The following is a 57,671-nucleotide window of genomic DNA, read 5'->3' on the forward strand; positions in this document are numbered from 1 at the left end:
CGGTTTTTTTTTATATTTTTATAAATCGGCTTCATTTCGCGTGGTTTTACGTTAATTGAGCAATGTTTATTTCGCGATCGATCCAAGTATCATCATAAAAATTGGTTTCGTGAGTCACTAAAATTACTGTGCCGGTATAAGCTGCTAAAGCAGACCTTAAAGCAGATTTAGATAATTCATCTAAATGATTGGTAGGTTCGTCCAACACTAACAAGTTAGCTGGTTGTAACAGTAGTTCGGCTAATTTTATTTTCGATTGTTCACCACCAGATAAAAGTTGGATAGGTTCTTGAACCTGTTTCGAGGTTAAAGCCACCTGTGCTAAATTTTGCCGAAGTATTTTCGTAGTTTGCTCGGGAAATTGTTCGTGTAGATAAGTCAATGGCGACATGGTGGGTTGTGGCCATGATAAAATTTGGCGGTAGTAAGCAATTGTCAACAAAGGGGCCAATTTAACCGTCCCAGCCACTGGTGGCAACTGCTGCATTAGCGTTTTAATTAAGGTGGTTTTGCCCACACCATTAAATCCACTAATCACTACTTTTTCATGATTGCGGATAGAAAAATTTAGTTCTTGCTTCAATAATGACTGCTGGTAACCAATTTTCAGCTTCGTGACTTGAATGGCTATCTGGCTGGTTAAAGGTACTTCCTTAAAATAAAATTGTGGTATTTTGCGGTTGGCCGGCGGCGATAAGACTTGCATTTTAGCCAATTGTCGTTGGCGGCTTTTGGCGCTTTTAGCGCGACTGCCGGCATGATTTTTTTGAATATAAGCCTGTGCCTGCATAATTTTTTGCTGTTGGCTGGCATAGGTCTTCAAATAGGTTCGTTGATTAGCGGCCTTTTGTTGCAAAGCTTGCCGTAAAGTCCCTTTGTATCGTGTTAAGTGTCCTTGTTCCAGATCATAAACAGTGTCAACAACTTGTTGCAAAAAGTGATAATCATGGGAAATCACAATAAATGCATTAGCAAATGATTGCAAGTAAGTCACTAACCATGCAATATGTTGCTTATCTAAATAATTGGTGGGCTCATCTAAAAGTAAAATGTCGGGTTTTTCTAAAAGTAACTTAGTTAAAATCAATTTCGAACGTTGGCCGCCACTTAACTGCCCTACAGGGCGCTCATAGCCAAGGAGATCAATCCCTAACCCCGTGGCTACTTGGCTAATTTTAGTATCAATGTCATAGTAACCCTGTTGTTCTAATTGATTTTGTATTTGTCCCGCTTGTTCCCACAACACAGGAGTTTCTTGGAGTGCTAATTGCTGATATGTCTGCTCTAATTGCTGAGCAGCATCAATCAGTTCTTGAAAGGCACTACGCAAAAACTCCCATACAGTTTGTTCCAATGGGAGTTGAGCATATTGATCTAAATAACCACGTTTAATTCTTTTTTGCCAGGTAATCTGACCGCTGTCTGGTACCACTTGATCTGTTAATACTTTAATAAGCGTGCTTTTCCCCGCGCCATTGGAACCAATCAGACCAATATGTTCATGTGCATTAACTTGAAAAGTTTCATCCTGATATAGCGTTTTTTCAAAATACGTTAAACTTAAGTGCTCAATCTTTACGATACTCATTTATTACTCCAATAGTCTGTGATTCGAGACCTAATATCGTATTTTATTTTAGTAACCATTGTTTACATTGGCGTCTGTTGAACTATCAGTATTCCCGTAAGTATCAGCACTATAATCATTAGCATAATTTTGAGAATATGTGTTGGCATCTTCGGCATCAAAATCATTCGTAGTAGTTGCATCACTTTGCTGACCTACCTCCAGATCGTTTGTAGCAGAATAAATAATATACTGTTGTTGATTATCCGAACTATCAAAGTCAAAATTATTTTTTTCTACATTCATACGATTGAGCCGTGTCTCTGTATTATTCAATTTAGTCTTCTTTTTGCCAACACTGGTGCGCAATCGATCGCTTACTCGTTGTAATTCATCAGTCGGTGCTACCTCAAACGCCTGACCATCAATGGTTACACTATGCCCGTGCAGGTAATCAGATCCCATATCTTTAGCGGCTCCCCGATAATATTGAATTAACGCGGTAATATCTCCCATCGCCAAGTCTGTACTCATGGAGCCGGAAATGCTATTCATTAATTTTTGGGCATTGGGCAAATTATTTAAGGACAGCGCCTTTTTCACGATAGCAATAATAACCTGGCGTTGCCGCTTTTGTCGACCATAATCACCTTCAGGATCATCATATCGCATCCGTGAATAAGAAAGACATTGGCGGCCATTTACTTTCTGTTTACCTTTTTTGAAATGATCACCTTCACAAGAGAAAGCAAAAGGCGAATCCACTTCAATACCTCCAATGGCATCTACGATTTTAGGCAAAGAATGAAAATCCAAGGTTAAATAATGGTCAATATTAATATTGAGTAATTTTTCCACAGTTAAAATGGAACCTTCTGATTTATTCAAATTATAGGCAGCATTTAACTTGGCAATTGAATGATATGGAACATTTTTACCATACATTTTAGCTAACGTATCTCGTGGTAAACTCATCAATAAAACTTTTTTTGTTTGTGGGTTAATAGTAGCCACAATCATAGTATCAGAGTTGCCACGATCATGCCGACCTTCACCGCCAGTATCGACCCCTAAGAGTAAAAGTGTGACCGGCTTTCGTTGAGCAATAGCTTTGGAAGGCTTAGCATCTTTATTGACTTGATATGCGTTATTAAAAGCATTATTGGCTTGTGAATACAAACGAAATCCATAAGCTCCCAACACAAAAAAAGCCATCAATAATAAGACGCTAACAACTTTTAACGTAGTATGTTTTTTTACTTGCTGCCCAGCACCTAAATATATGCGTTGATTACGTTTTAAAAAAGGGCGCAAATTCCGCTTATCCATTAACTAACCTCGATTGTTCTGATAGTTTTAATGTTTAACTAAACTATCCCATTTTTAATATTTAGTGGCTGCCCAGCTCGTACGCGTTGCGCTAACATAATACTTTTATCCACAATAATATCTTGCGCATCAATAATCGGAAAGTGATGGTCCGCTGCCTGCTCTTGAGCTAGCGACAATTCGGTACAACCTAAAATAATAACCTCGGCTCCAAAATCATGTTGCATCCGCTGTAAAATATCATAGTATAACGCGGCATTTACTTGATTACGTTTTTTTATATAATCATAAATGAGTTTCATCACATCGGCTTGCAGCTGCTGATCTCCTACAGTATAATCTAAACCCTGATGTGTCAATTCGGTTTGATAAATCTGATCTGCTAGGGTACCTTGAGTCGCAATTAAGCCTACCCGATGGACTTGCGGATAGCGTTGTTTTAAGGTAGCCACCGCGATTCGTGGCATATGCAATAAAGGAACTGCAGTAGCTTGCTGTAATTGTGTATAAAAAAAATGCGCCGTGTTACAAATAATTACCATAAAAGCTGGTTGCAGTAAACTTTGCTGTTGAATATCTTCCAGTAAATCCGGATAAAAGTTAGGGGCATTACGATCTAAGATATACGTCGTGCGATCCGGAATTGTAGCGTGATTCACTAAAATATAATTCAAATAATCTTGATCTTTTGTGGCGGGCGTGCGTTGATTCAATAAACGCAAATAACTTTGCGTCGCCGCAGTTCCCATGCCTCCAATAACCGTAAAAAATTTTTTCATAATTCTAACCTACTCTAATTCTTGAATTACTTGTTGAGCCACATGCAAATCATTGGGATAAGGCGTATCAATCCCTTGAACTTTTTGATAAGCATCCTCGCCCTTACCGGCAAGCACCACTAAGTCTCCCGGACGACTAACAGTGATGGCCTGTTGAATTGCTTGTTGTCGATCCAAAACAATTTGAACTGCTACACGCTGATGATCAATTTTTTGATCAATCTCTTGACAAATCTCCTGAGGATCTTCAAATCCAGGATCATCAGTAGTGAGATAAGCTTGATCTGCAAATTGGGTCAAAGCCTTAGCAAAACCAGCTCGGCGAGAAACGCCTTTATTACCAGGACTACCTACCACCACGATAATTTTCGACTGGGGATTTTGACGTTTTAAAAAACTCAATAACGCCCGCATACTGGCATAATTATGGGCATAATCAATGTACACTGTTCCGTGTGTTTGCGTTTTTAAAGACTCCATGCGCCCTGGAATATGCACATTAGCGATCGCATTTTTCGCTAATTGATAAGGAGCTCCGGCTAGCCCTGCTCCGATAATAGCCGCTGTGGCATTACATTCATTGAAATCACCAGTCAGACTGAGCTGATAGCAGCCATCGATATTAAGAAGGCGCGCTTTAGGAGTTTGACTCAAAATGGTAAACTGACTATCCGTTAAAGTTGCTTCTTCATTATAGTAAATAAAGTCGATGTTAGCATTCTTGTGTTTGGTTTGACGTGCGAATAGATAAATATTTTCTGGGGCCGTGGTTGCCGTAGCAGCTTGATAAATTTCGGTAAAATGATCCGAATCTGCATTGAGAACACAGCACCGGGAATTTACCAGAAGTTGTAATTTACAATGTAAATAATCTGCAAAATCCGGATGCTCATTAGGACCAATGTGATCTGGAGTAATATTTAAAAAGAAGCCTACATCATACTTGAGCCCATATACTCGATTCCGCTTATACGCCTGTGAAGAAACTTCCATTACTAAATGTGTCATGCCATTATCCACTGCTTGACGCATATCGTGAAATAAATCTAACGATTCCGGTGTTGTCAAATCGGATTTGAACCGTTGTTGTGACTGTGGACCAACAATTCGATCAATTGTAGAAAATAAGGCGGTTTTCTTATTGGTATAGTCTTGTAAAATACCACGTGTAAAATAAGCCGAAGTAGTTTTACCTTTAGTCCCTGTAAAGGCAATAATCATTAATTGATTTTGCGGATAGTCATAAAAAGCTGCTCCTAAAAGGGCCATCGCTTTTTGCACATCCCGGACAATGAGCGCATTCATCCCTTTAATTTGTGGATACTCAACTTCAGAAACGTAAGTTGAAGCTCCCCTTTGTTGGGCATCGCGTAAGTAATCTTCTTTAAAGTGCGTGCCCTTACAAAAGAACATCCCGTCTTTTTGGGCTTGTAGTGAATCATAAGTAACTGCCGTAATTTCATTGTCAAAAACAATTTCGGCTTTTTTTAAGAGCTGATGTTCTTGAAGTAATAAAATACAACCGTTTAGAACTAACGTCATAACTAATCTCCTTCATGGGCGCGTTTGTTTTTGGGTAGAACTACTTTAAACTGGGTCAACCGTTGGTTAGACTGAACACTAATTTGGCCATGATGCAACATGATTAAATTCTTGGCAATAGCCAAGCCTAATCCCGATCCGGAATCATTGGGTGAGCTTTGATAAAATCGTTCAAACAGATGTTGTTGATTTTGCGGATCGATACTCACTCCATCATTAGCCACAGTCACTTGTACAACCTGTGCAGCATCTTGAACCTGCAGCCATAAATGACGTGCTCCCCGACCATATTTTAAAGCATTCATAATTAAATTATTAAAGACTCGGCCTAATTTTTCCGTATCTGCTTGAATAATAATCGGGTGCGCCGGCGTCTGGGTCACAATTTGTACCTGTTGTTTTTGCGCCTGTAATTCAAATTCGGCAGCTAATTGCTCAACCATTTGAACCATATCTAAGTTTTGCCAATGTAAATGAATACTGGCTGTCGTAGTCGTGGTATATTCAAATAAATCATTAATTAAACTTTGCAATTGTTGGGCTTTTTGATAAGCAATATGAATATATTTTTGCATTTGCTGCTGGGGTAACTGTGGTTGTTGTTCCATCAAGCCTAGAAATCCTACAATGGAAGTTAAAGGGGTGCGTAAATCATGACTAATATTGGCAATAAACTCTCGTTGCGTTTGGTTAGCTTGCTGTTGATGTTTAGCCTGTTGCATCATCGAAATTAAAACTTGATTGATATGGCGTGCGATAATCGAGAGGTCCTTATTTTGAGGCAATGACACCAAACGTTGCGGTATGTCTGTTAACTTTATTTGCTTTAATTCCGCCAACAGCTGACTAGTTTGTAAATGTTGCCAATGAACGCTTAAAATTAACACTAACAAGGTACCATCCCACACAATTAAAAGCAGCAGCGCTAACACACGCACATCAAAAAGTTGGCACCACCACTTAAAAACTATAAATTCCGGTACAACTAATAATAACAGGGTTAATGCCCCCCACATAACCAACTCTTTTTGTTGTCGGGGGGTTAATCTGGCAGTTGATTGCATCCTTAAGCCTCCACTTTATAACCGACACCCCACACAGTTTCAATCACTTTTTCCCCATCCGTAGCTGCTTCTAATTTGTCACGTAAATGACTGACATGAACCATGACTGTTTTCGTCGAAATTGCACTATCTTGCTTCCACACTCGTTGAAAAATTTCATCCGCTGAAAAAACTTGATTAGGGTGACTTGCTAGTAAATATAAAATATTAAACTCCAACGCGGTCAATTGTACTCGTTGTTGCTGTGTGGTAAGCACTTCATGAGAACGCTTGTCAATTAATAAAGGCCCTACCGCCAATTTGTCGGGGGCCGCCGTTAACATTTGTGGATTGGCGCGTCGTAACAAAGATTTGACCCGAACTACGACCTCCAAAGGATTAAAGGGTTTGACAACATAATCATCAGCTCCCGTTACCAATCCTTGGATTTTATCCAAATCATCGGTTTTAGCAGAGACAATTAAAATAGGAATTCGTGAGCGCTGACGTACTCTTTTCAAAACTTCATTACCGGACATCCCTGGCAACATTAAATCTAAAATCATTAAGGCAATCTGGTGATCGCTGGCCAAACATTTTAGTGCTTGAGGGCCCGTAGCCGCAGTTAGTGGTTCAAAGTCTTCATTTTTTAAATAAATACTTAATAACTCGGTAATATCTGGGTCATCATCCACTACTAAAATCTTGATCATTATCGTTACCTCTTAAATTCTTTCTCGATTATACTAAGAAACAATTCGATTGCCAAACTGAACTAATGCACCCGGTGGTGGCGTTGCCATTCAGCCCAAATAAACATTATGATGATACAAATAAAGGTTACATAACCTGTCATGCCTAATTGAGTATTAATGACCCAACCAAAATTAACCCCCCACATTGCGCCTAATTTTAAGGCTATCCAAGCCCCGACATATAAAATTACAGTAAAACCTGCTCCTTTAGTAGCTAAACTACGACCAAAATGATTAGGCATTAAGGAACCTAAAATAACTACGACAGGTCCGGCGGCTAATAACCACAACCCTAAATCCGGATTAATTTGTAAATGAAAATTGTAATTCAACATTAATAAACCTTGTTTGATAGTCTCCGCCAAGGAAGGAGCGGTCGCATTGGCCAGATTATTACCTCCTAATAAATTGTTCAAAAAGAAGGCCGGCCAGTAACTGGTACTTGCCGTGATCAAAGCCAAAAGCAATAAGCCCCATGAACGCTTGGTCTGCACTTGAATCGGCTGATTGGCAACCACCGTATTTTGTGGGGATGCTGTTTGATTCAAAGGAGCGGTTTTTTTAATCCGCTTGGTTTGCATCCGTTGCACTTGTGCTGTGGTCTGAGTCTCGGCATGAGCAAATACCCGCTTAATTTTGTGATCCAAAGGTGTCCGTTGGTTGGTAGCAATTTTAAAGCCCCAAATAACTAACCCAATAGCTACAATCAAGCTAATGATCTTCCCGACATAGATATAGGTTAAAAAAACTAGTAAAAGCGCTAGCAGCATCGTAATCCAATTATTTTTCAGCCAAATAAGATAATCGATCGCAGGTCCATGTACTATTGCGGTATGCTCGCGTGATGAGCGCTGCCGTGAACGTCTTAATGGCGTTGAGGTAGTTTTTTGGGCCTCAGTCGAGGTAGTTGTTTGGGAGTCAGTCGTGGAACGTAGTCGGAAACCACAATTAGGACAAACTTTATAGTTTGCCTCTAATTTATGACCACAGTTTGGACAATATTTCATAATAGCTTTGCCTCCGTCTACACTTTTAATTTCAGTTTAGCACATGGTAATTTGAAAATTATATGCCCTGAGACCGATTCATACATTGTTATCCTATCTTAAAACCTTGAAATTTCTGTGATTTTATCATTAATATAAGAAAAAAATCCTTCAGATAAATCTGAAAAACCCCAAATATGACCAAAATGGCTACAACAATAAAATTATCATAGAATATCTTTGGAATATTCACTAACTTTCTACCGGAATAAATTGTTATTCTACTATCTATGCTTCTATTAAATCATAACCACTAAAAAAGTCGCGAGGATGATTTTTCCAAGCGACTTGTTAAAATTTTCGAAAACGTTGCTGCCTTTGCTGTAGTAAGTTGGATAACGACAATTGGTCAAACTCTTGTAATTGCTGTAAAATTTTTGATTTGAAAAATTGCAAATCGTCCTTTAACCAACTTTCAGGTAAAACGGCTTCCACCACTTGATGTTCTAATAACCAATGAGGTTCAATATGCATTAACTGCGCTGCCTTTTCCGCTTGGTGCGCATCTTTATACATAATGGATGCAAAACCTTCTGGAGACAAAACGGTATACATACTTTGAGCAAACATCCACACCCGGTCCGCACAAGCTAACGCTAACGCGCCTCCGGATCCTGCTTCACCAATAATGATAGCCAAAATGGGTACTGGCAGCTGCAACATTGTACTGAGGTTTTGCGCAATTGTTTGTCCCTGACCTGCTTTTTCGGCATCCGCTCCCGGGTAAGCTCCCGGTGTGTTGATCAAAGTCAGAATCGGAATTTTTAAGTTAGCGGCCGTTTGCATCATGTGCAAAGCCTTACGATAACCGGTAGGTGTCGGGCTCCCAAAATGGGTTTGTAAACGTTCTTGTAACTCTTGCCCTTTATTAGTCGCAATGACAGCGACTGCGCGGTTTGATAAACGAGCCCAACCAGTAATAATAGCTGCATCATCACCACTGACGCGATCTCCATGACATTCTACCCAGTCATCAAATAAATGGGCGATTAACAAGCGCAGATCTGCCTTAGTTTCACTTCGCGCCCCTGCCATAATTTGTTTTACTTGCTCCTCACTCATGGCAATCACCTGTCCATCTAGTAGCCGCCATAATACTTAACATTTGTTCCAGCGCCACAGATTGTTGTGGTCGCGGGACAATGGCATCTATAAAACCCCGTTCATAAGCTTTTTCAGCACTTTGAAAATCGGGCGGTAAAGCTTTATTCATCGTCTGCTCAATAACCCGTTGCCCGGCGAAACCAATAAGGGCGTGCGGCTCTGCCCAGATCACATCCGCTTGCGTGGCAAAACTAGCTGTTACTCCGCCAGTCGTTGGATCCATTAAAATACTCAAGTAAAACAATCCGGCTTGTCGATGCTGAGTCACGGCTTGCGAAATTTTAGCCATCTGCATTAACGACAAAATTCCTTCTTGCATCCGCGCACCCCCCGACGCACACAATAAAATCACTGGTAATTCTTGAATTGTTGCTTTCTCAAATAGACGTGTCAAGCGTTCACCATTAGCAGTCCCTAGACTGCCCATAATAAAAGTGGGATCCATAATCCCTAAAGCCACTTCATGATGAGCTATTCGGGCTTGCCCTGTCCACACTGCATCTTTTAATTTGGTTTTAGCTTGCGCTTGTTGCACTTTTTGCAAATAATTGGGAAATGCTAGTGGATCAGTAGTTGTTAAATCCGTGTCCCATTCTACAGTTTTTTTCGTCAACATCTTTAAACGTTGATGCGCGCTCACTCGCAAGCCATAGCCACAATCGGGACAAACTTGATATTTACCAAAACTGCGAAAATAATACTTTTGCTGACAGTAAGGACAAATGCGAAAAATCCCTTGCGGCACGCTTAAATGATATTTTTGTAAAGCGGCTTGCGGGTGTTGGGCAAAATGTCGTACCTGTTCGTTAACACTCATTGATTGCTTCCTTTAGTATTTTGGATTGTGCCTGAAACTCCGGGCCAAATTTTTGATCAATATCTGTTGTTAAATAAGTTCCTTGACGCACCCGCGGTTGTTTTAACAAGGCTTCTAAAAAATCATGATTAGTTTTTAATCCTTGTAAATGAAATTCGCTTAAGGCTTCTGTTAACCGACGTAAGGCCACAGTTCTTTGTGGAGCATGGGCGATGATTTTAATAATCATTGAATCATAAAAAGGTGAAATCCGATCACCGGCTAACACCCCACTGTCCAGGCGAATCCCTAAGCCACCCGGTAAATCCAATTGCTGAATTGTTCCCGCCTGAGGTTGAAAATTATGCTGCGGATCTTCAGCATTGATGCGCGCTTCAAGCGCCACCCCGTCTGCTACCACATCTTGTTGGGTTAGGGTTAAATTTTGCCCTGCCGCAATTTGAATTTGTTCGCGAATCAAATCCAAACCCGTAACGGCTTCAGTAATCGGATGCTCCACTTGGATACGCGTATTCATTTCCATAAAATAAAAATGATGTTTTTGATCCATTAAAAACTCCAAAGTACCGGCGTTTTCATAACCAATAGCTTGTAAAGCAGTAATAACTGCTTTTTGCAAAGCCGTCCGCTCAGCAGCGGTCATTAAGGTACAGGGGGTTTCTTCCAGAACTTTTTGTTGCTGACGCTGAAGCGAACAGTCCCGTTCCGGCAAAGCTATGACATGATGGGCTTGATCTGCTAAAATTTGGATTTCAATATGTTTGGCGGGACGGATGACTTTCTCCAAATACATTTGTTGATTACCGAAAGACAATTGGGCTTCTTTTTGCGCAGCTATAAAGACAGCAGGTAAATCTTCTGGACAGTTTACCTGTCGAATCCCTTTGCCTCCGCCCCCGGCCGCCGCTTTGAGCATGACAGGAAAGCCAATATTCTGAGCCACTTTTTGCGCTTGAGCAATCGTTTGAATCGTACCTTGGCTGCCTGGAATAATCGGAACTTGGTGTTGGGACATTGTTTGCCGAGCATTAGCTTTATTACCCATGAGTTCTAATAACGCGGCCGAAGGTCCAATAAAAGTAATTTGACACTCCGCGCACAACTGGGCAAACTCTGCACTTTCAGACAAAAAACCATAACCGGGATGAATCGCTTGCGCGCCCGTCAAAAGCGCCGCGCTGAGGATATTTTCCATATTTAAATAAGAATCTGCCGGCTGCGGTCCGCCAATACAAACCGCTTCATCTGCCAATTGCACAAATTGTGCCTGCTGATCTGCCGTCGAATACACTGCGACTGATTTAATTTGCATTTCTCGAAGGGTGCGAATAATTCTAACTGCAATTTCTCCGCGATTGGCAATTAACACTTTCTCAAACATTACCTTACCCTCCTTCATCTTTTATTGAATGGCAAAAATCAGATCTCCACTACAAGCTACTTGGTCCTCGACTAGTGCTTGTGCATGTCCTAAGCCGGCATTGCCATGTAATTTATCCAGCTGTACTTCTAAACGCAAACTATCTCCGGGACGCACCATATGCCGAAACTTCACCTTTCTCACCCCTCCAAAATAAGCGGTTTTGCCTGCAAAGGTAGGCAGACTTAATAAGGCAATGGCCCCCGTTTGGGCTAAAGCCTCTAAAATTAAGGCTCCCGGCATGACAGGATTACCAGGGAAGTGTCCCTGAAAAAATTCTTCATTAATAGTGACATTTTTACGTCCAATCGCAAATTCTCCCGGTACGTAATCTAAAATACGATCCACCAATAATAATGGGTACCGATGGGGTAAAATTTTTTGAATTGCAACTGTATCTAATTCATGCGGTAATTTGTTTTCCACCATTACTTAATCCTTTCGTGCTACTGTTTTCGGTTGTACTTTCAGCAGCGGCTGATCATATTCCACCACTTCTTCATTGGAAACTAGGATGTCACTAATGACCCCACTAATGGGGCTTTTGACTTCCGTCATCATTTTCATCGCTTCCACTACACAAACCACATCCCCCACTGCAACTGGATCGCCAACTTTTTTGTAAGGGGCTTGATCAGGAGCTGGTTGAAGATAAATAATCCCAACTAACGGCGCTTTAATAACTTGCGTAGTGTCTTTTGGGGTAGTTGTTTCTGTCGCTTTTAAACGATCGGAATCTTTCGGCTGAGCTTTTTGCGAATTTGTATGAGCCACTGGTTGAGTGGTCAAAGTAGTTGGGGCTTTATTCGAGGAAATCGTATTTTTACTTAAAAATAAGTGACCACCGTCAAATTCTAAATCCATTTCCATTAAATTACTTTGATTTAATTGCTGCATTAACGCCTGAATTTGTTCAAAAGTCATTCATCATCCCACCTTTTGAACGCTAAAACAGCATTATGCCCTCCAAAACCAAACGAATTACTTAATGCATATTGGGCTGCATACTGACGATTATCCTCATTAACTAAAGGCAGATCACAAGCAGGATCAGGTTGGGTTAAACCCACATTGACTGGTAAGCACTGATCTGCTAAAGCAATTAACGTAGCTATTGCTTCCACAGCTCCCGCTGCTCCCAATAAATGTCCGGTCATGCTCTTTGTACTAGACACTAACGGCATCTGGGATCCGAATAACTGCTGAATCGCTTGTGATTCTGCTGTGTCATTGCCGATGGTCGCTGTCCCATGGGCATTAATATAATCAATTTGGCTCACATCAATTTGGGCTTCAGTTATGGCTAATTTCATAGCTCGGGCAGCTTGTTGCCCACTAGGGTCAGGAGAAGTAATGTGATAAGCATCTGCGGTGGCGCCATAACCAATTACTTCTCCCAAGATGGGCGCTTTGCGAGCTTGGGCATGCTCCAGCGCTTCTAAAATTAATACTCCGGCACCCTCACCCATTACAAATCCCGAACGTTGTTTATCAAATGGCAAACTAGCCCGCGTTGGATCGGTTGCTGTCGATAAAGTAGATAAAGCGGCGAAGCCGGCAATACCAATTTCATTGATTGCTGCTTCCGCGCCGCCGGTGATCATCACATCGCAATGTCCATCTTTCACCTGGCGAAAAGCTTCACCAATCGCGTTAGTTCCTGAAGCACAAGCTGTCACAATTGTTGTACAAATCCCATGGGCCTGATAGCGCATCGCTAAATTACCCGCAGCCATATTGGAAATGGCCGTGGGGACAAATAACGGTGATACGCGATCGGCACCCTTGTCATGCATTTTAATCACTTGATTTTGAATAGTCGTTAAGCCACCAATCCCTGAACCTAAAATAACACCAAAACGTTCACTATCAGTGTTGCTAGTAGTAATTTGTGCTTGAGCCATGGCTTCATCGGCAGCATAAACTGCATACTGAGTATAGGGATCCATACGTCTGGTATCTTTTTTCGTTAAATGCTGCAAAGGATCAAAATCATCTAATTGGCCGGCTAATGTCACCCCTGTTGGTGTGGAATCAAAATAAGTAATAGGCTCAAAACCTACTTGTTGTTGCAATAAACCCTTACGAAAACTGGCGACATCATTGCCAATCGGCGTCAGCGCACCCATCCCCGTCACTACAACTCTTGGCATTTTCTTCTCCTTATCATTGCATTGTTAATCCGCCATCAACCGTAATGGTTTGACCAGTAATATAGTCATTTTGAGCCAAAAAGATTGCAGTTTGGGCAATTTCATCGATCTGGCCAAAACGTTTTAACGGCACCTGATGGACAATTTCTTCTTGCTTTTTTGCATTCAATGCTTGCGTCATTTGAGTTTCAATCATTCCCGGAGCAATCGCGTTACAACGTAAATTTCGCAAAGCAACTTCTTTTGCCACAGATTTGGTCAAGCCAATAATCCCGGCTTTACTAGCTGCATAATTAGCCTGACCAATATTGCCGGTCAAACCCACTACGCTCGCTAGATTAATAAAACACCCTGCACGTTGTTTATACATTGGCCGCACTGCTTGACGAATGACATTGAAAGTCCCGACTAAATTGGTTTGTAAAACCACTTGAAAATCTGCTTCAGACATCCGATTTAAAAGACCATCTTTGGTAATACCGGCATTATTCACGACAATGTCTAAATGACCCATGGTGGTAACAATTTGTTGAATTAATTCTTTGACCGCTGCTTCATCAGTCACATCTGCCGGAAAATCTCGGCAAGTGGCCCCGTTTTGCGCCACTGTTGCAATGACGTCTGAAGCAATCGGATGCCGTGAATTGAGTACTAATTGACAACCCTGGCGGGCGAAAGCTTGGGCAATGGCTAAACCAATTCCACGGGAACTGCCAGTTACTAAAACTACTTTGCCTTGTAAATCCATACCTAACCTCCTAAGGCTGATCGGGTGGCAGCCAGCTTGTCTATTGAATCAATTTGATAGCGCGGTAAAGTCGGCAGTATTTTTTTGGTAAAACCGAGTAAAGTGCGTCCCGGTCCCACTTCAATTACTGCTGTTAACTGATCTACTAAGGAAGTCAGCGTGGCCGCAAAATTTGTCGGGGACACTAACTGGCTGGTTAAAGTAGCTGTCAGATTCTCAGGGGTAAATACTTGTTGCGTAGTTGTACTCCAAACTCGAAACTTGCCCTTCTGCCAGACCAACGGAGCTAATACGTCCTGCAATTGTGCTTGAATAGGCTGCATTAATGGTGTATGAAAAGCTCCGCTGACAGCTAAGGTAACCTTGCGAATATGGCGATCTTGTTGTTGCAGCCAAGCAGTGGCAGCATCTACAGCGGCAATTTCTCCGCCAATCACAATTTGTTGGGGAGTATTCACATTAGCCACTGCTACCACGCCGTGGGTTTGAGCTCTTTGACAAGCTGTCTGCACTTGCGCTAGTGAGGCATGCATGAGGGCCACCATTTTGCTATGCACTTGGTCGCTAGCATGTTGCATCAGTTCGCCACGCCGCTGGATGACTTTTAAAATGGTGGCAAAATCTAAATAATCGCCACAAGCTAAAGCACTATATTCCCCTAAGCTCAAACCTAGCGCCTCGCTGGGAGCCGGTAAATAATCTCGAATCAACTGAAACAGACCATAACTTTGTGCCAGGATTACCGGTTGAGCATATTGGGTTTGGGCCAGTTTATCAGCGTAACGGTCATCAAACATTAAAGCGGGCAAATCCCAATTCAACACAGCACTGGCTTGATCGATTATTTGCCGATAACGGGGCTCTTGCAGATATAAATCGTGGGTTAAACCGGTTTTTTGGGCCCCCTGTCCACTAAAAAGTAAGCCAATCATTCTTCTGATTTCCTATTTAATAAGCGATCTGCTTGTTGACAAACGGTTTGTACAATGGTTTGGGCACTTTGCTCTTCTTGCACCATACCGGCAATTTCTCCCGCCATATACGCTCCTGTCTGAGGATCACCAGTTTGCACTGCCCGGCGTAAACTGCCGTTGCCCAATTCATCTAAGGACTCAAAATCTGGATGAGTTTTGGCTGCTTCGGCTTTTTCAATTTGTACATATTTTTTAGCCATCGGGTTTTTAATAACTCGGGAAGGATGACCCGCATAATCTCCAGTGACCATGGTATCAATATCCTTGGCTTTTAAAACTGCTTTTTTATAAGTAGGGTGTACCTTAGATTCCGTTGCGACTAGGAAACGAGTTCCCATTTGGACCCCTTGGGCGCCCAACATAAAAGCTGCTGCCATGCCGCGGCCATCACCAATTCCACCCGCTGCAATGACCGGCAAGTCGATAGCATCAACCACTTGCGGTACCAAGGCCATAGTTGTTAATTTGCCAATGTGGCCTCCAGATTCCATACCCTCAGCGATAACGGCATCCACGCCACTGCGGGCCATCATTCGCGCTAACGCCACTGAACCTACAACCGGGATGACCTTTATATTAGCGGCGCGAAATTGTTCCAAATATCGTGCGGGATTGCCGGCACCTGTAGTGACCACAGCAATATTGTCTTTTTGTTTTAAAATTTCCGCCACTACTTCATCAACATGTGGTGATAAAAGCATGACATTGACCCCAAAAGGCCGCTCAGTCAAACTGATGGCGGTTTGAATTTCTGTTGCGACTGCACTACCCGGCGCATTGCCACCACCAATAATCCCTAGACCACCGGCATTGGAGACTGCGGCCGCTAATTTACCATCGGCCACCCAGGCCATGCCGCCTTGAAATAAAGGATATTGCAACCCCAAACTTTGCATAAATGGGCTTAATTGCATTAATTTTTAACCCTCTTTCGCAGCCAGTTGCTGCTCCACAAAAGCGACTAAATCGCCTACGGTTTGAATTCCATCTTCGGTTTCGATTTTGATATCGAATTCGTCTTCCAGTTCATTGATCACTTCAAAGATATCTAAACTATCGGCATTTAAATCATCTTTAATATTGGCTTCTAAGGTAACTTTTGCCTCATCTTCGCCGGTTTGATCTACAATAATTTCTTTTACTTTGTCAAAAACTTCTGATTTAGTCATTATTTTTCTCCTATGTTTGTTATTAATAAATTAAAGCAATTGATCCGACCGTCAACCCGCCGCCAAAACCACTGAGCATTAGTTTTTGACCGCGTTGGATCTTTTGACTACGAATACTTTCATCTAATAAAATCGGTATACTGGCCGCGGAAGTATTCCCATAGTGTTGTACGTTCATTAAAAACTTGGTTTTCGGCTGTGCTAAATGCGTTGCAATGGCTTGGATAATGCGGCCATTAGCTTGATGCAACAGCCACCAATTAACATTGGCAGCTGACCAAGAAGTCTGCTGTAATGTCCGTTCAATCGATTGCGGCACCTCATGGGTAGCAAAGCGATAAACTGCTCGACCATCCATTGAAAAATATTTTTGAGCTGGATCACTGCTTTCTTGGTAAAAAGCAGATACGACTGGTTGATATCCTGCGGTCAAAGCCTTGCCTTGTGTTCCAAAAGACCGTAAATCTTGTGCTACTATTTGGCTGGCTGAAGCTTGGTCTTCTACCAAAATGCCCCCGGCCCCATCGCCAAATAAAACTGCGGTAGTGCGATCTTGCCAATTAACCAATTTCGACAAAGTTTCTGCTCCGATGACCATGCCACGTTGATAAGGTCCTTGTAATAATTGATTGGCCTGGACCAAAGCATATATAAAACCCGAACAAGCCGCATTCAAGTCAAAAGCTAACGCTTGATAAGCCTGTAACTGTCCTTGAATGATTGCTGCAGTCGAAGGTGACAAAGCATCTGGGGACATAGTAGCTACGATAATAAAATCTAAACTAGCAGCCGACCACTGGGCTTGATGTAGTAATTGGCGGGCCACTTGTAAACCTAAATCAGAAGACTGTTCACCTGTGGAAACATGCCGTTCTTCAATATAGGTACGCGTTCTAATCCATTCGTCAGAGGTGGCCATTAACTTGGTCAAATCAGTATTACTGACTACTTTTGGCGGGACATAATGAGCCGTTTGCACAATCCTCAGACTCATCAAACTACTCCTTTTGATCATCAATAGAAGCTGGAAATTCTAAAAATGCTCGTAAATTTAATAAGGCTTTTTCCAATAGCTTAATCTGTTCATCATTAAAGCCTTGGACAAAACTTAAAATCATATGCCGATGAAATGAATCATGGGCACGATAGACTAAACGGCCTTTGCGTGTTAGTCCTAAACGCACAAACCGACGATCATCTGCACTCCGCAACCGCACAACATAGCCTTTGCGTTCTAAATTATTCACCATGGAAGTTACTGTTCCCGGCGTAATTTTTAATTCCTGAGCTAGTTGCGAACTGGTTTTGTGTTCATACATCGTAATTGCATCAATAGCATGCATTTCATGAATTGAAATATCTTTAAACTGACTTTTTTTGAGTTCACGCTCTTCCACTTGGGTAATATCGGTATATACCGTCGTCAATAATTTATTGATGTATTTCACTTTTGCCTGATCCATCTGTTTACCACCTACTTTGAATATCAAATATTTTAAACATCAAAATAGTAGCAACACTTTGCCTGGGCGTCAACTGAATCAGACCATTTCCACAATAAACATTAATTCCGCTTCGACCGCTACTTGAGAGTCTACAGTAGCCACGCAACTCACGATCCCAATATTTTGGCGTTGTTTTTTCAAATTTATATTTAAAGTTAATTGATCTCCCGCATGGACTACTTTTTTAAATTCTGCGCGGGGGATTCCACCAAGATAGGCAGTTTTATGTTGAAACATTGGTGATTTTAAAATAAAAATGGAAGCTGCCTGAGCCAGTGTCTCTACAATTAAAGTAGCAGGCATTACAAATTGGCCGGGTAAATATCCATTAATAAAAGATTCATTCACCGTTACATTCTTAATTGCACTAATTGATGCATCCGTTTGAATATCTTGAACTCCATCCATAAAGAAAATCGGGTAACGATTGGGAATCAATTGCCGAATTTCCTGAGAGTTTAATTGCATCTTCGCAATAACATCTCCTCTGCAATTTATTTCAAACATCAAAATGTTTGTTGGCAGTATAATAGGGCATTTCTGTTTGCTTGTCAACTATTTATATGAAAAATATTGTTATTTCGGGGTTTTCTATTACAATAATAGCAGATAGTTCTTTTGAAAAATATTTTGAAGCTCAAACTATTTTTTTAAACAGCTCTCCTTGGGGGCTTTTTTGTGCTATTGATTGTACAACCAAATCTTTGTTCTAAGCTTCATAAAATAATGCTAAAATAACTATTTAAAAGTGATTTTTTACAGGAGATGACCGCATGCCCAATAATTTTTTACGCGACTGGTCAAACCAACAAGCTTTACAGCAAAAATTAGCTGTACCCGTAGAATGGTACCAGTCTATTGACTCCACCAATATTCGGGCGCAACATCTCATTGCAAAACAACTTAGAAGTCCTTATCTCATCGTGAGCAATCAACAGACTGCCGGCTACGGCAAACAACAGCGGCCATTTATTTCCGATCGCGGTGGCATCTTTTTGACTTGGATTCAAACGATCCCTACTTTAAATTCTACGAATCACGGCTTACTGACTATCGCTGCTGTTAGTGCCTTACATCAAACCATCGCTCAATATTGGCAGCGCACTACTGTAATCAAATGGGTCAATGATTTATTATGGCAGCATCACAAAATTGCCGGCATTTTAATCGAACAGAGTCGTACTCCTTGGGTGAGCATTGGTATTGGTTTAAATCTTTACCAAGCTCACATCACCAATCAAGTGCCTCAAGCCGGCAACTTATTAACTGCACCGCCGGCAAACCAAGACATCGTTAATTTTCTCTTTCAATTAGTACAAAATTTAAGCATCTGCCTAGAGCATTTTACAACTGGCGAGTGTTTAACTTACTACCGCCAGTATTTATCGACGCTTGGACAATGGGTGCAGGTGCAAATGGGAACTCGGCATTTACAAGGTCAGGTACAAGACATTAATGACGCCGGCAATTTAATTTTACAAACCGCTAACCAGCAATATGTTATTGCCGCAGGCGACATCATTGAACCGCCATCTTATTGAAAATCATAAGTCCACCAGTCAAATTTCCATCAGCTCTGAACAAAACATGTTGCACCCTGTGGTCAAAGTGGAAACTAAAAACTCACTGAAGTGATTGCAAACCTGTTTACAACCTCCAGTGAGTTCAAAAGGGAGCTTTAATAAAATGATCCTTGGCTAAGGATTAAAATTTCTGTTTGAGGGTGAAGTCACTTTTATTCGGGATCACGCTTATTGCCCCGCCATCTCGTTATCAACCCGCGATAGCCGCGGGCGGTAGCGGCAAATAAAATAAAAAGTGCTGTAACAATAAACAAAGTTGCTAACCAAATATGATCAAAAAAGAGCCATGCCAAGCCCGCCAAAATCCATGCGCTTGCTAATGCAACGGGTACTTGATATTTTATTTTGTAACCAAAAATTTTCCTCATTGCAAGTTACACTCCTTTATAATCGATTTTAGTAGTTACTGGTACAATAGCATGATTCTTCAACTGCACTTTTCATGCCAACAGCCAATGACTTCCGCTCAAACGTAGACACTTCAAAATCCCCCGCCCTTTTCCAAGGTGGGGTCGTCTAGCTGGCGTACCAAAATTACTGCCGCAAAAAATAAACATAAAAATCACTCATACTATTGCAAATGATTCAAAAACAGCATGATCAAATCATTTTCTGAAAACACGGATGATAAAATAACATCAGCAGCTGTAAATGTCAATCCCCTTCGCCAGTTATTTTAAATTTTATTGCTCGTTACTTTTCATTACTTTTATAATAATCAAAGATTAACCGTTTATTTTTGTACTGAAATTCTTTGAATTTCTGCTTTTTTGAAATAACATCAATCCCCCGAATGAATCCTTCAGCCTGGATTGGAGCAGCAAAACTTTCCTCTTTAGTGCAGTGAATTTTGGATTTTTTTCATATAATATCGGATATACTAATTTTTTCATTAAAATTAAACAATATTCCTAACTAAATATTGATTTTAAAAGAATTATGCTATATTATCCTTATAAATCTTATTAATTAGATATAATCAAGGGGGAAAAGTATTATGGCCGAAGCCAATGAATTATTGGGATATTTAAAGGGGCACCACATTAAGCAACAAGAAGTCGCTCAGATTATTGGTCGTTCATTATCAACCACTAATCGTAAAATTAATAATAAAAGTGATTTTACAAAAAGTGAAATCAAAAAATTGCACGAAACGCTCAACATTCCTTTCGACATCCTTTTATAAAATTCTGTTCTCCCAAAAAAACGTCTACTTTTAAAAATAAGTCATTATATTTTAAAAATCTATTGATATTTTATCAATAGATTTTTTTATTTTTTAAAATAGACGATATTGAAATTATTATATAATCATTTTAATTGTGAAAGATGCTTAATATTTGTAAGCCTAAAGGTTCTATTCTAAAATATGGTGTATCAAGCAAGACCATTTTTCAGAAGTTTCTTACAAAAAATAAATTAAAAAGGAAGTAAGCAATTTTGAAATTCCTTAATAATTTGAGCATCCGTTTAATTTATAGCCTTTTCATAATTATTATCTGGCTGGGCGGGAATTGCCAAATCAGCCAGGGGGCTAAAACGGCCGCCACAGCGCATCCATCCTCAGATGCGCTGGTAAACCAGCAGCTCGTTGATAATTTTCAACAACAACAACAAATCCTCAAAACTATGCAAATCGACAAACCTATCATTCAACCTCGAGACGGGCCCCGAGACGGGGTTAATTACCCTATCGGTACGGGATTGACGCTTTCAGACGATGGTGAAACGGCCACTGTCAGCAATGGTGAGGGTTTATTACAGGCGCTTTGGGATATTCCTAAGTTTAAATTTACTGGTAGTAATTTTGATTCTAATGATTTTCAAGGAAGACAACCCAATGCCTTTTCTAAAATTCATAAAATTAAAGTTACCCAAAATATCAGTTTACCCGATGAGAATATTAGTGATTTCTTCAAAATCAACACCAAAAATACTGAAGATAGATTTTGGCTTTCATTTCACTTTATTTATTTGACCCATGATCATTTAACTATTGATTTACAGGGGCATACACTAAATACTGGTTTTAACGACTTTGCTTTGTCGGGCAATACCCAAAATACCTATAAAGAAGATTGGACTTTCAAAAATGGAACTATTTACACTTCCACTTTTTGGGGCATAGTTAGTCCGAATACTGGTAACTCCCCAAATATTGATCTCTATCCTAATGGTGCTCCTGGCAGTGACAATAGCTGGACGAGAATTACCTTTGACAACATTTCCTTTTTTGGATCCCAACTATCCCATGGTTATGGCATCCCCCGGTTAGTTTTTAAAGGTAATTGTGATGTCCATAGTGTGCCTTATTATCAATATGGAAACAAAGTTTATTGGTCTGAAAGTTGGGGCAATGACATCAATGCAGTCGATCGTCCTAATTATCCAGTAGCCGGAAGTGGTGAGCGTTATAATCCCGGTAAAATCAATGACCAACAAAATATTGAAACCGGCGATGTCGTCTTTTCAGAGAATTGCCATTACTATGGTGAAACCTCCGGTGGTAATTGTATTCAAGTAACCGGTGGCGGGCTTGGCGTCGAATTCCAAAAAAATGCCACCGTGGATTTATACCCGCATACTTATCATGCAGAAGGTTCGCCGGTGGGGGATACCGGTTTTGGCGTATTGATTACTGATAAAAATGGGATTGTGATGGATGAAAATGCCAAATTAAATATTCACTGTTACAATAACTCAGATTTAACCATTGGTAATGATCCGCAAGATCCTACTAAAAAAATCAAAATTCCTTTACCGCGCTGGCTGCGCAGTTGTTCGCCTGCCGTCTATTTAAATAGCGGCGGATATATTAAATATCGGGATAAATCGGCTTCCATTAATATCGACACTAATGGCCCTATTGGCAATAATAATACCACTGATTATCCCGTTAGTTATCACCCTTTAGTCTACTTGAATGGTGATGTGACTTTGACGCACGGATCTTTTCGCATTGCCGGGCAAAATTTGGGCGATTACCAATCCGGTGATGGTTTAGTGAACATTAATTCTACGTCCAATATCAAAATATCCAAAAAAGGTGACTTTAGTGTTTCTATTAATGATAATAAAACCACAAGTACCGGCCCGATAAGTTTAATCAAGGCCAACGGTCCGCTTAATATCCTGCTGGATAATCCGGGGAATGTTTCCTTAGATGCCCGAGGCAATAATAATCCTAATACCAATATCGTTACTGCTGGTAATGGCGGCAGTGTTAAAGCTTACGATACCAAATTAGAGGCTTCCGGAGTTGCTCCTGATAATCAAACTCCCGTCACTTTAAACCCAGTCAAGCTGCAAAAGATTAATATTCCTTTTAATGGATCAACAATTGACATCGGTAATTTATTTGGTCAATCTCCGATTCCCATCGGTTCTACTGAAAGCGGCTTAAGTGACTTAGCTTCTAAACTGATGGCGATGAGTCTGGGCAGTACCGCTAAAGAATTTAATTATTTAAAATTTAGCGGCTTAAGTGGTCCGTATATTGACACCCAATTTACTAATAACTATCAACAAAGTAATCAAACGCCGGTTATTTATCCGGATCAACCGATCATTAAACATCTCATTAACGACGCGGATGATCCGTCACAAGGAGCGGCTACTTTTCAACCATTGCCGCCATTATTGACACTGGCTTTGAAAAAAAATCTTTCCACCAGTACTATCGATTTAGCTAATACCCAAACTGCAGGTACTGCGCGCTGGTGGTCCTCATTACCGGGTGCTTCCGCTTTTCAAATTCGTTCCTTTAGTAATTCTAGTTTTTCCAAACCCGAAATGATTTTACCTAATCAGATTGATGGTGAAGGTGAATTACAGCTGCCGGGTGATTATCCATCCGCAGCCAATCCGCTACTCAATTACTTGAATGTCCCAGATTTTAGTACCAGCTATCCACAAACTCAGGTTTGGGATAGTACCAATACTAACCTTTCGTTAAATATGACGGATTTCATTAAGTATTACAATGAAAAAACCGGTTCTAATATCAAATTAGCTTCTGGTGACAAGATTTTACTCAGCGTGGTTTCCAATTTCCAACATTCGCCGACAATTACCACGGATATTGATAATTTATTACTAGGTCTCACCAATACAAATCCACACACTTATTTATTAGGTGAAAAGCTGAATGTTCCTGTCAAATATCAAGACGCTGATACTGCAGCAACAAAAATTGATTTAACCGGCAATGCCTATAATAGCAGTAACGCCAAGATTAATAGTTCGGCTTATAAACAGACGATCTCGGAAAGTAACGGCAAAAAAGGTAATTATAATTGGATCATTCCCGGACTCACCTCCAATACAGGTGATTATCAGTTCAAATTTAGCGGCCAAAACGACGCTAATGGGAAATATCCTTGGCTGGATACAGATTTACCAGTTACCTATAATTACCACGTTGCTAATTTGCCCGCTTATACTGGTACCATTAGTATGACAGGGGTTTCCAATACTAATACTGTCACTCAAGCGGTGCACAAAACTACGACTTCTTTTGTCCCTCAAGGTTCAGCTCCTTTAAGTTATGTCCAATATGATCCAGGAGCTCTGGCGAATGCCGTTGACTTTAGTAATGATCGCTATTTTGCCCAAATTACAGCCAGTTGCCCGGGTCATCCTGATGCCGCCATCAAACTAAATTCAGACCCACAACATAAATATCAGGCCCAAGAATTTTGGCCAGGACTTACGCAATTTCCGGCGAACACGACATTTACTATCACGAGTTATGTCAAAGTAACCGGACAACCCCATCAACTGGTTACTTTAGGCCCCGCCAAGCTTTTGTCCAGTGATGATAGTAATGTCAATTACACTTTAGGCACTTCCAACACCTTTCAAGCAACTATTGAACCGGGCACTTTAAGTTTAACGGTACCTTCTAAAATGGATTTTGGCAAAGTAATGGTTAATTTACAAAAGACCCAAGTACCAATTGCTAAATTAACCGGGGCTTTACAAATTACCAACTCGGACAACCAAGCCCATCATGCTAATCTGGCTGCAAACATTAGTAGTCTGACGCCGAACAATCCACTGACTAATATTCAAGCGCCCTTTTACCTGATTTATAAAACTTCGTCGAACCAAACACTGACGGGCACTAGTTTAATCAATATGTTCGATGGTAACGTGCCGACGAGCGGTCTCAATTTGTCACAGAACTGGTATAGCTATGCTGATGGCAGTGCTGAACAAACTGCCGGCTTTTTCCTAGACTTTCCTAAAAGTTCGGCCGATTTGCAAAAACTACCTATTAGCCAAACCCAATACCAAGCTACTATTGATTGGGTATTAACCGAAGGTCCTGATTAACGGCTCTTCATCTGATAGCTAAAAAGCTGTAAGTTAGGGATTAACTTACAGCTTTTTTATGACTATTCTTTTATATGCAAAAAAGCGCTAGCTGCCAGATACTTTGCTGATTATACCCCTTCTGTTTGCTGGTAGTTATCATTACTATTTTCATCATAATTCAAAGATATTAAGTAAAAAACAGTGAACTTAACGTTCACTGTTTTTGATTATTTTTCAATGGCTGCTAAATTTTGCCCATTAGATTCAATAACTTGTTTGTACCAAGCAAAAGACTTTTTCTTGTAACGTTTAAAGGTTCCCTGACCGTGATTATCAACATCCACGTAAATAAAACCATAGCGTTTGGACATTTCACCGGTGGAAGCACTGACCAAATCAATACAACCCCAAGGGGTATAACCCATTACCGAAACGCCATCACTTAACGCGGCAGCGATGGCTTGAATATGATCGCGTAAATAATCGATCCGATAATCATCCGCAACATAATGTTGTTCATCAATTTGATCAATTGCCCCTAAGCCATTTTCCACCACAAATAACGGTTTTTCATAACGATCATAGAGCTCATTTAAAGCAATTCTCAAACCAGTCGGATCAACTTCCCATCCCCAAGCACTCGACTTCAAGAACGGATTTTTTACGCCACCGACTAAATTACCCTGGACGCGTGGTAAATCCGTTTGGGTTACTGAGACTGTCGAAGACATATAATAACTAAAACCAATATAGTCTACCGTGTATTGGGCTAAAAGAGCCAATTCTGCGTCAGTGTATTGCAGATCACTTAATGCCACGTGGTGCTTTGCTAATAAACTTTTCGTGTAGGCCGGATAATGCCCACGAACTTGCACATCAGCACAGAAATAATTATTAGCCTGATTAGCTTGTAAAGCCGCTAATTGATTCTCTGGGTTAGCATCATAGCTATAAGTCGTCGCATACAGAATCATACAACCCACTTGTAGTTTGGGATCTAATTCATGGGCAATTTTGACAGCTTTGGCACTACCGACAAATTGATTGTGCCAAGCTTGGAAAATATTTTTCGGATCGTCAGCACCATTAGACTTCACCAAACCTTGGCCCATCACTGGAAAGTGGGCGGCACTGTTAATTTCATTGAAGGTCATCCAATATTTTACTTTATGATAATACCGTTGTAAAACGACTCGGGCAAAATTCTCATAAAAATCAATTAACCGCTTATTTTTCCAGCCACCATATTTTTTAACTAAATTCAACGGTAGCTCATAATGGGAAATCGTTACTACAGGTTCAATCTGATATTTCAAACATTCATCGATAAGTTGATCATAAAATTTCAAACCCGCTTCATTTGGTTGGTCTTCGTCACCTTGCGGAAAAATTCGTGACCAAGCAATCGAAAAGCGATAACATTTAAAACCCATCTCCGCAAACAGCGCAATATCTTCTTTAAAATGATGATAGTGATCAATTCCGACATGATTAGGATAAAAGTACTTGTCTTCGTCTAAAGAAAAATCATAGTCTGGTGCATTAACAATGTCCAAGCGATCTTTGCCTTCGGGTAAGACATCTGGTACGGATAACCCCTTACCATCGGTTAGATAAGCACCTTCCAATTGATTCGCTGCGGTAGCCCCGCCCCATAAAAAATTCTGAGGAAATACTGTTTTCATCATCAAAGAACCTCCTATTTTTTAACACAACAAATAGCTACTTGCTCTGGTTGAATGGCCTGTGGTTCTGCCGCCGTTATTTCATCAAATTCTGTTGTATTGGTAATCACCACCGGCGTAATAATCTCACAGCCATGCGCTTTAATAGCTTCTAAATCAGCTTTAAGCAATAATTGTCCCCGCTTAATACGTGCATGATCTTGCACCATAACTTCAAAAGGTTCCCCTTTTAAATTGACAGTTTCCAGACCAACATGAATCAATAATTCGACTCCGGTATCACTTCTGAGACCTAAAGCATGTTTAGTAGGGAAAATAGTCAAGACTTCGCCATCAAAAGGCGCGTAAATGTTCCCCTCACTAGGAATAATCGCACAACCATCACCTAATACTTTTTTGGCAAAAGTATCATCCGGTACTTGTTCTAGCGCCACTAATTGACCTGCCATAGGAGCATAAATGTTAGTGGTTCCCGGAACAATCGTCGGTGCCGTACTAGTAGCCGGAGCTGTTTGGTCCATTGAAGCTGAAGACGTAGTTGTACCAGCAGTTTGGGCTGCTGCCGGGGCCTCATCAATCCCGAAAATGTAAGCCAGGACAAACGTAATAATGAAAGAAGCCACTAATACAATAACCGCATTGACTAAATTTTGACTATTAGTAGAACTGACAAATTGCGGTAGTGAGACTAAAGATGGCACTGCAAAGGCAAAGGATTTTAAATTAACCAAGCCCATGAATAAACCCGTGATAGCCCCAGCAATCATGGAAGCATAAAGTGGCTTTTTGTATTTTAAAGTGACCCCATAAAGTGCCGGTTCGGTCACCCCCGCTACTAAAGCGGAGATACTAGCAGCGCTAGCTACTTGGCGGATACTTTTATTTTTGGTCTTGAAAGCAACCGCCAAAGCTGCAGCTCCTTGACCGATATTAGCAGCTAACATAGCCGGTAAAATGAGGCTATCTGGATGAGCTGTTGATGCAGCTAAAAAGATCGGAGCAAATGCCCAGTGCATCCCCGTCATAACAATTAACGGCATAAAAGCCGCCATTAATGGCATGGCTAACCAATTGGCTTTACTTTGAACAAATAAAATAATATCAGATAGCAATTTCCCAGCGAAGGTTCCCAATGGACCTACCAGAACCAGGGCTAAAGTACCTGCCACAAAAATTATAATTAATGGTTTTAAAATACTTTTCATAGAATTAGGACAGAAACGATCCACAATCTGCTCTAAATACTTCATTACCCAAACCATTAATAAAATGGGAATGACCGAAGAAGAATAATTAGCTAATGTTACCGGCAGACCCATTAAGGTGACTGCTTTGCCGGCTTTGACCATGGCGGCAAAATTAGGGTGCAACATAATCCCGGCTACTGTTACCGCCAACATCGGTGAAACTTTAAAATATTTAGCACTGGTATACGCCAACATAATAGGCAGGAAATAAAAAGGTGCATCGCCAAAAATAGTTAAAAACGCATACGTGGATCCTTTAGGATTTAACCAGCCTAATAACGGCAATAAAATGACCAAAACTTTGATCATGCCACCACCGATTAAAGCCGGAATCAGTGGTGACATACAAGCTGAAATAAAGTTGGCAAAACGATTAAACCAACTTTCATGCTCCTCAGAAGGCGCAGTGTCCGTGGTTTCACTATCAGCAGTCATCGAATTGCCTACTCCCAATTTAACTAGCTCTTGATAGTAGTTAGAAACATCATTGCCGATAATAATCTGATATTGACCAGCTTGGTGGTTCACCCCCATGACACCAGCTATCTCCTTGACTCTAGCATCATCTACTTGCGTTTCATCTTTTAACTTAAAGCGCAAGCGCGTCATACAGTGCGTGAGTGAATTAATATTGGCACTGCCACCCAATGCATCATAGATGGCTTGTGCTGATTTATGATAATCCATTTGTTAATCCTTCCTCTCTTTTCCAACAAAAAAACCTAAACAATTACATAGCTAATTGTTTAGGTCATGCTCAAAGTTGATAACACCCTAATTTAAATTTTTAACTAATCGATGAATATGGACTGTTAAATATACAATCTCCGTATTATTAATTTGATAATTATAATTGTTCACCATATACAGCTTAATTTTTTGGGCACAACTCGCAGCCTTCGGATATTTTTGTTGAATCAATTTCAACAAATCCTCGTCTTCATCATCATAATGTTCTTTTAACAAACAACGCTGTGCGAAAAACTTTAAGTGGGTAATAAACCGGTAGTACCCCAAAGAAGAATCATCCAGTTCTGTATGATAATAGTCTTTCACAATTTGTTCGATCTCTTTAACAATTTTGACAATCTGATTGGCCAAATTTTGATGTTGACTATTATCTACTTCTGCATTAATAAAATGTAATGCAATAAAGGCAGCTTCATCCTCAATGAGGGTCACCTGTAAATCCCGTTGAACAATTTGTAATGCCTTTTGGCCGACTGCATACTCATCAGGATAAAGACGCGCAATATCCCATTTTAATGAATTATGGATGTCAATTCCGGTCCGATGCCGCTCGATCGCCGCGTGCAAATGATCCGTTAAATCAACATAAATAATTTCATTTAATTTCTTCCCCAACTTTAACTTGGCAAAATTAATAGTCTTTTCAGCCGCCGTAATTTCTGCCGCCGGAACCGTAATGGCTAGCTCCGTAAATCGATTCCAAGCATCTAAATCGTGTAACGCCAAAACTTTTTCGACTTTGGTAGCATCCACCGCTTCACCGGCACGTTTTTGAAAAGCAACGCCGGAACCCAAGACTAAAACTACTTGCCCAGGGGCTTTTTGGGCAAGTAACGCATTATTATTTAAGACTTTCGTAATTAACATTCTTTTTTGAGCCTACTACATTCTACTACCTGCAGTTGTCATGCTCCGAAGATAACACCACCTGCAGCTAATTAATATTATAATCACAAAGTGAATACGGTGTCAATTTTTATGAACCATTTTCTTTAAAATATTGTAAGAAATCATTTTTTGATTAAAGAAATCTAATATTCGCCCAGATATCATATTTTGCAAATCTCTTCCGTCTTCTCTCCTCTCTAACAGTATATCGTTTCTTAAGTAGGCAAAAAGGCAACTGTCGAAAAATATAGCCTTCGATGAGATGCCATAATTTCTATGGGAAGAATTGGTTTTTAGGTGTTGACAAAAGCTCTTTAAACCGTTTTAATAGTTCATAAGCTTAATATTAAGAATCTCTCAGAAAATTAGTAGTGCTGTGTTCCCTACCTGAGAAAGATAGTGGTGGCTGCAAACTATCGTAGAGCACGGGATGAATTACATTTCTGCAGTAATCAGAGATTGCGTATTCGACGTTATCGATAATGAGGTGCAGTAAGCACGAAGTTGGGTGGTACCACGGTAATTTTTCGTCCCAGAACTAAATCATTTAGTTCTGGGATTTTTTATTGGAGAAAGGATCTATAATAATGGATATTTTAGCTGATTTAAAATGGCGTGAAGCTGTTTATCAAATTAGTGATCTAGAAGCATTACGTAAAAGACTAGCTACAGGTCAACCCATTGCCTTGTATTGTGGAGTCGATCCCACTGCTGACAGTTTACACATTGGTCATTTAATTCCCTTTTTAGTGCTCAAACGATTTCAATTGGCGGGTCATCATCCCTACATTGTAGTTGGAGGTGGTACTGGTTCCATTGGCGATCCCGGTGGTCGTAAAACCGAACGTCAACTCCAAACTATGGAGCAAGTTAATCAAAATAAACAGGCCTTAACTAAGCAAATGACACGTCTTTTTGGAACAGACAACTTTACTATTGTTGATAACTACGATTGGTTGAGTCGCTTGTCATTATTAGAGTTCTTACGGGATACGGGTAAACTTTTTAATGTTAAAACCATGCTCAACAAAGAAATCGTTGCAACTCGCTTGGAAACTGGAATCTCCTACACGGAATTTACTTACCAAATCCTCCAATCCATTGACTTTTGGCATCTGTATCATCACGAACACGTTCAATTACAAATTGGTGGTGCCGATCAATGGGGCAACTTAACCGCGGGGATCAATTTTATTCATAAAAAGGACCCTCAAGCAGCCGTGTTTGCTTTGACGATTCCCTTAATGGTTAAAGCCGACGGCACCAAATTTGGGAAAACTTCCGGCGGGGCCATTTGGTTAGATGCCCATAAAACTTCCGTGTTTGAATTTTATCAATTTTGGTTTAATCAAGATGATCGGGATGTGATTAAATACTTAAAATATTTTACCTTTTTAAGTCATGATGAGATTACTCAATTAGAACATGAAGTCCAAACTCATCCTGAAAAACGGCAAGCTCAAAGACGCCTGGCTCAAGAAGTTACTACCTTTGTTCACGGTGCTGCAGCCGCACAAGCTGCCCAGGAAATCTCCACTATTCTTTTTGAAGGTGACGTGACCCAATTAAGTGTTCGTCAATTAGAGCAGGCTTTTGCTAAAATGCCGGCGATTACTATTAGTGATCAAGCCACTAATATTGTCGATTGGTTAGTTACCAATCAATTAGAACCTTCCAAACGCCAAGCCCGCGAAGACATTAGTCAAGGTGCTATTTGGATCAATGGTCAACGCATCCAAGATCTAAACTTTCGGGTCGATCCACATAGTCATTTTGACGGCCAATACATTTTAGTGCGCAAAGGTAAAAAGAATTATACTTTAGCGCAAGTACAAGCCTAAAAAAAACTGTTCGCAAATTTTGCGAGCAGTTTTTTTGCGTTTTGATCCATACCCATTCTAGGTGCAGGGACGCTCCACGCCAAAGCTTCCATCATCTTCTTCCTACAGTGGAGGTGCAACAATTAGTGCCTGCTGGTCCAATGTACTCTTTCAACTAATGGCACTGAAATTGGACTAGATCTTTGATTAGCATTTTTTATAAAATTGAAACTCATTATTTTTATTCAATTCGAACTATTCGCTTTAAAGAGCAAATTATTATTATCTTATTGTTGAAAATGCTATGATGACTTTGAAAATAGAAGAAGGTGATAATTTGAGAAAAACAAGTAAGTGGTTGTTAGTACTTTTACTCTTACTAATTAGTCCTATCCCAATTTATAGTTTATGGGCTAACGCGGACGTGATTACTACTTGGGGGCATTTTGCTATTCCCGCCCTGCCTGATTTAAACGTATATTTGCGGACTTACATTTTCATCGCCAGTGCAATATTTATTGTGGTATGGCTGATTTATTTATTAATGGTGCTTTTTCGAGCTACTAACAAAAAATTCAATTTAATCAAAAAATCATATGGTCAGGTACAAGTTTCCAGTAAAGCTATTAATAACTTTATCATCGCTTCCCTCAAAGATGAACCCTTATTAAACAATCCCAAGGTTTCGTCCAAACTAACCAATCGGCAATTGAATATTAAAATTGATGGACAGCTTTTGGCCGGTGAGCATGCGCAACAGCAGTTCGAACAATATTTAGAACAATTACATCATAATCTCCAACAGTTGCTGGGCATTCAGCAAAAACCTGTTATCAACATTCGTTTCAATGGTTATCAGACCAAAGCCGCAGGTTCTCCGAAAATGAGAGTGCAATAAGGAGGGACGCGAAATGAAAGAATTTTACGAAAATCATTTCTCAGAAATCGTCGGCGGCGGTTTGGGTTTGTTATTGGCCTTAAGTTTTGTTATTTGGGGTTTTCTAGCAACCCTTTTAATTCTCATTATTACTTTACTGGGAAGCATTATTGGCCATTATTGGCCACGTATTTCTCAAATCAGAATAACGAATAATAAAAGTCACGAATAATATAGGAGGAAGCAGCACATGGCAATGGATCGGACAAATATGAAATCAAATATGAATCAGGATCAAGATAACGAAAAAAACGTAAAAGGTGAATTAACCTATGATCAAAAAGTTATCCAAAAAATTATTGGTAACGCCTTAGCAGACATTGATGGTTTGTTAACAGTTGATGGGGGATTCTTCTCTAATCTAACCGACAAATTAGTTAATAATGATGATGTAACTAACGGTATCAATGTGGATGTTGGTAAAAAACAAGTAGCCGTTGATATGGATATTGTGGCGGAATATGGTGCCGACATTTCCAAATTGTACGACAAAATCAAGAACAAAATTTATGATAAAGTTAAATCAATGACTAACTTAGAGGTTGTCGAAGTTAATGTGAACGTAGTTGATGTCAAAACCAAGGCGGAGCACGAAAAAGATTCAGTTAGTTTGCAAGACCGCATTAGTGGTAATAATTCTGACAATGACGATAATAAAAAGAAAAAAGACAACGCTCAAGCCAAGAAAAATTCCGAGCGAGTGCAATAATTAATAAACCGCAAACAACAATTAATAAAAAGCGTAAATCCCAGTTAGGATTTGCGCTTTTTAGATTGCTGTCACGGTTGGATTGTTTTTATTAGGAAATTGTGCTTAACGTCGTTGAGGCTTAATCAACCAGCCCAGTACCAAACCGAGCACTGCTAAAGCCAACGTAAAGTATAACCCGAAATGAACTCCATTAACAAACCGAGCCGCATGATTTGTACCCTGATAAGCTGCTTGCCCCCAACTTAAAAAACTCGTTGCTAAAGCTGTAGCGACAGCACCAATAATTTGCTGTAAGGTATTTAAAATCGTACTTCCATCTGCCGATTCTAGTCCTTTCAGGGAATTCAAGGCATGTGTTTGCGCCGGTGACATAGCTAAAGGACAACCAATCATTAAAACTACGTGGGCAGTAATAATATAACCTACCGTAGAATGACTTTGAGATAGGAGCAATAAAACAATGCCCCCAATCGCAATGAGGAATCCTGCAATAACAGGCTTACGTGCTCCTAACTCGTCAAACAAGCGACCGGAAAGTGCGGACACAAGCGCATTAACAATTCCCCCAGGTAACATGATCATTCCCGTGAAGGCAACTGGCAATAATAATCCCCGTTGTAGATATTGTGGTAGTAAATACATCGCCGACAAAATGATTGCAAAGTCTAACATGACACACAGTGCCCCCACTGTAAAATCACGTTTGCTAAACAATCTTAAATTGATAATTGGATTTTCAAGATGGATTTGTCGATAACCATAAAAGCCTAAAATTATTACACCACCCAGGATCAAAGCCAAAACCAGAGGCGAAGACCAGCCCCATTCGGCTGCAAAACTAACACCCATCACTAAGCAGCCAAATCCTAGAATCGATTCAAGCAATGAAATTACATCCACATGCGGTTTAGTTATTTGGCCCACATTAGGTAAATACAACAGGGCCAGAATTAAGGCCAGGACTAAAAAAGGAACAAACAGCCAAAAAACCCAGTTCCAGCTGAGTTTTCCCAAAATAATTCCCGTTAAGGTAGGACCGATCGCTGGGGCCAACATAATTACTAAGGCACATACTCCCATGGCAGTTCCTAATTTTTGCGGCGGAAAAATTAACATTGCCACCGTAAACATTAATGGCAAAACAATTCCGGTGCCTAATCCTTGAATCATTCGGCCCAATAATAAAATCACAAAATTAGGCGCTAAGGCGGCAATCACTGCCCCCACTATAAAATCAACCAATCCGAAAATAACTAATTGCCGCGTGCTAAACCATTTGGTTAATAAACTAGAAAAGGGCAAAATAATGCCAATGACTAACATATAGCCAGTAACTAACCATTGAACACTAGCAGCTGGGATTTGAAACGCCTGCATCAACTGGGGTAAGGCAATATTTAATGAGGTTTCCGAAAGCATCCCTACGAAAGCTCCAATCATCATACTAGCCATCACCAACCAGTGATGTTCAATTGTGCCGCTAGTTTGACCTGTTTTCATGAAATAACTCCTTTCAATTACACTTAAAAGTGCAACTTGATTATCTTAGCAAAAAGAATTATTTCATGTAAGTATTTTTACAACTACTAGTTACAGCAAAATGTCAGAAATCAGCATCTTCTCTTTGCTGAAATCCAACCCTTTCTTCCAAAAAACTACGCTAACCACTGCTCAATCTCCTAGTTAAACAAAAAAGCTGTTTTGAATTTCTTCAAAACAGCTTCTATAGATTATTTAAATTTATGCTTAAGGATGAATGTATGTGTATTGTGTGGCACCACTAAGCACTTGAGTATTTGGTCCTGTTGGACTACTGAAGCCCATTCCACCTTGAGTAATGGTTACTGTATTATTAGCTGGATTGTAGGATTGAACCACTGCCACGTGACCATAATATGGATCTGCAGTCCAGGTGCCCACTGATTGACCACCCGCAAAACTAATCACTGCGCCAGCTTGAGGAGTGTTGTCCACTCTAAAACCGGCACTCCGCGCAGAAGAAGCCCACTGAGCACCATTGCCCCAGTAATTGCCTACCCAAGGAGCAACACTCTTAGCGTAATAGGTACATTGACCCCAAGGATAAGAATTACCTTGGTTAGTGTAATTAGCATGATTGCCTGCAGCCGGCTGTTGTGCGGCTTGAGCAGCTGGTTGTTGCTGTGCCGGCTGTTGTTGTGCAGCTTGAGCAGCTGGTTGTTGTTGAGCCGACTGTTGTGCTGCTGCAGGTTGTTCAGCTGATTGTTGAGCCGGCTGTTGCGGTGCTGCGGCTTGTTCAACCGGTTGTTGTTGGGCCGGCTGTTGTGATGCTGCAGGTTGTTCAGCTGGTTGTTGTTGGGCCGGCTGTTGCGGTGCAGCTTGTTCAGCTGGTTGTTGTTGAGCCGGTTCAGCTTTGGAGATAGCTGGAGCTACTGTAATTGGTGTTACATTGGTTAATGAAGGGTTGTTTAAAACTACATAGGTTTCTGGAACCCAACCTTTGCCTTCAATTTGATACCAAGTTGTATTGTTGACCTTTTTATTAGCTAAAACTTTCTTAGTCGCACCGTAAACTAAATACTCACCTGTCGGCGCCATGGATTCTGGATCAGACCAAACTGTAGTGGCACCTGATTTATAATTGGCTGTTACAGTATCAGCTTTCACTTCCGCTGCTGGCTGTGCGACTACTTGATTACTATCGATATACTTACTGGAAACCCATTCGTCATTTCCTAAATTATACCAAGTCTCACTAAAAACTTTCTTGGAGGATTGAATACTTACCTTATCACCAGTATTTAAATAATGCTTAACTGTCTGTCCTACTTCCGGGCTGGACCAGACTGTGGTAGCGCCACCTTTATAATTGATTGTACCATTGGTAGCTGCATGTGTATGATTGGCATTACTTACACCTAATAATGTTAAACTTGCTAATCCTAAAATCCCTGAGGATAGATAACCTAATTTTTTACGCTTCATTGAAAGAACCCCTCTAAACCATATTGTAGTTGACGTTTGGTGCTTTATACAGTCAGTATACATTGCTAAAGTAACAAAAGCATTACAAAACCATGATAATTATTTTACAATCACAGTCACTCTCTTATTAGAAATGACTACAACCAAACAAATTTAGTGTAGCACTTTTTTTACTCAAGTTCAGCTATTAGTTTCTTAGATAGTACTATGCTGATTTTAGCAGGTAACCGCTTTTTTGTAAAAAAAATCGAATTATTGTTCGCTGTTTTTACACAAAATACCGTTATCCTATTGAAGCATTAACATTCAATATTTAACGGTATCTTTAAGCGATTCATTTAAATCCCGCTTAATTAATTTGTCAAGCAATCCACAATACAATGACAACTCAAAAATCTAGACTATCAATTGTGCTCATATTTGAACGTCGAATAGACACTTCAAGCTTTAATAATCCCAAAGGCCCCTAACACGGCAGCTCCCACAATTAAAATTAACAAAACTGTCGTCGGTTTTAACTTCTTTTTTAACATCCAATATGTAGCCAAAGTTACGGCTAAAGGGAGAATTCCTAAAGACAGCTCATCTAACACTTTTTTCTGCACATTGAGTGAAGTGCGCCCCAAAGGAATGGCCAGCGGTGTGGATACGGTTACAAATTTGGCAGTTAAAGCACCGATAACGACGGCTCCCAGAATTTGCGCAAACATCATTACTTTTTGTAACAATGAATTATGCAACAATTCCAAAATTCCTTGGCGACCAGTGTAATAGCCCTTCATCCACAACCAATGAGCAATAGGCAACATGATTCCTAATAACAAAACCCCATAAGCAAAAGGCCCTAAGATAATATTACCTTCGGTTGCAAAGGGAATCGTGAACGATAATAAAATTGGAATAATAATCCCTTGAAATAAAGTATCTCCTACGCCAGCCAATGGACCCATCATCCCCGTTTTGAACCCTTCAATCATTTCCGCGGGAATCGGTTGACCGTTAGCTTTTTGTTCTTCCATCGCAATAGAGATCGATAAAATCGGATCCCCAAAAGATGGTTCCGTATTAAAAAATTGCAGATGTCGTTGCAAAGCTTCTTTTAATTCATCCGGTTTATTATGATACAGCTTCTTTAAAATTGGAGACAAAGCGTAGGTGACGCCCATGGATTGTAAACGTTCATAATTATAATTCGAATGCGAAAAAAACATCCATCTCCAAAAGGAACGATTTAAATCTTTGCGAGTTATTTCAACCATTACTTCAACCTCCTATTCAATCAGTTGATTTATCTTGCTGATCTGCTGTGGGCTCATTTTTAAAATAAAGCGTCATGTAAACATAACCAATAAATGCCGCAAATGCCGATACTACCAGAATCGGTAATCCGGAATAAACCGTTAACAAAAATCCGAAAATAAAGAAAATTATCATGCCTTTACCATTCATTGCTCTTAAATTCATCGCAATTCCCAGTGCCGGCAAAACTCCCCCAATGACCGACAGCACATCCATTGGCCGCCCCTTTAAGATGTTAATCACATGAGCTACGGGCTCGGCTCCAAAATAGACAGCCAAAGCTACCGGAATCACCGACATCAAAAAGACAATTAATTGGGGCGGCCAAATATTCAAGAAATTAATTTTTTTAACATTACCTTGTTCAGCTGCTTTATCGGCCATGTGCACAAACGAAATATCCACGGTCATATGTGTCACCCAAATGACCGTCCCTAATAACCCCAGGGGCACTGCTAAAGCAGCCGCTGCAGCCGGTTTAACTCCGCTTGCAATAGCTAAAGCCGTCCCTAACGTTCCGGCTAAGGCTTGATCCATAGGTACGGTACCTCCGGCTGAAATCCAAGCTAAAAAAGGTAAATTAATAGCAGCGCCAATTAAACAGCCCTCTACTGGTTTGCCTAAAATCAAACCGACAATGGTGCCATTAACCAGTGGCCGCATAATAACGTGAGTTCCAATGGTGGTGAGCCAAGGTTGCGCATTAATCCCTAAGAAATAAACAAAACCAATTAAAATCGCTTGCCAAACATTAATATGCATTTCTTCACCCCCTAATTCAAATCAACCTTCTCAATGGACAGGGCTTTTTCATCTGGAATTACTTGAACTTTCACTTCCACACCTTGTGCTCCAATTGCTTGAACTGCTTGTTTTTCGGCAGCATTCATAAAAATATTTTTATAAACTTTTTGACGACCTTTATTAGCCCCCATGCCGCCAATAATTACTCCAGGTAATACAACTTGTGCTTGAATTAACTGTAAGAAAACTTGGGGCGTCTTGGCCAATATAATTAATTTATCCGTTTGATTCGCATTAATTTTTTGAGGAGCTTCTTGAACATTATAAATATCCAATTTTATTCCTGCCGGTACCGCCATTTGCATAATTTGTTTAGTAAAATCATCTTGCGCTGTGACATCATCGACAATAACAATATGATTCCCACCAGTATATTGAATCCAAGCGGTCATTACTTGACCATGAATCAAACGATCATCAACTCTCGCTAAAACAATTTTAGTCATTGCGTTTCCGCCTTTCTGCTGGATAGTGCCGTAATTCTGTAAAAAATTCTCTCACCCCATTTTTCCCAGCCTGCAAAATTTTAGAAGTCATTTCATCTAAGTTAATGTGCAATAGACGTTGATGGAATATTTCGATCAGCATTGATAAATTAGCGCCTGTAAATATTTTGTATGGAATTTTTAAATTGGCTAATTCTGTATGATTAGCTATGGTTTGACTATAGGGACTGGCAGCGTATAGATCAGTCACTATAATTACCCCAGCGCCATCATTTAATAATTGAATTTGCTGCAAAATTTGTGCTCGTAATCTTTCAATACTGTCGCCTTGATTTAACGCTAAAGTGGCCGTTTGGGTTGGTGCGCCCATAATTACTTTAACCGCATCTAATAAACCGGCAGCTAATTGACCATGGGACACGATCAATACCCCGATCATGACCAATCCCCCTTAATTTTAAATTTAAAACATTAAATCACCGCCGTTTAAATTAATCGTTTGTCCCGTGATATAACTGGCGTCATCACTTAACAAAAAAGTGACAATGTTAGCAATATCTGCTAATGTCCCGATCCGCCGCAAAGGGATTTTATTAGCGAAATAATCCATTACCTCGTCGGCTTGGATATTTTTCTTTTCGGCATAAGCTTGTTTTTGCTTTTCCCACATAGGTGTATAAACTACTCCCGGCGCAATACTATTAACCCGAATATTTTGCGGACCAAATTCAGCCGCCAAGGATTGGGTTAAACCAATAACGCCAAACTTACTAGCACAATAAGCTGCATAATTATTAGTACCCTTTTTCCCGGATTCCGAAGAAAGGTTGATAATTACTCCCTGGTGTTTTTGTAACATTTGCTGGACTGCAATTTGACAGCATAAAAACTGTCCTTTTAAGTTGATATCTAACGTTTTGTCCCAAATCGCTTCCGTGTGCTGCAAAAAGGGAGTAATGATGGAAATACCCGCACAATTTATCCAATAATCTACTAAGCCAAAATTAGTTTCGATCCATTCACCGAACTGTTTGACTTGTTCAGCTACGGAAACATCCAAATGATAAAAATGTAAATCATAGCCTTGCTGTTTTTCGGTGGCGACAAATTGCGCCCCTTGTTCGGCCGTTTTTAAATCCGCGACAATTACTTGTGCCCCTAAAGTAGCTAACTTTTCACTAATTCCTTGTCCTAGACCGCTACAGCCGCCAGTTACTACCGCCAATTTATTGTTAAATTGTGTCATAAATTCTGAAACTCCCCTTCTTTAAAGTAAGCGCTATCATCACGACGTCGTGACGTCATTATATCATTAATAATGATGATGTCAAAATTCTATTAAGCCAGAAACTGTCCGTGCTTTTAGTTCCAAATTTGAGGAACCCCGAAGAACTTTATCAGAAGTTCCTGCCCCATTTCTTTGTACACCCTGAAAAAATGGTAAAATGGCAATTAACTATCAGAATTCTCAAGGAGCAGTTTATGATCAAAAAAATTGATAAATTCAGTCCTCTACCCATGTACTATCAATTACAAACTGATCTCATCAGTAAAATTAATGCGGGGCAATTAAAAAGCGGAGATTGCCTCCCTTCTGAAAAAGAATTAATGCGGCAGTATAATGTCAGCCGTACCACTGTCCGGACTGCCGTAGCCAATTTAGTAACAAGTGGTCACTTAGAAAAACGTCGTGGCGTCGGCACCTTTGTCCGGCCACCACATCTGGATACAAATCAGTGGGAACTCAATCATATTAAAAGCTTCCAACAGCAGTTAGAAGCAGAAGGACACCGTGTATCGACCAAAGTTTTAGCTTTTGAAAAAATTCAGACTTCACCTGAGTTAACGCAAATTTTCACAGCAAAAGAAACCGATTTCTACCGGATTAAACGTTTGCGTTATAGTGATAATAATCCCATTGTTTTTGACACCACTTTTGTGCCGATGTCTTTAGCTGCCCACTTGGAGCAGTTTAATCTAAATAATCATTCCTTATTTCAAATTCTACAAACACATTATCAAATTAAACTCTGCTACGGAGAAAAAATTCTGCAAGCTAGTTCAGCTAATCAGACAGATGCCGAAGTTTTAAAATTGAACGTCGGGGACCCCATTCAAACTGTAAAAACAAAAACTTATTCGGACCAAAATCGTCTTGTGGAGTATTCGATTTCGCATGATAGTGGGGCTTACAGTGAATATAAAATTTTGCTTCATTATTAAAAATTTTTGCAATTCTTATCAGAAGCAGACCGGCGCTAGCACAAGCTTTTTCCACTATCAATTGCATCTTATTACCGATGTGTTCTCAGCTTTGCTCATTGTTTAACAAATTTTGGCAAAAATTTAACTATTATCTAATCACTTTTCAGACATAAATTTGATAAAAACAAGGCTTATTTTTACTTTGCGTTCCCTGAAAGCGCTTGACAAAAATGATAGCGCTATAATATTATGACTTAGTAATCAAAATAATAAAATAATGATTTTTTTGCTAGTACTAGAGGAGGGACAGATTATGTCCAGTTATTTGGCAGAATTTCTTGGCACTACCCTATTAGTGTTAATCGGTGATGGAGTATGTGCTAATAATACTTTGGAAAAGACGAAATCCCACAACGGTGGACCCGTCATGATTCTATTAGGCTGGTGTTTAGCTGTGGGGGTCCCCGCTGGATTGTTCGGTGATGTCAGCGGTGGTCACTTTAATCCCGTCTTTACAATTGGATTAGCAATTGCCGGATTATTCCCATGGAATCACGTTCTCGGATACATAATTGCGCAGATGGCCGGTGGATTTTTAGGTGCTGTTATGGTTTGGTTTTTCTATTACAATCATTTTCAAAACAGTCCATCCGTTAGTGCTGAAGATAAACTAGCTATCTTCACTACTACACCAGCAATTCGCAATTACTTTTTCAACACCTTTTCAGAATTATTAGCCACAATGGTCTTAATCTTTTCTTTATTTGGACTTAGTTCCAAAACACCAGTGGCTGGCGTAAGTACCTTCAATGTTGCTGCCGGAATCCTCATGGTCGGAACTGGTTTAGGTGGTACCACTGGATTTTCGTTAAATCCTGCTCGTGACTTCTCTCCAAGATTGGCGCATGCCATTTTGCCTATTCAAGGTAAAGGGTCCTCAGATTGGGCTTACTCGTGGGTGCCTATTGTGGGACCATTAATCGGGGCTACCATCGGGGCTTTCTTATACAAAGCTGTTTTCTAATCATTAATGCCTTAAAATTGAGCACGCTAAAAGAAGCACTCCCAAAATTAGGAGTGCTTCTTTTTTTATTATCAGCAATTCATGAGCATTACTACTTTACACAACGATGTAATGCAAATGGGGGTGATCTTGGAAAATACTTGTAATCTGAGTTGCATTCTGAGGAGTTTGCGCAATGATAAACTGATCAATTTGATCGGCTTCAGAAAAAGTAGCTAAGGAATTATGGCCCAACTTATCTGGACTAATTAAAGCAATTTTTTTATTACTGTATTTCACCATCTGCTGCTTGAGCTGCACTTCATAAATACTAAAATCGGTTAACCCTTTATCTAGCGTAAAGGCCTCCGGCGACAAAAACGCATAGTCAATATTTAACTTTGTTAATAGATTGAGGCCTAATAAGCCTTCTACTGCACTAGAAGCGCCATTAACAATGCCCCCAATTAAAATCGGAGTGATTAAAGAATTAGCTTTCAGTAAATTAGCGGCCATTAAGCCATTAGTAATAACCGTCAAGCGTAAGGGTTCTTTGTTCAGTACCTTAGCTATTTCGTAACAGGTCGAACTGGCATCTAACAGTATACACTCGGAGCTTTGAATATATTTCATCGCCGCATGAGCCAGTTTGACTTTTTCATCATGAAACTTCATTGTACGATCACTAAAGTTTTCATTGCTGGCTTGTACAGTCGAAGAATTAATCGCCGCAAAACCATGACGACGCACGATTAACCCTCGATTACATAAAACTTTTAAGTCATTGCGAATAGTCGCAGGCGAATAAGAAAATTGACTAATGATTTTACTAACCGCCATTGACTGGTGTTTTTGAAGTAATGCCATAATTTTCTTTCTTCTAGTTTCAGCTACTGACATGAACCCATCCTCAGACTATACATGTTCTTCAGTAAGATTGTTTCCCGTATCGGGCAATCAATTAATGCACTCCTAGTTGCCCCTAAAAAGCAAACAAGGCTTAGAACCACGGCTGCAACTGCACCCCTTAGGAAGTGTTAATTTAACAATTACCTAATCTGGACCACTCCCAAAGTTTACCTGGACCGAGTTATTGCTTAAAGCTTTTGAAACTTCTCTACAACATTGTCTACAGTAAATCCGTAGCTCTTAATTAATTCTTCACCTTTACCACTGGCACCGAAACGATCAATTCCTAAAGCATAGCCTTGGGTTCCAATATAACGTTCCCAGCCTAAAGTCGAGCCCATTTCTAAAGACATACGCTTTACGACTGCTGCCGGCAAGACGCTTTCTTTATATTCCGCACTTTGCTGATCAAACAGTTCAAAAGAAGGCATAGATACAACAGACACATCAATGTCTTTTTGACGTAACGCGGTTTGGGCTTCTAAGGCTAAATTAACCTCCGAACCTGTAGCTATTAAAATCCCTTCTGGTTGTTGTCCCTGCTGTGGCGATACTACATAAGCACCATGTTGGACTTGATCAAATTTAGCTCCTCCAGGCAAAACTTTTAAGTTTTGTCGTGACAAAACTAACATCGTCGGTGTGGATTGACTTTCTGCGGCAATTTTCCAAGCAGCAGCTGTTTCATTAGCATCCGCTGGTCGAATTACATTAATTCCCGGCATTGCCCGAAAACTCATTAATTGTTCAATCGGTTCATGGGTCAACCCATCTTCACCTACGGCAATCGAATCATGGGTCAAAACATAAGTTACAGGTAAATGTTGCACTGCCGCTAAACGAATAGCTCCCCGCATATAATCAGAGAACACAAAAAATGTACTACCATAAGTTCTTGTGCCGCCATGCAAAGCAATTCCATTCATGGCTGCTCCTTCAGCAAACTCCCGCACACCATACCAAATATTTTCTCCTTGATAATTTCCGGGTTCAAACGCACTGGAAGCTTCATTTTGCGTTTTATTCGACGATGATAAATCTGCGGAACCGCCCCAGAAATTAGGATTATTTTGGGCTAAAGCATTAATCATACGGTGACTGCTATTACGTGTAGCTTCACTAGTTTCTGGGTCACTCACTGGCAAAATGTTCTCTAATTTATCGCTAAATTGACCTGCAACTCCTGCTTGCCACTGTTGATAAGCTTGTGGATATTGTTGTTTATAATCTGCCAACATTTTTTGCCACTGTTCTTCAGCAGCTTTCCCTGTAGCAGCAATCTTATCATGGAAACGATCATAAACTGCTTGTGGTACTTCAAATGGTGCATAATCCCATTTAAAGAAATCCCGGGCATATTTTAAAGCTTCTGCGCCCAAAGGTGCGCCATGAACCGCGTTAGTGCCCGCTTTAGGTGTGCCATAACCAATAATGGTCTTAATTTCAATAATTGTTGGTTGATTAGTCGCAGCTTTGGCTTCCGTCAATGCAGCATCGATTTGGGCTAAATCATTGCCATCAGTAACCTTTAAATATTGCCAGCCATAACTTTCAAAACGTTGTTGTTCATTTTCTGTAAACGCTTGCGAGGTAGGGCCATCTAAAGAAACATCATTGGAATCATATAACACAATTAATTTGCCCAATTTTAAATGTCCGGCTAAACTGGCAGCTTCATGAGAAATTCCTTCCATTAGGCAACCATCGCCAACTAAAGCAAAAGTAAAGTGATCCATCACCGGAAAGTTGGGTTTATTATAAAGGGCGGCTAAATGTTGTTCAGCCATGGCCATCCCTACGGCCATCGCTAATCCCTGTCCCAAAGGCCCAGTAGTACAGTCAGCGCCATCTACTACTTGATACTCGGGATGACCGGGAGTATTACTACCTTGTTGGCGAAAGTTTTGTAAATCCTCTAAGGATATTTTATAACCTGACAGATGCAACAAGCTATATAACAATGCAGACCCATGACCAGCAGAGAGTACAAAACGGTCCCGATTAATCCACTTTGAATCTTGTGGATTTTGCTTCATGTGTTGGGACCACAACACATAGGTCATTGGTGCAGCATCTAATGGTAAACCCGGATGGCCTGAATTAGCCTTTTCAATCGCGTCTACACTTAAAAATCTCAGCGCATTCACAGCCTGTTCATCAATTTGCGTAAATTTATTTGTTCCCACTTAAAAAAATCTCCTTCAACCGTAAAAATAACTTTCTCATTTTCGGGACAATACTTGCAGAAATAAAAGCTCTTACACTCAACAGAGACCTCCCAAGCATTGTGGAAAAAGAGAAAGAATTTTAAATTTAACCCGCTCTAGAATAGTTCTTCAACACAGCGAGCTTTAGTCGTCTAAAATACTAAAACCCAAGCTGGAAATATCTTTTTCAAAGCCTTTTACAGTTGCTAATGATACTTCGGCAGCGGTTTTACCCACATTCTGTAATTTGGTTAAAATAGCAGGCGGAACCGTAATAATGTCAACTCCCGCTTGGGCAGCTTGATAAACATTAGCCACTTCCCGCGTACTTGCCCAGAGCAATTTAGCTGCAGGCACTTTTTGGCAAATGGCCACACTTTCTTTAACAAAATCAGTCGGATCAAGGCCTGCATCTGCTACCCGGCCGACAAAAATGGAAACCAAATTAGTCGTTCCCTCATGAAACGCTTCGACAGCAGCTTGCACTTGTTCAACCGTTGCAATAGCGGTAACGTTTACAAAAATACCCTGATCGGACAACCGTTTAATTAACGGCGCGGTACTCTGCCCATCCACCGTAATGACTGGAATTTTTACAAAAACATTTGAACCCAGGGAGTGAATGATTTTAGCTTCTTTTTCCATAGTCTCAAAGTCATTACTAAAGACTTCAAAAGAAATTGGTAAATCAGGAAAAGTAGCCACTACTTCTTTTGCAAAAGACAAATAATCTTTGACGCCGGCTTTTTTCATTAAGGACGGATTAGTTGTAAAGCCATCGATAAAACCATAATCGATTACTTTTTTCATATCTTGAATGTCCGCACCATCTGAATAAATGTCAATGTTAAATTTTTTAGCCATTTCATTTATCTCCATTACTTAAGATTTTACTTATTTTAAACTGCCATTGCTTTTTTCTTTATCAATAATTTGTTGCACTTTACGTGCCGAACCGGCTTTATGATTTTTTTCAAAATCTGCATCTAAATAAATTTTAACAAGTGACTTAACGGCTTCTACGCCCATTGTTAATGCCCCAAAGGTAATGATCTGAGCATTGTTACTCAATTCAGCCCGCTCAGCAGAATATGGATCCAATACCTGCGCGGCTCTAATGCCAGGTACCTTATTAGCAGAGATCGCCATCCCAATACCCGTACCACACATCAAAATGCCGCGTTCAGCTTCTTTATTAACAATTCCTTCAGCCACATCAAAAGCAATATGTGGATAATCCACTTCATCTTCTGAGTGACAACCGTAATCTTTCACTTCATAACCCAATTGCAGTAAATATTCTTTAACTGCTTCTTTCATTTTAAAAGCGTTATTATCTGATCCGACAGCAATTTTCAATTTTATCCCTCCATTTTTGGAACCGTTTTTATTATATAACAGCACTATACTGTAAACAATGTTTCATTTAATAAAAAAAGAATAAATCAAATAATAGTTCAGTGGTTTTTCATGTAAGCGCTTGAATACCCCTTTTTTTTATTTTATAATCACAACAGACAGTGAACAACCGATAGAAAGAAGTGATTTAATGGGTAGAAAACCGTTGGTAGGAATTAGCTTAAAGATTTATCAAAATAAAATTGCCGAGGCTGTTAATTACGCACAAAGTATTTCGCAATTAACAAACGGAGAAACTGACCTGGAATTATTTATTTTGCCAAGTATGGGGGTCATTTATCCTGTAGCGCAAGCATTACATAATCGAGAAAATGTAATCGGTTTAGGCGCACAAAACATTGCTCCACTTGCTAATGGAGCTTTAACTGGAGAGTTTTCAATTGAATCACTCGTAGATCTACAGGGGCATTATGTAGAAATTGGACACTACGAGCGGCGTACTTACTTTCATGAAGATGACGAATTAATTAACCAAAAAATTCAATTAACTTTAAAAAATCAATTAGTTCCCCTTTTATGTATCGGTGAAGCGCAACAAACCACTGGTGCGGAACTAAAAACGGTATTCAAAAAAATTCTTGCTGCTGATTTAGCCAATATTTCCCCTGCTCAATTAGCGACTTTAATTATTGCTTATGAGCCTTACTGGGCTATTGGCAAAGCTGCAGCCGCCAAAGCCAGTTACGTTGCGGTAGCCCACACCATGATTAGAGAGGCACTGGCTGAACTGATTGGCCCAACTGCTGACAATGTGCGCATTATTTATGGCGGATCGGTCAGCAAAGACACTGCAGGATCTTTGGTCAATAATCCAAATGTCGATGGCGTCTTTGTGGGACGCTTTGGCCATGATCCGCAAAATTTTGCGGAAATTGTCCAAATTGTCAAACAGGTTAAATTACAGGCAAATTAATCATTCTAATGAAATCGTGAGGGTAAGAAGTTGACAGATATCGGAATTGTTTTAGTTTCACATAGTCAAAAAATTACTGATGGCTTAAAAGAACTAATTAATCAAATGGCCAAATCCTCCAGGGTGACTATTGTATCGGCCGGAGGCACTAGCGATGGTCGTTTGGGAACATCAGTCACAAAAATATCATCAGCTATTGAAACTATGGCCAATAAAAGTGCTGTTTTAATTTTTAACGATATTGGCAGCTCGATTATGAGTAGCGAAATGGCTCGAGATATGCTGGATGATGATCTGAAAGCTAAAACGCAAATTGTAACAGCTCCCTTGGTAGAAGGAGCATTTGCTGCTGCGGTTAAAGCATCTACTGACTGTTCGCTGCCGGAAATTTTGGAAGAGGTCGAATCGGCGAAAGCCCAAAATTAAGAAAAATTTTAAGGAGATGGATAACGTATGCGCAGGTTAATCAATGACGGTCAAAATGTAGTTAACGAATGGATTGAAGGCTATACCAGTGCTTTTAATGAATATGTGGAACAAGACCCGGATAATCCTGGTGTTATTTTAGGCAAGCATATTGCCGACAAACATGTAAAAATCATTATCGGCGGTGGCTCAGGTCATGAACCGCTGTTTCCAGGATATATTGGCAAAAATCTTGCGGATGCTTCTGTAGCTGGTAATATCAATACTTCACCTTCACCGCAAGCTGTTTATGAAGCCATTAAAAAAGTTGACACTGGCGAAGGCGTTTTAATGCTGTACGGCAATTATTCCGGAGATTGTATGAATTTTGATATGGCCGCAGAAATGGCCGAAGATGAGGGTCATAAAGTAGATTCATTACCAATTACCGATGATGTTTTTTCCGCCAAAAATGTCAGCGATCGCCGCGGCGTGGCTGGGGATCTGATTGTCATTAAAGCTGCCGCTGCCGCTGCTGCTCAAGGCAAAAATTTAGCAGAAGTCAAAGCTGCTGCAGAAATGGCCAACCGTCAGACTCATTCAATGGGAATGGCGTTATCTTCAGAAACCAATCCACTAACCGGCAAAGAAGTTTTCACCATGGAAGAAGGCGACATGGAAATTGGCATGGGAATTCATGGCGAACCAGGCATTAAACGCGAAAAACTCAAGAGTGCCGATGAAGTCGTCAGTGAAATGACCGACTATATTTTGGCGGATATGAAGACCGACGAGAATACTCAAGTTTACGTCATTCTCAATGGCCTTGGTGGTTTACCGTTGATGGATCAATTTATTTGCTATCGTAAATTAGCACAAATCCTCCAAGAACATAAGATTAAAGTTTATCACGCCCTCGTAGGGAACTATGCGACCTCCATGGATATGATTGGTATGTCGATTACTCTCGCTCAACTCACGCCAGAATTGCAAGAATTACTGGACTTCCCTTGTGACGCACCTTATTGGAGAGTTTAACGCATTAGCCAATGCTGCTACAGATTAGCGTCACTTATGAAACATAATTTTTGAAAAAGAGGTTACTTGATGATGAGTACGGAAACACCGACAATAAATAACCAGATAATTCAAACGATCGTTACACAAATGGCTGAAAAAATCCATCAGGAAAAAGATTATTTAACCGAACTGGATTCAGCAATCGGCGATGCCGACCACGGTGTAAATATGGATATTGGCTTTCAAGCCGTTTTACAACAACTTCCCCAATGGGATCTTGACCAACTGACCCTGAAAGCCTTGGTCAAAAAAATTGGTTTTACACTTTTGGATAAAATTGGGGGCGCTTCCGGTCCATTGTATGGTAGCTTTTTCATGCAACTAGGCAAAGATCTGACTGATGAAAAAACCGTCGATCTACCTACTTTTTATCAAATGTTAAATAATGGTACTGCAGCAATTGAAAAACGTGGCAAAGTAGCATTAGAAGAGAAAACTATGTTTGACGTACTACAGCCAACGGTTAAATATTTAATCGATCATGAAGCGGAACCTGATTACCAACAAACCTTAACCAATGCCCAAAAAGTGGCTCAAGAAGCTTTTGATCACACGACTACGCTCTTCCCGAAAAAAGGACGGGCTGCGCGGTTAGGCGAAAAGGGCGTGGACAAAGCTGATCCGGGTTCTGCTTCCATTAAATTTTTAATTAACATTATTTGTGACACACTCAAAGACCAAAAGTAACTCTTAATCTCTCTAATTGAATAACTTTTAGCAAAAAAACCTGATACTGATGTATCAGGTTTTTTTATTCTTCCAAACATCCACTTGAGCGTAATTTTTACTGCACCAGTGCTTCAGCCAGATCCTGGTCAACCACTAAAGCGTTAATCACATTGTTCTCTAAAAGCGTCCGCACACTTCTCGTTTTAGGAGTACCGACGGCCATCGCCACGACATTCGGAATTCTTTTGAGATCATCAATTGTAATCCCAATAAGCCGATCCGAGAAATCAGTTTGCACCCGCTGTCCCGTTTCGTCAAAAAAGTCAGCGACTACATCACCAATTGCTCCCGCTTGCGCTAAAGCATCCGTTTCGGCCTGTGAAATGTAATTTAATTGCCTCCAAGTGGAAGATTCAACTTCATTACCTACCCCGATAAAAGCCACATCGACATTTTTAGCAGCTTGCAAGCATGATGCAATTAACGAAGATTTTTTTAATTCATTTGCCTCTTTTTTGGAAGCGGCAATGACCGGTGCGTAAAAAGTTGAGTACTGAGCATTTAATTTGGTGGCAATTTTCGAAGCTAATTTATTAGCATGAGTATCTAAATTTAATAGTCCCATGCCCCCCACCAGCGGAATAATCGTTAAATGACTGGCCAAAAAATAATCTGTCTCATCAACAAAGTAAGACACAGCATTACCCCAGCCGATACCAATTGTCGCTACCTGCGAAGCCAGTGCTTGTAAATAGCGCGCAGATAAAAACCCCACTTGGCGACTAATTGCCTCTGTCGTGCGGTCAAAACGCGTGGATACTACTCTCACAAAATTTAGATGATATTTTTCTTGTAAATAAATCTCTAGTTCAACTGTTCGTTTATAAAAATCTTTAACAAAAAATTCTACCAGATGCTGTTCTCTGGCAGTTTGCAATAATTTCGAAACACTGGGTCGTGAAATTCCAATACGATGAGCAACCTGTTCTTGGGTTAGATTTTGCTCATAGTAAAGAATGGCAGATTTTAAAATTAGCTCTCGATCGCTAAGATCTCTTGTTATTGGACTCGCTCCCTTCCAGGTTATTTATAAGCGTATTTTAGCAAAAAAACTTTGCAAAAACAGTATACCTACTTCGGATCCTCCCCTTGGACAGCCTTTCTGAACATATGTTACAGACATTGACATTTGTTAAAAAAGCAGTTATTATACATTTGTTATCAGTTATAACATTTGTAAAAGGAGACGATGAACGATGACTCTTTATCAACAGTTGCAAGCTCGAGAAGCTAGTCATAATCCGATTAAAGTCGGCGTTATTGGTGCAGGGCAAATGGGTTACGGGATGATTTCGCAGATTTCAACGATTCCCGGCATGGTCGTTACTGGCATTAGTGACATCAAAAAAGAAAATGCTGAACGTGCCAAAGCCGCTTTTAACGAAAATTCCGATACTCCAGTGGATATTCTAGTTTCGACGAATTTTAAAGACATTGTCAATTCCAACCAAGTGGAAGTCGTAGTGGACGCCACGGGGGTCACAGAAGTAGGCGCTCAACTGGCCTTGGCTACCTTAATTGCCCAAAAGCATTTAGTCTTGTTGAATGTGGAAGTCGACGTAACTATTGGACCTTTAATGAAAAAATTATACGATGCAGCTAATTTAGTTTATACCGGTTCCGATGGCGATGAACCTGCAGTCACAACTTCCTTATACGAATTTGCCAAATCCATGGGGATGAAAGTTTTAGTCGCCGGAAAAGGTAAAAATAACAAAATTCAACTCGACGCTAATCCGGATACTGCTAATGCCGAAGCCACAAGTAAACATATGTCGCCACATATGCTCGCCGCTTTTAAAGATGGCACCAAAACGATGGCTGAGATGACACTTTTGTCGAATGCTACAGGTTTGACACCAGATATCGAAGGTATGCATGGTATTAAAGGCGATCTGGATGAAACCGTCGCTCAATTAGACTTAAAAGCCAACGGTGGAGTCTTAGACCATTTTGGAGTCGTTGAATACGTAGATGGTATTGCTCCGGGAGTGTTTGTGATTGTCGAAGGTCAAAATACCGGTGTGGCAAACGAATTGAACTATCTTTTAAAGAAAGGCGACCGGAAACATCATATCTTATATCGGCCCTTCCATTTAGCCAGCTTAGAAACACCTTTAACTATTGCCAAGGCAGTTTTGAATCATGATCACGCGATTGTGCCTTTAGGAGCTCCAGTCTCTGAAACCATTGCCGTAGCGAAAAAAGATATTAAAGCCGGTGAAACCATTGATGGGATTGGCGGTTATAGTGTGCGCGGAGTTATTGAACAGCATGATGCCTTCGTAACTAATCACCATGTTCCAATTGGTTGTATTACCGGAGCCACCATTGCTCAAAAAGATATCAAAAATGGTCAGGCTTTGACCACTGATGATTTACAATTGGATTCGCAGGCAGTAGTTGTCAAATTGCGGCAATTACAAGATGAAGTTTTTGCTTAATTACTGATTTCTTTAGTCAAGAATAGAATTGTCGTTTGGGTCCCGGCATAATTTGGTAGCTTCACAGCAACGAAGGCAATTCTATTTTTTTAGTACCAAATGTAAGCGATCTCAGAGAGGAAGTATTTTTGTGCAAACTAAAATTATTGCGCTCGGTGAAACTGCGCCCGAATTAATTAAAAATGGCATTTTAATTATGTTTAATCCCAATGCCCCAGCCGAATTGAAAGACATCGCGGCTCTGCATCAAAAATTAGATCATCAGACTCAAGTTTTACACGTGGGGGGCAGTATTAGTTTTGATGATCAGCAATTTCAAATTGATTTTGTAGGTTCAGAGGCTAATCGTAATTTTGATGAGCTGGGTCATATTTCGATTTATTTTAATAACACGGATGAGGATATGAACAAATTGCCCGGTTCGATTTTTGTTTCCTCGACTCAGTGGACAGTCCCTACTATTCAACCCAATCAATTAGTCACAATTAAATAGTATAGGAGGTTATTTAATGGATGCTATGACAAATGCTGCAACCGCCTTTATTGGACTCTTTAAGGCCGGTGGCAAAGTTTTTATGGGTTACATGACGGATATCATTCCCTTGTTAGTGGCCTTAATTACAGCAATTAATGCCCTGGTGAAATTTATTGGTGAAGACCGTGTGAATAACTTTATGGCTAAATTAACTAAATTCGCGATCCTCCGTTATACACTATTACCCATTTTGGGAATTTTCTTTTTTACCAATCCCATGTGCTATACCGCGGGCCGCTTTTTACCTGAAAAATATAAACCTGCTTTTTATGATGCTTGTGTTTCTTTCATTCATCCTATTACTGGTTTATTTCCACACGCCAATTCGGCAGAATTATTTGTTTTTTTAGGCATTGCCAATGGCTTTACCAAAGCGGGCGGTAATCAGGCCAAATTAGCATTACTCTACGCTTTAACAGGCATCATCATCATTTTTATTCGCGGCTTAATCACCGAACGTTTAAGCATCTTTTTCTTTAAACGTAATAACAATCTTCAAATTTTAAATCAAAATTTGGACGTGAACAATTTAGCTAAAGAAAACGCGGAGGAGGCTTAAGTATGAATTATCGCAGTGTCACTATTGTTAAGGGTAATCATGGGTGGGGCGGCCCCTTAACCATTACTCCCACGGCAGACAAGCCTTACATTATTAGTGTTACCGGCGGCGGCATTGATCCGGTAGCCCAAAAAATTGCTGATCTAACTGGAGCCGAAGTCACCGATTCTTTTAAAAATCCTGTTCCTAAAGAAAAAACGTGTGCGGCTGTAATTGATTGCGGCGGTACTGCCCGTAGTGGGGTTTATCCCAAAATGGGAATCCCGACTGTTAATACAGTTCCAATTACCCCGGCGGGTCCTTTAGCTCAATTTATTCACCCTGAAATTTTTGTTTCCGGGGTCACGGTAGAGCAAATCTCCGAAAATACGACCGCTACTCAGACACCAGCTCCTGCAGCCACCACTGATACCCCAACTCCACCGGTGCAAGCGACGGCTGACCAGACGGCCACTGCCGCTCCTCAAGATGCACAAAACACAGCAACTTCAGAAAATAACTTTTTACACCTTATCGATGTAGTGGGTCAAGTTGCCGGCGATTTTGTAAATACTTTTTATCAAGCTGGGCGAGATACTATTGATACGCTCATTAAAAATATTCTGCCTTTCATGGCTTTTGTGGCGACTCTGGTAGGAATCATTAATTATTCCGGAATTGGTAAACTGTTAGCTCATATTTTGAGCCCTTTGGCCGGTAATATTATTGGTTTGGTGATTTTAAGTATTATTTGCGCCCTGCCTTTCTTATCCCCGATTCTCGGTCCAGCCGGCGTAATTGCCGCCGTGGTGGGTACTTTAATTGGTCAACAAATTGCTTCCGGGACGGTGCCCCTGTATTTAGCTTTACCGGCTTTATTTGCCATTGATGCTCAAGCCGGTTGTGACTTTATCCCCGTCGGACTGACTTTAGGAGAAGCAGAGCCGGAAACCATTACTTCCGGAACTCCCGCCATTTTATTCTCTCGTTTATTAACGGCCCCGGTAGCCGTCCTGATTGCTTTTGGTTTTTCATTTTTATTAAAGTAGGGTCTGAACGATATGAATCTTCCCGGTAGTAGCTTTATTATTTTCTTATTAGGCATCATTGTTCTAAAACAGTTACTGAGTTATGGCAATACCCAGCTCTATGTGCGTGAGTACCGCGATGTATTGCAAAAAAATCAGGTCGGCTATTTTGGAGTAGGATTGAATCAACCCAAGCTACAACCTGGTCAAGTCTGTTTAATTGTCATTGACCAAACTGATACTATCCGCGATTGTCGCCTGATTCGGGGGTGGTCGATTTTTAGCAAATTTCATTCATATCCGGAAATCATTAACCAACCCATCAATAGTCACTTGGCCCAAACTGGCCCTTATGCAAAGGTTATACAAGCGGCGATTGCCAATGCTCAAAAGCAACAAAACAGCCACTGACCTCTATTTTTTAGGTTGTCCTGGTTCTTATCCTAACCATCAAAAAAGCCCTTAATTTCATGTTGATGAAATTAAGAGCTTTTCCAATGATTCAAACTTTGCCCTAAACTACTAATTATTAATTATGGGCATGTTTACTATGGTCATGAGATTTAGCGTTATTTTGACCATAGTAGGCATCTTTACCATGTTTGCGGTAATAATGCTTATCTAACAAATACTGTGGTAATTGGATATTATCGCGCGTCAATTGCAAGGAATGGTAATCTTCTTCAGCTACAACTTCCAAAACTTTAGCATTATAAACAGCATCCTTAGCCGATGGTCCCCAAGTAAATGGTCCATGTTGACTAACCAAAGAAGCCGGTACTGCTTCATAATCCAATTGACGTTCTTTGAAGGTTTCTACAATCGCCTTACCAGTGTTACCTTCATAGTCTGCTTCAATTTCTTCTTTTGTCAACGCCCGGGCTGCCGGCACCGAACCGTAGAAAGTATCTGCATGAGTAGTGTTCAAAGCTGGAATATCCATTCCTGCAGCTGCAAAAGACACAGCCCATGGAGAATGAGTATGCACCACGCCGCCGATATTAGGAAATTCATTGTACAAAACCGTGTGGGTCGGCGTGTCACTAGAAGGATTCAAATCGCCTTCTACGACTTCACCTTTTAAGTTAACCACGACCATGTCGCTAGGCTTTAAGTCTTCATAAGCCACACCTGAAGGTTTAATGACAAACAAACCTTGTTCACGATCAATCCCGGAAACATTGCCCCAGGTAAAAGTAACCAAGCCTAATTTAGGCAACTGCATATTAGCTTCATAAACTTCTTGTTTTAATTGTTCTAGCATAGTTTTTCTTTATCCTTTAAGTAATTACTAATCCTTGAGTGATTCATCCACTTTGACAACAACTTTATTAAATTCTAATTTTCGATTGTACATTTGCTCCAAGTAGCTAGCCAAATCATCGAGGGTGATTACATGGGAAATCATGGCTTCAAAATTGAGTTCCTTCTGACTCATACCATTAATAACCACATCCCAAGCGCGGCCTGGATAAGGCATTGAGTAAGACATCCAGGAACCATGGATATTCAAACCGCCCCGCATGATATGTTTTTCTACTACTTCAGCAGATAACGGTAATTCGTCATTAGAAATGCCGACAAAGACAACATTACCATCTTTGCGTGTACATTCCAGCGCTTGTGTTTCGGTAATCTTATTACCGGCACAGTCTACTGCCAGATCAACACCATATTGTGTGAATTCCATGATTTTGGCAACTGCATTGTCTGATTTGCTGTTTACTGTGTAATCAGCTCCCAAAGTTTTAGCCAATTCTAACTTGTCATCAAAAATATCTACGGCAATAACTGTTTTAGCACCGTATAATTTAGCACATTGGATAGCAAATTGACCGATGGAGCCACAACCAAAGATTGCTACTACATCTCCGGCTTGAATATTACCCCGCATCAAACCATAGGCGCTGACGGTAGCCGGTTCAATGCCAGCAGCGTTTTTCAAGCTAATGTTATCCGGCAAATGCAAGACATGACCCTTCGGTACCTTGACATATTCGGCAAAGCCACCGTTGCTGCCGGTACCAATTAAATTGTAGTTATCACTGAGACCATACAAACCCATTTTGGTATAAATTGATTCAGGATTAGGAATTAAAGGGGCAATAGCCACGTGATCTCCGACATTGAAACCTTTAATATTAGCACCCATTTTGGCAACTGTTCCACTAAATTCATGTCCTAAAATCAAAGGATAAAGTCTTGCGCCTCCTTCTTTTTGACTTCGAGGTAGATCAGAGCCGCAGACACCAGAATAAGCGACTTTAATCAAAAAATCATCGTCAGAAATTTCAGGAACCGGAACATTTTTAACAACCATATGGCCTGCAGTTTCGAGAACTGCTGCTTTCATTTCAGAATTCACTATAATTATCACCCTTCAAAAAAATTTAAAATTGAAATACCTTAAGCTGATGTTGCATTCTTAGCAGCAGCATTGTCCAAATATGTTCTGAACTTCTCTTTGTTCTTCTGGAACAGAGCCCAAAGAACGAAGTATAGAACCACTGTTAAGAGAATTAGGAAGACGTTTTGAGTTAAGAAGGCGAAAAAGATTAAGCCAAAGAATGGTTTACCTAAAATATTAAAACTAGTTACTAACAATGCGGCAGTCGGAATAGCAACTCCGGCGCCTTGAGTAGCAATATGTGTAAACAAAGAAGCAGTAGCTGTACACATATACAGTCCTAAGCTAAACCAAATAACCGAATTAATCATGGTTTTAACCATGTTCCCATTAGATAAAGCGATTAATCCTTCAATCCAATATGGGATAGCTAATAAGTCGATAACTGGCAAAACTTTGTTTCCTGGCAATAAAATAGCCAATAAAACCATAATTGGAATTAACAGCATCCCAGTAATCAAAGTAGCCGGTTCACCAAATCCTACGGCATCATTAACACCCAAGAACCAAAGTCTCGGTTTTTCTTCTTGATCACCACTAGCATCTTTAGCCTTGGTAGATTTACGAATAGACTTGCTGGCAGCTTGTGATAATGGTGCAAAAGCTTGCGCGAAAATCCCCGCAACCTTCGGGAAGATGGACATAATAGCACTGGTAGCAATCCCAATTTTGGCAATTTCACCCCATGCGCTTAATTGACCTAAACGTTGAGTATTACCTAAAATTCCCAAAAAGAGACCTAAGAAAAGACCTAAAGAAATTGGTTCACCTAAGAAACCTAATTTCTTTTGTAAAGTTTTCGGACTTAATTTGATTTTGTTAATTTTCAATAAGTTCCAAATAGGATCCATTATAATTCCAAAAATAACAGGTTCCAAATTATGCAAGGCAATAATGGTGGTTCGTGGATAATTGTAGTATTTAGACCATCTCTGAGCGATGGAATCAGCTAATAAAAGGCTGTACATATTCAAAAGAACCATTAAGCCTAAAGATAACCACATATTTTTAGTTACATAAAAACACATGGAGCCCCAAACCATATAAGAATAGTTATTCCATAAGTCAGAAGGTTGGAAAACATCCGTCCATTTAATTAAAAATAGTACCGTTTGTAAAACCAAACCCACTACTAAGAAAATCATTCCGGCTTGCGTCGAATAGGCCACTAATGAAGCCCCTTGCCAACCAATATCAAATGCCGGCAAATGCACACCCGTATTTGTTACCATTTTCTTAATAACTTTACTTACCATCGGTGTATAAGAGTTTAACAACAAGGTAAAGCCGGTTAGTCCTACCCCCGCATATAAGGCGGACAGAAACGCCTTTTGAGGTTTGACTTTTAAAATCAAAGCAATGAAGAAAATCATTACCGGCACAAAAACATTAGCGCCAAATGTATCAAAAACTGCCTTTACGGTTTCAAGCACTAAATCTCACT

Annotated in this window: 57 protein-coding genes; 18 read left to right on the forward strand and 39 right to left on the reverse strand. The window is 40.2% G+C overall.

The genetic code is table 11. The annotated features are described in order from the left end of the window. Positions 1–46 precede the first annotated feature (46 nt). The 20 genes from JG30_RS07275 to fabZ (JG30_RS07370) form a co-directional block, all read right to left on the reverse strand. Positions 47–1,588: an ABC-F family ATP-binding cassette domain-containing protein gene (locus JG30_RS07275; RefSeq protein ID WP_046317688.1), complete on the reverse strand. Its 1,542-nt coding sequence runs from the start codon at positions 1,586–1,588 to the stop codon at positions 47–49. A 48-nt stretch (positions 1,589–1,636) separates the two neighbouring features. Then, positions 1,637–2,896, reverse strand: a complete 1,260-nt coding sequence (locus JG30_RS07280) for an LCP family protein (protein ID WP_052725261.1) — start codon at positions 2,894–2,896, stop codon at positions 1,637–1,639. Between the two features lie 38 nt (positions 2,897–2,934). Next, on the reverse strand, positions 2,935–3,675 hold the full coding sequence (locus JG30_RS07285; protein WP_046317690.1) for an aspartate/glutamate racemase family protein: 741 nt from the start codon (positions 3,673–3,675) through the stop codon (positions 2,935–2,937). A 9-nt stretch (positions 3,676–3,684) separates the two neighbouring features. Continuing rightward, the gene (locus JG30_RS07290) at positions 3,685–5,217 is read right to left on the reverse strand and encodes a UDP-N-acetylmuramoyl-L-alanyl-D-glutamate--2,6-diaminopimelate ligase (RefSeq protein ID WP_046317692.1); all 1,533 of its coding nucleotides are present in this window, start codon (positions 5,215–5,217) and stop codon (positions 3,685–3,687) included. 2 nt (positions 5,218–5,219) lie between these two features. Then, complete coding sequence (locus JG30_RS07295; protein WP_052725262.1) at positions 5,220–6,281, reverse strand: sensor histidine kinase; 1,062 nt, start codon at positions 6,279–6,281, stop codon at positions 5,220–5,222. Positions 6,282–6,283: 2 nt separating this feature from the next. Next, positions 6,284–6,970 (reverse strand): response regulator transcription factor, encoded by a 687-nt coding sequence (locus JG30_RS07300; protein ID WP_046317992.1) that lies wholly within the window; start codon positions 6,968–6,970, stop codon positions 6,284–6,286. Between the two features lie 65 nt (positions 6,971–7,035). After that, positions 7,036–8,022, reverse strand: coding sequence for a zinc-ribbon domain-containing protein (locus JG30_RS07305; protein WP_046317694.1), 987 nt, complete (start codon positions 8,020–8,022; stop codon positions 7,036–7,038). A gap of 330 nt (positions 8,023–8,352) precedes the next feature. Further along, positions 8,353–9,123, reverse strand: a complete 771-nt coding sequence (locus JG30_RS07310; RefSeq protein ID WP_046317696.1) for an acetyl-CoA carboxylase carboxyltransferase subunit alpha — start codon at positions 9,121–9,123, stop codon at positions 8,353–8,355. Further along, positions 9,116–9,982, reverse strand: a complete 867-nt coding sequence (locus JG30_RS07315) for an acetyl-CoA carboxylase carboxyltransferase subunit beta (RefSeq protein ID WP_046317698.1) — start codon at positions 9,980–9,982, stop codon at positions 9,116–9,118. The genes JG30_RS07310 and JG30_RS07315 overlap by 8 nt, the downstream gene beginning before the upstream one ends. Continuing rightward, complete coding sequence (locus JG30_RS07320; RefSeq protein ID WP_046317700.1) at positions 9,972–11,363, reverse strand: acetyl-CoA carboxylase biotin carboxylase subunit; 1,392 nt, start codon at positions 11,361–11,363, stop codon at positions 9,972–9,974. The genes JG30_RS07315 and JG30_RS07320 overlap by 11 nt, the downstream gene beginning before the upstream one ends. A 21-nt stretch (positions 11,364–11,384) precedes the next feature. Further along, on the reverse strand, positions 11,385–11,831 hold the full coding sequence (gene fabZ / locus JG30_RS07325; RefSeq protein ID WP_046317702.1) for a 3-hydroxyacyl-ACP dehydratase FabZ: 447 nt from the start codon (positions 11,829–11,831) through the stop codon (positions 11,385–11,387). 3 nt (positions 11,832–11,834) lie between these two features. After that, the gene (locus tag JG30_RS07330; RefSeq protein WP_046317705.1) at positions 11,835–12,326 is read right to left on the reverse strand and encodes an acetyl-CoA carboxylase biotin carboxyl carrier protein; all 492 of its coding nucleotides are present in this window, start codon (positions 12,324–12,326) and stop codon (positions 11,835–11,837) included. After that, complete coding sequence (gene fabF, locus JG30_RS07335; protein ID WP_046317706.1) at positions 12,323–13,555, reverse strand: beta-ketoacyl-ACP synthase II; 1,233 nt, start codon at positions 13,553–13,555, stop codon at positions 12,323–12,325. The genes JG30_RS07330 and fabF overlap by 4 nt, the downstream gene beginning before the upstream one ends. Positions 13,556–13,568: 13 nt before the next feature. Then, positions 13,569–14,303 (reverse strand): 3-oxoacyl-[acyl-carrier-protein] reductase, encoded by a 735-nt coding sequence (gene fabG / locus JG30_RS07340; RefSeq protein WP_046317709.1) that lies wholly within the window; start codon positions 14,301–14,303, stop codon positions 13,569–13,571. Between the two features lie 2 nt (positions 14,304–14,305). Next, positions 14,306–15,235, reverse strand: a complete 930-nt coding sequence (locus JG30_RS07345; RefSeq protein WP_046317713.1) for an ACP S-malonyltransferase — start codon at positions 15,233–15,235, stop codon at positions 14,306–14,308. Continuing rightward, positions 15,232–16,191, reverse strand: coding sequence for a nitronate monooxygenase (locus JG30_RS07350; protein WP_046317716.1), 960 nt, complete (start codon positions 16,189–16,191; stop codon positions 15,232–15,234). The genes JG30_RS07345 and JG30_RS07350 overlap by 4 nt, the downstream gene beginning before the upstream one ends. Before the next feature lie 6 nt (positions 16,192–16,197). After that, positions 16,198–16,446, reverse strand: coding sequence for an acyl carrier protein (locus tag JG30_RS07355; protein WP_046317718.1), 249 nt, complete (start codon positions 16,444–16,446; stop codon positions 16,198–16,200). Positions 16,447–16,468: 22 nt separating this feature from the next. After that, on the reverse strand, positions 16,469–17,440 hold the full coding sequence (locus JG30_RS07360; RefSeq protein ID WP_046317720.1) for a beta-ketoacyl-ACP synthase III: 972 nt from the start codon (positions 17,438–17,440) through the stop codon (positions 16,469–16,471). Between the two features lie 4 nt (positions 17,441–17,444). After that, positions 17,445–17,909: a MarR family winged helix-turn-helix transcriptional regulator gene (locus tag JG30_RS07365; protein ID WP_046317722.1), complete on the reverse strand. Its 465-nt coding sequence runs from the start codon at positions 17,907–17,909 to the stop codon at positions 17,445–17,447. 78 nt (positions 17,910–17,987) lie between these two features. After that, positions 17,988–18,419 (reverse strand): 3-hydroxyacyl-ACP dehydratase FabZ, encoded by a 432-nt coding sequence (gene fabZ / locus JG30_RS07370; protein WP_046317724.1) that lies wholly within the window; start codon positions 18,417–18,419, stop codon positions 17,988–17,990. 305 nt (positions 18,420–18,724) lie between these two features. Here fabZ (JG30_RS07370) and JG30_RS07375 point away from each other — a divergent pair, with 305 nt between their 5' ends. Continuing rightward, positions 18,725–19,492, forward strand: coding sequence for a biotin--[acetyl-CoA-carboxylase] ligase (locus JG30_RS07375; RefSeq protein ID WP_046317726.1), 768 nt, complete (start codon positions 18,725–18,727; stop codon positions 19,490–19,492). Positions 19,493–19,686: 194 nt separating this feature from the next. On the opposite strand, the gene JG30_RS07380 is transcribed toward JG30_RS07375, so the two are convergent. Then, positions 19,687–19,902 carry a hypothetical protein gene (locus JG30_RS07380; protein ID WP_046317728.1) on the reverse strand — a complete coding sequence of 72 codons (216 nt, stop codon included), beginning with the start codon at positions 19,900–19,902 and terminating at the stop codon, positions 19,687–19,689. 629 nt (positions 19,903–20,531) lie between these two features. On the opposite strand from JG30_RS07380, the gene JG30_RS07385 reads away from it, so the two are divergent. Both JG30_RS07385 and JG30_RS07390 read left to right on the forward strand, forming a co-directional pair. Continuing rightward, positions 20,532–20,720 (forward strand): helix-turn-helix domain-containing protein, encoded by a 189-nt coding sequence (locus JG30_RS07385; RefSeq protein WP_046317731.1) that lies wholly within the window; start codon positions 20,532–20,534, stop codon positions 20,718–20,720. A gap of 254 nt (positions 20,721–20,974) precedes the next feature. Next, positions 20,975–24,871, forward strand: a complete 3,897-nt coding sequence (locus JG30_RS07390) for a hypothetical protein (protein WP_046317733.1) — start codon at positions 20,975–20,977, stop codon at positions 24,869–24,871. A 209-nt stretch (positions 24,872–25,080) separates the two neighbouring features. Here JG30_RS07390 and JG30_RS07395 read toward each other — a convergent pair whose 3' ends face one another. The 3 genes from JG30_RS07395 to licT form a co-directional block, all read right to left on the reverse strand. Beyond that, a complete protein-coding gene (locus tag JG30_RS07395; RefSeq protein ID WP_046317735.1) occupies positions 25,081–26,541 on the reverse strand; it encodes a glycoside hydrolase family 1 protein in 1,461 nt (486 codons plus the stop codon). An 11-nt stretch (positions 26,542–26,552) separates the two neighbouring features. Continuing rightward, positions 26,553–28,472: a beta-glucoside-specific PTS transporter subunit IIABC gene (locus JG30_RS07400; RefSeq protein ID WP_046317737.1), complete on the reverse strand. Its 1,920-nt coding sequence runs from the start codon at positions 28,470–28,472 to the stop codon at positions 26,553–26,555. An 87-nt stretch (positions 28,473–28,559) separates the two neighbouring features. Further along, on the reverse strand, positions 28,560–29,402 hold the full coding sequence (gene licT / locus JG30_RS07405; RefSeq protein WP_046317739.1) for a BglG family transcription antiterminator LicT: 843 nt from the start codon (positions 29,400–29,402) through the stop codon (positions 28,560–28,562). Between the two features lie 608 nt (positions 29,403–30,010). Between licT and tyrS the strand changes: the two genes are divergently transcribed. The 4 genes from tyrS to JG30_RS07425 all read left to right on the forward strand — a co-directional run bounded on the left by tyrS (position 30,011) and on the right by JG30_RS07425 (position 32,889). Continuing rightward, positions 30,011–31,264 carry a tyrosine--tRNA ligase gene (tyrS, locus tag JG30_RS07410; protein WP_046317741.1) on the forward strand — a complete coding sequence of 418 codons (1,254 nt, stop codon included), beginning with the start codon at positions 30,011–30,013 and terminating at the stop codon, positions 31,262–31,264. Positions 31,265–31,580: 316 nt separating this feature from the next. Beyond that, entirely contained in the window at positions 31,581–32,141 is a 561-nt protein-coding gene (amaP, locus tag JG30_RS07415) for an alkaline shock response membrane anchor protein AmaP (protein WP_046317743.1), read from the forward strand. 13 nt (positions 32,142–32,154) lie between these two features. Then, positions 32,155–32,352 (forward strand): DUF2273 domain-containing protein, encoded by a 198-nt coding sequence (locus JG30_RS07420; protein WP_046317745.1) that lies wholly within the window; start codon positions 32,155–32,157, stop codon positions 32,350–32,352. A 24-nt stretch (positions 32,353–32,376) separates the two neighbouring features. Continuing rightward, positions 32,377–32,889 (forward strand): Asp23/Gls24 family envelope stress response protein, encoded by a 513-nt coding sequence (locus tag JG30_RS07425; protein ID WP_376856565.1) that lies wholly within the window; start codon positions 32,377–32,379, stop codon positions 32,887–32,889. Between the two features lie 105 nt (positions 32,890–32,994). Here JG30_RS07425 and JG30_RS07430 read toward each other — a convergent pair whose 3' ends face one another. The 7 genes from JG30_RS07430 to JG30_RS07460 all read right to left on the reverse strand — a co-directional run bounded on the left by JG30_RS07430 (position 32,995) and on the right by JG30_RS07460 (position 39,651). Further along, positions 32,995–34,392 (reverse strand): DHA2 family efflux MFS transporter permease subunit, encoded by a 1,398-nt coding sequence (locus JG30_RS07430; protein WP_046317747.1) that lies wholly within the window; start codon positions 34,390–34,392, stop codon positions 32,995–32,997. A 246-nt stretch (positions 34,393–34,638) separates the two neighbouring features. Continuing rightward, positions 34,639–35,856, reverse strand: coding sequence for a CHAP domain-containing protein (locus JG30_RS09275; RefSeq protein WP_046317749.1), 1,218 nt, complete (start codon positions 35,854–35,856; stop codon positions 34,639–34,641). A gap of 440 nt (positions 35,857–36,296) precedes the next feature. After that, positions 36,297–37,115, reverse strand: coding sequence for a PTS system mannose/fructose/sorbose family transporter subunit IID (locus tag JG30_RS07440; RefSeq protein ID WP_046317751.1), 819 nt, complete (start codon positions 37,113–37,115; stop codon positions 36,297–36,299). Positions 37,116–37,131: 16 nt separating this feature from the next. Continuing rightward, positions 37,132–37,917: a PTS mannose/fructose/sorbose/N-acetylgalactosamine transporter subunit IIC gene (locus tag JG30_RS07445; RefSeq protein WP_046317752.1), complete on the reverse strand. Its 786-nt coding sequence runs from the start codon at positions 37,915–37,917 to the stop codon at positions 37,132–37,134. An 11-nt stretch (positions 37,918–37,928) separates the two neighbouring features. Beyond that, positions 37,929–38,405: a PTS sugar transporter subunit IIB gene (locus JG30_RS07450; RefSeq protein ID WP_046317754.1), complete on the reverse strand. Its 477-nt coding sequence runs from the start codon at positions 38,403–38,405 to the stop codon at positions 37,929–37,931. Then, on the reverse strand, positions 38,398–38,844 hold the full coding sequence (locus JG30_RS07455; RefSeq protein ID WP_046317756.1) for a PTS sugar transporter subunit IIA: 447 nt from the start codon (positions 38,842–38,844) through the stop codon (positions 38,398–38,400). The genes JG30_RS07450 and JG30_RS07455 overlap by 8 nt, the downstream gene beginning before the upstream one ends. Positions 38,845–38,868: 24 nt before the next feature. Next, positions 38,869–39,651, reverse strand: a complete 783-nt coding sequence (locus JG30_RS07460; RefSeq protein ID WP_046317758.1) for an SDR family NAD(P)-dependent oxidoreductase — start codon at positions 39,649–39,651, stop codon at positions 38,869–38,871. 236 nt (positions 39,652–39,887) lie between these two features. On the opposite strand from JG30_RS07460, the gene JG30_RS07465 reads away from it, so the two are divergent. Together JG30_RS07465 and JG30_RS07470 are read left to right on the forward strand one after the other, a co-directional pair. Further along, positions 39,888–40,628 carry a GntR family transcriptional regulator gene (locus tag JG30_RS07465; RefSeq protein ID WP_046317760.1) on the forward strand — a complete coding sequence of 247 codons (741 nt, stop codon included), beginning with the start codon at positions 39,888–39,890 and terminating at the stop codon, positions 40,626–40,628. Between the two features lie 295 nt (positions 40,629–40,923). Beyond that, entirely contained in the window at positions 40,924–41,634 is a 711-nt protein-coding gene (locus JG30_RS07470) for an MIP/aquaporin family protein (protein ID WP_046317762.1), read from the forward strand. 96 nt (positions 41,635–41,730) lie between these two features. Here JG30_RS07470 and JG30_RS07475 read toward each other — a convergent pair whose 3' ends face one another. From JG30_RS07475 to JG30_RS07490, 4 genes are all read right to left on the reverse strand, one after another. Then, positions 41,731–42,513 (reverse strand): DeoR/GlpR family DNA-binding transcription regulator, encoded by a 783-nt coding sequence (locus tag JG30_RS07475; RefSeq protein WP_046317764.1) that lies wholly within the window; start codon positions 42,511–42,513, stop codon positions 41,731–41,733. A gap of 197 nt (positions 42,514–42,710) precedes the next feature. After that, the gene (gene tkt / locus JG30_RS07480) at positions 42,711–44,708 is read right to left on the reverse strand and encodes a transketolase (RefSeq protein ID WP_046317765.1); all 1,998 of its coding nucleotides are present in this window, start codon (positions 44,706–44,708) and stop codon (positions 42,711–42,713) included. A 165-nt stretch (positions 44,709–44,873) separates the two neighbouring features. Then, complete coding sequence (locus JG30_RS07485; RefSeq protein WP_046317767.1) at positions 44,874–45,593, reverse strand: transaldolase; 720 nt, start codon at positions 45,591–45,593, stop codon at positions 44,874–44,876. Between the two features lie 30 nt (positions 45,594–45,623). Further along, positions 45,624–46,088, reverse strand: a complete 465-nt coding sequence (locus tag JG30_RS07490; protein WP_046317769.1) for an RpiB/LacA/LacB family sugar-phosphate isomerase — start codon at positions 46,086–46,088, stop codon at positions 45,624–45,626. Between the two features lie 190 nt (positions 46,089–46,278). Here JG30_RS07490 and JG30_RS07495 point away from each other — a divergent pair, with 190 nt between their 5' ends. The 4 genes from JG30_RS07495 to dhaL all read left to right on the forward strand — a co-directional run bounded on the left by JG30_RS07495 (position 46,279) and on the right by dhaL (position 49,233). After that, positions 46,279–47,061 carry a triose-phosphate isomerase family protein gene (locus JG30_RS07495; protein WP_046317770.1) on the forward strand — a complete coding sequence of 261 codons (783 nt, stop codon included), beginning with the start codon at positions 46,279–46,281 and terminating at the stop codon, positions 47,059–47,061. Positions 47,062–47,091: 30 nt separating this feature from the next. After that, positions 47,092–47,487, forward strand: coding sequence for a dihydroxyacetone kinase phosphoryl donor subunit DhaM (dhaM, locus tag JG30_RS07500; RefSeq protein ID WP_232354671.1), 396 nt, complete (start codon positions 47,092–47,094; stop codon positions 47,485–47,487). Between the two features lie 27 nt (positions 47,488–47,514). Then, positions 47,515–48,504 carry a dihydroxyacetone kinase subunit DhaK gene (locus tag JG30_RS07505; RefSeq protein ID WP_046317772.1) on the forward strand — a complete coding sequence of 330 codons (990 nt, stop codon included), beginning with the start codon at positions 47,515–47,517 and terminating at the stop codon, positions 48,502–48,504. Between the two features lie 69 nt (positions 48,505–48,573). Next, positions 48,574–49,233, forward strand: a complete 660-nt coding sequence (gene dhaL / locus JG30_RS07510; RefSeq protein ID WP_052725264.1) for a dihydroxyacetone kinase subunit DhaL — start codon at positions 48,574–48,576, stop codon at positions 49,231–49,233. Positions 49,234–49,330: 97 nt separating this feature from the next. Here dhaL and JG30_RS07515 read toward each other — a convergent pair whose 3' ends face one another. After that, the gene (locus tag JG30_RS07515; RefSeq protein WP_245626310.1) at positions 49,331–50,152 is read right to left on the reverse strand and encodes a sugar-binding transcriptional regulator; all 822 of its coding nucleotides are present in this window, start codon (positions 50,150–50,152) and stop codon (positions 49,331–49,333) included. 319 nt (positions 50,153–50,471) lie between these two features. Here JG30_RS07515 and JG30_RS07520 point away from each other — a divergent pair, with 319 nt between their 5' ends. From JG30_RS07520 to JG30_RS07540, 5 genes are all read left to right on the forward strand, one after another. Continuing rightward, the gene (locus JG30_RS07520; RefSeq protein ID WP_046317774.1) at positions 50,472–51,719 is read left to right on the forward strand and encodes an NAD(P)H-dependent oxidoreductase; all 1,248 of its coding nucleotides are present in this window, start codon (positions 50,472–50,474) and stop codon (positions 51,717–51,719) included. Positions 51,720–51,849: 130 nt separating this feature from the next. Continuing rightward, positions 51,850–52,212: a PTS glucitol/sorbitol transporter subunit IIA gene (locus tag JG30_RS07525; RefSeq protein ID WP_046317775.1), complete on the forward strand. Its 363-nt coding sequence runs from the start codon at positions 51,850–51,852 to the stop codon at positions 52,210–52,212. Positions 52,213–52,228: 16 nt separating this feature from the next. Next, positions 52,229–52,813, forward strand: coding sequence for a PTS glucitol/sorbitol transporter subunit IIC (srlA, locus tag JG30_RS07530; RefSeq protein ID WP_046317777.1), 585 nt, complete (start codon positions 52,229–52,231; stop codon positions 52,811–52,813). A gap of 2 nt (positions 52,814–52,815) precedes the next feature. Further along, positions 52,816–53,841: a PTS glucitol/sorbitol transporter subunit IIB gene (gene srlE / locus JG30_RS07535; RefSeq protein ID WP_046317779.1), complete on the forward strand. Its 1,026-nt coding sequence runs from the start codon at positions 52,816–52,818 to the stop codon at positions 53,839–53,841. A 12-nt stretch (positions 53,842–53,853) separates the two neighbouring features. Then, entirely contained in the window at positions 53,854–54,231 is a 378-nt protein-coding gene (locus JG30_RS07540; protein WP_052725265.1) for a transcriptional regulator GutM, read from the forward strand. 118 nt (positions 54,232–54,349) lie between these two features. Here JG30_RS07540 and JG30_RS07545 read toward each other — a convergent pair whose 3' ends face one another. The 3 genes from JG30_RS07545 to JG30_RS07555 are packed head-to-tail and all read right to left on the reverse strand — an operon-like array spanning position 54,350 to position 57,660. Further along, entirely contained in the window at positions 54,350–55,084 is a 735-nt protein-coding gene (locus JG30_RS07545) for an L-ribulose-5-phosphate 4-epimerase (protein WP_046317781.1), read from the reverse strand. Between the two features lie 27 nt (positions 55,085–55,111). Next, on the reverse strand, positions 55,112–56,173 hold the full coding sequence (locus tag JG30_RS07550; protein ID WP_046317782.1) for a galactitol-1-phosphate 5-dehydrogenase: 1,062 nt from the start codon (positions 56,171–56,173) through the stop codon (positions 55,112–55,114). 53 nt (positions 56,174–56,226) lie between these two features. Further along, the gene (locus tag JG30_RS07555; RefSeq protein WP_046317783.1) at positions 56,227–57,660 is read right to left on the reverse strand and encodes a PTS galactitol transporter subunit IIC; all 1,434 of its coding nucleotides are present in this window, start codon (positions 57,658–57,660) and stop codon (positions 56,227–56,229) included. Positions 57,661–57,671 lie beyond the last annotated feature (11 nt).

The organism is Bombilactobacillus mellifer (assembly GCF_000970795.1).
Taxonomy (GTDB): Bacteria; Bacillota; Bacilli; order Lactobacillales; family Lactobacillaceae; genus Bombilactobacillus; species Bombilactobacillus mellifer.

Coding starts and splice junctions, on each gene's coding strand:
- JG30_RS07275 (WP_046317688.1), bottom strand. CDS start 1,588: ATGAGTATCGTAAAGATTGAGCACTTAAGTTTAACGTATTTTGAAAAA.
- JG30_RS07280 (WP_052725261.1), bottom strand. CDS start 2,896: ATGGATAAGCGGAATTTGCGCCCTTTTTTAAAACGTAATCAACGCATA.
- JG30_RS07285 (WP_046317690.1), bottom strand. CDS start 3,675: ATGAAAAAATTTTTTACGGTTATTGGAGGCATGGGAACTGCGGCGACG.
- JG30_RS07290 (WP_046317692.1), bottom strand. CDS start 5,217: ATGACGTTAGTTCTAAACGGTTGTATTTTATTACTTCAAGAACATCAG.
- JG30_RS07295 (WP_052725262.1), bottom strand. CDS start 6,281: ATGCAATCAACTGCCAGATTAACCCCCCGACAACAAAAAGAGTTGGTT.
- JG30_RS07305 (WP_046317694.1), bottom strand. CDS start 8,022: ATGAAATATTGTCCAAACTGTGGTCATAAATTAGAGGCAAACTATAAA.
- JG30_RS07310 (WP_046317696.1), bottom strand. CDS start 9,123: ATGAGTGAGGAGCAAGTAAAACAAATTATGGCAGGGGCGCGAAGTGAA.
- JG30_RS07315 (WP_046317698.1), bottom strand. CDS start 9,982: ATGAGTGTTAACGAACAGGTACGACATTTTGCCCAACACCCGCAAGCC.
- JG30_RS07320 (WP_046317700.1), bottom strand. CDS start 11,363: ATGTTTGAGAAAGTGTTAATTGCCAATCGCGGAGAAATTGCAGTTAGA.
- fabZ (WP_046317702.1), bottom strand. CDS start 11,831: ATGGTGGAAAACAAATTACCGCATGAATTAGATACAGTTGCAATTCAA.
- JG30_RS07330 (WP_046317705.1), bottom strand. CDS start 12,326: ATGACTTTTGAACAAATTCAGGCGTTAATGCAGCAATTAAATCAAAGT.
- fabF (WP_046317706.1), bottom strand. CDS start 13,555: ATGCCAAGAGTTGTAGTGACGGGGATGGGTGCGCTGACGCCGATTGGC.
- fabG (WP_046317709.1), bottom strand. CDS start 14,303: ATGGATTTACAAGGCAAAGTAGTTTTAGTAACTGGCAGTTCCCGTGGA.
- JG30_RS07345 (WP_046317713.1), bottom strand. CDS start 15,235: ATGATTGGCTTACTTTTTAGTGGACAGGGGGCCCAAAAAACCGGTTTA.
- JG30_RS07350 (WP_046317716.1), bottom strand. CDS start 16,191: ATGCAATTAAGCCCATTTATGCAAAGTTTGGGGTTGCAATATCCTTTA.
- JG30_RS07355 (WP_046317718.1), bottom strand. CDS start 16,446: ATGACTAAATCAGAAGTTTTTGACAAAGTAAAAGAAATTATTGTAGAT.
- JG30_RS07360 (WP_046317720.1), bottom strand. CDS start 17,440: ATGAGTCTGAGGATTGTGCAAACGGCTCATTATGTCCCGCCAAAAGTA.
- JG30_RS07365 (WP_046317722.1), bottom strand. CDS start 17,909: ATGGATCAGGCAAAAGTGAAATACATCAATAAATTATTGACGACGGTA.
- fabZ (WP_046317724.1), bottom strand. CDS start 18,419: ATGCAATTAAACTCTCAGGAAATTCGGCAATTGATTCCCAATCGTTAC.
- JG30_RS07375 (WP_046317726.1), top strand. CDS start 18,725: ATGCCCAATAATTTTTTACGCGACTGGTCAAACCAACAAGCTTTACAG.
- JG30_RS07380 (WP_046317728.1), bottom strand. CDS start 19,902: ATGAGGAAAATTTTTGGTTACAAAATAAAATATCAAGTACCCGTTGCA.
- JG30_RS07385 (WP_046317731.1), top strand. CDS start 20,532: ATGGCCGAAGCCAATGAATTATTGGGATATTTAAAGGGGCACCACATT.
- JG30_RS07395 (WP_046317735.1), bottom strand. CDS start 26,541: ATGATGAAAACAGTATTTCCTCAGAATTTTTTATGGGGCGGGGCTACC.
- JG30_RS07400 (WP_046317737.1), bottom strand. CDS start 28,472: ATGGATTATCATAAATCAGCACAAGCCATCTATGATGCATTGGGTGGC.
- licT (WP_046317739.1), bottom strand. CDS start 29,402: ATGTTAATTACGAAAGTCTTAAATAATAATGCGTTACTTGCCCAAAAA.
- tyrS (WP_046317741.1), top strand. CDS start 30,011: ATGGATATTTTAGCTGATTTAAAATGGCGTGAAGCTGTTTATCAAATT.
- JG30_RS07420 (WP_046317745.1), top strand. CDS start 32,155: ATGAAAGAATTTTACGAAAATCATTTCTCAGAAATCGTCGGCGGCGGT.
- JG30_RS07425 (WP_376856565.1), top strand. CDS start 32,377: ATGGATCGGACAAATATGAAATCAAATATGAATCAGGATCAAGATAAC.
- JG30_RS07430 (WP_046317747.1), bottom strand. CDS start 34,392: ATGAAAACAGGTCAAACTAGCGGCACAATTGAACATCACTGGTTGGTG.
- JG30_RS09275 (WP_046317749.1), bottom strand. CDS start 35,856: ATGAAGCGTAAAAAATTAGGTTATCTATCCTCAGGGATTTTAGGATTA.
- JG30_RS07440 (WP_046317751.1), bottom strand. CDS start 37,115: ATGGTTGAAATAACTCGCAAAGATTTAAATCGTTCCTTTTGGAGATGG.
- JG30_RS07445 (WP_046317752.1), bottom strand. CDS start 37,917: ATGCATATTAATGTTTGGCAAGCGATTTTAATTGGTTTTGTTTATTTC.
- JG30_RS07450 (WP_046317754.1), bottom strand. CDS start 38,405: ATGACTAAAATTGTTTTAGCGAGAGTTGATGATCGTTTGATTCATGGT.
- JG30_RS07455 (WP_046317756.1), bottom strand. CDS start 38,844: ATGATCGGGGTATTGATCGTGTCCCATGGTCAATTAGCTGCCGGTTTA.
- JG30_RS07460 (WP_046317758.1), bottom strand. CDS start 39,651: ATGACACAATTTAACAATAAATTGGCGGTAGTAACTGGCGGCTGTAGC.
- JG30_RS07465 (WP_046317760.1), top strand. CDS start 39,888: ATGATCAAAAAAATTGATAAATTCAGTCCTCTACCCATGTACTATCAA.
- JG30_RS07470 (WP_046317762.1), top strand. CDS start 40,924: ATGTCCAGTTATTTGGCAGAATTTCTTGGCACTACCCTATTAGTGTTA.
- JG30_RS07475 (WP_046317764.1), bottom strand. CDS start 42,513: ATGTCAGTAGCTGAAACTAGAAGAAAGAAAATTATGGCATTACTTCAA.
- JG30_RS07485 (WP_046317767.1), bottom strand. CDS start 45,593: ATGGCTAAAAAATTTAACATTGACATTTATTCAGATGGTGCGGACATT.
- JG30_RS07495 (WP_046317770.1), top strand. CDS start 46,279: ATGGGTAGAAAACCGTTGGTAGGAATTAGCTTAAAGATTTATCAAAAT.
- JG30_RS07505 (WP_046317772.1), top strand. CDS start 47,515: ATGCGCAGGTTAATCAATGACGGTCAAAATGTAGTTAACGAATGGATT.
- dhaL (WP_052725264.1), top strand. CDS start 48,574: ATGATGAGTACGGAAACACCGACAATAAATAACCAGATAATTCAAACG.
- JG30_RS07520 (WP_046317774.1), top strand. CDS start 50,472: ATGACTCTTTATCAACAGTTGCAAGCTCGAGAAGCTAGTCATAATCCG.
- srlA (WP_046317777.1), top strand. CDS start 52,229: ATGGATGCTATGACAAATGCTGCAACCGCCTTTATTGGACTCTTTAAG.
- srlE (WP_046317779.1), top strand. CDS start 52,816: ATGAATTATCGCAGTGTCACTATTGTTAAGGGTAATCATGGGTGGGGC.
- JG30_RS07540 (WP_052725265.1), top strand. CDS start 53,854: ATGAATCTTCCCGGTAGTAGCTTTATTATTTTCTTATTAGGCATCATT.
- JG30_RS07545 (WP_046317781.1), bottom strand. CDS start 55,084: ATGCTAGAACAATTAAAACAAGAAGTTTATGAAGCTAATATGCAGTTG.
- JG30_RS07550 (WP_046317782.1), bottom strand. CDS start 56,173: ATGAAAGCAGCAGTTCTCGAAACTGCAGGCCATATGGTTGTTAAAAAT.